57 protein-coding genes and 1 pseudogene (1 of these 58 only partly in view) are annotated in these 57174 nt (G+C 45.6%); 23 read left to right on the forward strand and 35 right to left on the reverse strand.

Features of this window, described 5'->3' with window-relative positions; all coding sequences use genetic code 11:
- Window positions 1-214: 214 nt before the first annotated feature.
- Window positions 215-2692, reverse strand: a complete 2478-nt coding sequence (locus QT996_RS14840) for an ATP-dependent Clp protease ATP-binding subunit (protein ID WP_333047401.1) — start codon at window positions 2690-2692, stop codon at window positions 215-217.
- Window positions 2693-3420: 728 nt separating this feature from the next.
- Between QT996_RS14840 and QT996_RS14845 the strand changes: the two genes are divergently transcribed.
- The 5 genes from QT996_RS14845 to QT996_RS14865 all read left to right on the forward strand — a co-directional run bounded on the left by QT996_RS14845 (window position 3421) and on the right by QT996_RS14865 (window position 11196).
- Window positions 3421-3864: a phosphoglycerate mutase family protein gene (locus QT996_RS14845; RefSeq protein ID WP_333047402.1), complete on the forward strand. Its 444-nt coding sequence runs from the start codon at window positions 3421-3423 to the stop codon at window positions 3862-3864.
- Window positions 3827-4372: a pentapeptide repeat-containing protein gene (locus QT996_RS14850; protein ID WP_333047404.1), complete on the forward strand. Its 546-nt coding sequence runs from the start codon at window positions 3827-3829 to the stop codon at window positions 4370-4372. The genes QT996_RS14845 and QT996_RS14850 overlap by 38 nt, the downstream gene beginning before the upstream one ends.
- A 141-nt stretch (window positions 4373-4513) precedes the next feature.
- A complete protein-coding gene (locus tag QT996_RS14855; protein ID WP_333047405.1) occupies window positions 4514-4675 on the forward strand; it encodes a hypothetical protein in 162 nt (53 codons plus the stop codon).
- A 461-nt stretch (window positions 4676-5136) separates the two neighbouring features.
- A complete protein-coding gene (locus tag QT996_RS14860) occupies window positions 5137-5730 on the forward strand; it encodes a hypothetical protein (protein ID WP_333047406.1) in 594 nt (197 codons plus the stop codon).
- Window positions 5731-5925: 195 nt separating this feature from the next.
- Window positions 5926-11196 carry an AAA family ATPase gene (locus QT996_RS14865; protein WP_333047407.1) on the forward strand — a complete coding sequence of 1757 codons (5271 nt, stop codon included), beginning with the start codon at window positions 5926-5928 and terminating at the stop codon, window positions 11194-11196.
- 97 nt (window positions 11197-11293) lie between these two features.
- Here the strand turns inward: QT996_RS14865 and rimI are convergent, their stop codons facing one another.
- On the reverse strand, window positions 11294-11935 hold the full coding sequence (gene rimI, locus QT996_RS14870) for a ribosomal protein S18-alanine N-acetyltransferase (RefSeq protein WP_333047409.1): 642 nt from the start codon (window positions 11933-11935) through the stop codon (window positions 11294-11296).
- Window positions 11936-12090: 155 nt separating this feature from the next.
- On the opposite strand from rimI, the gene lysA reads away from it, so the two are divergent.
- From lysA to QT996_RS14885, 3 genes are all read left to right on the forward strand, one after another.
- Window positions 12091-13524 (forward strand): diaminopimelate decarboxylase, encoded by a 1434-nt coding sequence (gene lysA, locus QT996_RS14875; protein ID WP_333047410.1) that lies wholly within the window; start codon window positions 12091-12093, stop codon window positions 13522-13524.
- 208 nt (window positions 13525-13732) lie between these two features.
- Window positions 13733-14626, forward strand: a complete 894-nt coding sequence (cdaA, locus tag QT996_RS14880; RefSeq protein ID WP_333047411.1) for a diadenylate cyclase CdaA — start codon at window positions 13733-13735, stop codon at window positions 14624-14626.
- Between the two features lie 20 nt (window positions 14627-14646).
- Entirely contained in the window at window positions 14647-15393 is a 747-nt protein-coding gene (locus QT996_RS14885; protein ID WP_333047412.1) for an isoprenyl transferase, read from the forward strand.
- A gap of 471 nt (window positions 15394-15864) precedes the next feature.
- Here QT996_RS14885 and QT996_RS14890 read toward each other — a convergent pair whose 3' ends face one another.
- The 9 genes from QT996_RS14890 to QT996_RS14930 form a co-directional block, all read right to left on the reverse strand.
- Window positions 15865-16137 (reverse strand): DUF3143 domain-containing protein, encoded by a 273-nt coding sequence (locus QT996_RS14890; RefSeq protein WP_333047413.1) that lies wholly within the window; start codon window positions 16135-16137, stop codon window positions 15865-15867.
- A gap of 76 nt (window positions 16138-16213) precedes the next feature.
- A complete protein-coding gene (locus tag QT996_RS14895) occupies window positions 16214-16693 on the reverse strand; it encodes a J domain-containing protein (protein WP_333047414.1) in 480 nt (159 codons plus the stop codon).
- Between the two features lie 36 nt (window positions 16694-16729).
- The gene (locus QT996_RS14900; protein ID WP_333047416.1) at window positions 16730-16867 is read right to left on the reverse strand and encodes a hypothetical protein; all 138 of its coding nucleotides are present in this window, start codon (window positions 16865-16867) and stop codon (window positions 16730-16732) included.
- A gap of 45 nt (window positions 16868-16912) precedes the next feature.
- Window positions 16913-17788 (reverse strand): Rpn family recombination-promoting nuclease/putative transposase, encoded by an 876-nt coding sequence (locus tag QT996_RS14905; protein WP_333047479.1) that lies wholly within the window; start codon window positions 17786-17788, stop codon window positions 16913-16915.
- 63 nt (window positions 17789-17851) lie between these two features.
- Window positions 17852-19435 (reverse strand): chloride channel protein, encoded by a 1584-nt coding sequence (locus tag QT996_RS14910; protein WP_333047417.1) that lies wholly within the window; start codon window positions 19433-19435, stop codon window positions 17852-17854.
- Window positions 19436-19852: 417 nt separating this feature from the next.
- Window positions 19853-20113 carry a transposase gene (locus QT996_RS14915; protein ID WP_333047419.1) on the reverse strand — a complete coding sequence of 87 codons (261 nt, stop codon included), beginning with the start codon at window positions 20111-20113 and terminating at the stop codon, window positions 19853-19855.
- On the reverse strand, window positions 20106-20417 hold the full coding sequence (locus tag QT996_RS14920; RefSeq protein WP_333047420.1) for a transposase: 312 nt from the start codon (window positions 20415-20417) through the stop codon (window positions 20106-20108). The genes QT996_RS14915 and QT996_RS14920 overlap by 8 nt, the downstream gene beginning before the upstream one ends.
- 29 nt (window positions 20418-20446) lie before the next feature.
- Complete coding sequence (locus tag QT996_RS14925) at window positions 20447-20800, reverse strand: IS630 transposase-related protein (RefSeq protein WP_333047421.1); 354 nt, start codon at window positions 20798-20800, stop codon at window positions 20447-20449.
- 56 nt (window positions 20801-20856) lie between these two features.
- A complete protein-coding gene (locus tag QT996_RS14930) occupies window positions 20857-22290 on the reverse strand; it encodes a hypothetical protein (RefSeq protein ID WP_333047422.1) in 1434 nt (477 codons plus the stop codon).
- A 43-nt stretch (window positions 22291-22333) separates the two neighbouring features.
- Between QT996_RS14930 and QT996_RS14935 the strand changes: the two genes are divergently transcribed.
- Genes QT996_RS14935 through QT996_RS14945 form a run of 3 tightly spaced genes read left to right on the forward strand, consistent with a single transcriptional unit; the run spans window position 22334 to window position 22985 of the window.
- A complete protein-coding gene (locus QT996_RS14935; RefSeq protein WP_333047423.1) occupies window positions 22334-22678 on the forward strand; it encodes a pentapeptide repeat-containing protein in 345 nt (114 codons plus the stop codon).
- Between the two features lie 11 nt (window positions 22679-22689).
- Window positions 22690-22830, forward strand: coding sequence for a pentapeptide repeat-containing protein (locus QT996_RS14940; protein WP_333047425.1), 141 nt, complete (start codon window positions 22690-22692; stop codon window positions 22828-22830).
- A gap of 29 nt (window positions 22831-22859) precedes the next feature.
- The gene (locus tag QT996_RS14945; protein WP_333047426.1) at window positions 22860-22985 is read left to right on the forward strand and encodes a pentapeptide repeat-containing protein; all 126 of its coding nucleotides are present in this window, start codon (window positions 22860-22862) and stop codon (window positions 22983-22985) included.
- Window positions 22986-23073: 88 nt separating this feature from the next.
- On the opposite strand, the gene QT996_RS14950 is transcribed toward QT996_RS14945, so the two are convergent.
- The 3 genes from QT996_RS14950 to QT996_RS14960 all read right to left on the reverse strand — a co-directional run bounded on the left by QT996_RS14950 (window position 23074) and on the right by QT996_RS14960 (window position 25378).
- A complete protein-coding gene (locus QT996_RS14950) occupies window positions 23074-23616 on the reverse strand; it encodes a hypothetical protein (RefSeq protein WP_333047428.1) in 543 nt (180 codons plus the stop codon).
- 101 nt (window positions 23617-23717) lie between these two features.
- Complete coding sequence (locus QT996_RS14955; protein ID WP_333047429.1) at window positions 23718-24233, reverse strand: isoprenylcysteine carboxylmethyltransferase family protein; 516 nt, start codon at window positions 24231-24233, stop codon at window positions 23718-23720.
- 200 nt (window positions 24234-24433) lie between these two features.
- Window positions 24434-25378: an aldo/keto reductase gene (locus QT996_RS14960; protein WP_333047480.1), complete on the reverse strand. Its 945-nt coding sequence runs from the start codon at window positions 25376-25378 to the stop codon at window positions 24434-24436.
- 150 nt (window positions 25379-25528) lie between these two features.
- Here QT996_RS14960 and QT996_RS14965 point away from each other — a divergent pair, with 150 nt between their 5' ends.
- The 3 genes from QT996_RS14965 (at window position 25529) to QT996_RS14975 (ending at window position 28149) form a co-directional block, all read left to right on the forward strand.
- Entirely contained in the window at window positions 25529-26995 is a 1467-nt protein-coding gene (locus QT996_RS14965; protein ID WP_333047431.1) for a BCD family MFS transporter, read from the forward strand.
- Window positions 26996-27088: 93 nt separating this feature from the next.
- Window positions 27089-27919: an inositol monophosphatase family protein gene (locus QT996_RS14970; protein ID WP_333047432.1), complete on the forward strand. Its 831-nt coding sequence runs from the start codon at window positions 27089-27091 to the stop codon at window positions 27917-27919.
- A 65-nt stretch (window positions 27920-27984) separates the two neighbouring features.
- Entirely contained in the window at window positions 27985-28149 is a 165-nt protein-coding gene (locus QT996_RS14975; RefSeq protein ID WP_333047433.1) for a hypothetical protein, read from the forward strand.
- A gap of 461 nt (window positions 28150-28610) precedes the next feature.
- On the opposite strand, the gene QT996_RS14980 is transcribed toward QT996_RS14975, so the two are convergent.
- The 7 genes from QT996_RS14980 to QT996_RS15010 all read right to left on the reverse strand — a co-directional run bounded on the left by QT996_RS14980 (window position 28611) and on the right by QT996_RS15010 (window position 33670).
- A complete protein-coding gene (locus tag QT996_RS14980; protein WP_333047434.1) occupies window positions 28611-29192 on the reverse strand; it encodes an NAD(P)H-dependent oxidoreductase in 582 nt (193 codons plus the stop codon).
- A gap of 93 nt (window positions 29193-29285) precedes the next feature.
- Window positions 29286-29528 (reverse strand): hypothetical protein, encoded by a 243-nt coding sequence (locus tag QT996_RS14985; protein WP_333047435.1) that lies wholly within the window; start codon window positions 29526-29528, stop codon window positions 29286-29288.
- A gap of 1 nt (window position 29529) precedes the next feature.
- Window positions 29530-30180 carry a retron system putative HNH endonuclease gene (locus QT996_RS14990; RefSeq protein WP_333047436.1) on the reverse strand — a complete coding sequence of 217 codons (651 nt, stop codon included), beginning with the start codon at window positions 30178-30180 and terminating at the stop codon, window positions 29530-29532.
- Window positions 30177-31460, reverse strand: a complete 1284-nt coding sequence (locus QT996_RS14995; protein WP_333047437.1) for an AAA family ATPase — start codon at window positions 31458-31460, stop codon at window positions 30177-30179. Before QT996_RS14995 ends, QT996_RS14990 begins: the two co-directional genes overlap by 4 nt.
- A 52-nt stretch (window positions 31461-31512) precedes the next feature.
- Complete coding sequence (locus QT996_RS15000) at window positions 31513-32388, reverse strand: ChaN family lipoprotein (protein WP_333047438.1); 876 nt, start codon at window positions 32386-32388, stop codon at window positions 31513-31515.
- 548 nt (window positions 32389-32936) lie between these two features.
- Entirely contained in the window at window positions 32937-33299 is a 363-nt protein-coding gene (locus tag QT996_RS15005; RefSeq protein WP_333047439.1) for a cupin domain-containing protein, read from the reverse strand.
- A 95-nt stretch (window positions 33300-33394) separates the two neighbouring features.
- A complete protein-coding gene (locus tag QT996_RS15010; RefSeq protein ID WP_333047440.1) occupies window positions 33395-33670 on the reverse strand; it encodes a hypothetical protein in 276 nt (91 codons plus the stop codon).
- A gap of 160 nt (window positions 33671-33830) precedes the next feature.
- On the opposite strand from QT996_RS15010, the gene QT996_RS15015 reads away from it, so the two are divergent.
- From QT996_RS15015 to QT996_RS15030, 4 genes are all read left to right on the forward strand, one after another.
- Window positions 33831-34469, forward strand: coding sequence for a peroxiredoxin (locus QT996_RS15015; RefSeq protein WP_006632618.1), 639 nt, complete (start codon window positions 33831-33833; stop codon window positions 34467-34469).
- 130 nt (window positions 34470-34599) lie between these two features.
- Complete coding sequence (locus QT996_RS15020; protein WP_333047441.1) at window positions 34600-35184, forward strand: Uma2 family endonuclease; 585 nt, start codon at window positions 34600-34602, stop codon at window positions 35182-35184.
- 64 nt (window positions 35185-35248) lie between these two features.
- On the forward strand, window positions 35249-36223 hold the full coding sequence (locus QT996_RS15025) for a cysteine synthase A (protein WP_333047442.1): 975 nt from the start codon (window positions 35249-35251) through the stop codon (window positions 36221-36223).
- A gap of 122 nt (window positions 36224-36345) precedes the next feature.
- Window positions 36346-36645: a (2Fe-2S) ferredoxin domain-containing protein gene (locus QT996_RS15030; protein WP_333047444.1), complete on the forward strand. Its 300-nt coding sequence runs from the start codon at window positions 36346-36348 to the stop codon at window positions 36643-36645.
- 14 nt (window positions 36646-36659) lie between these two features.
- Here QT996_RS15030 and QT996_RS15035 read toward each other — a convergent pair whose 3' ends face one another.
- Window positions 36660-37892: a hypothetical protein gene (locus QT996_RS15035; RefSeq protein ID WP_333047446.1), complete on the reverse strand. Its 1233-nt coding sequence runs from the start codon at window positions 37890-37892 to the stop codon at window positions 36660-36662.
- Window positions 37893-38062: 170 nt separating this feature from the next.
- Complete coding sequence (locus QT996_RS15040) at window positions 38063-38392, reverse strand: HNH endonuclease (RefSeq protein ID WP_333047448.1); 330 nt, start codon at window positions 38390-38392, stop codon at window positions 38063-38065.
- Window positions 38393-38459: 67 nt separating this feature from the next.
- Between QT996_RS15040 and QT996_RS15045 the strand changes: the two are divergent.
- Window positions 38460-39308 (forward strand): annotated as a pseudogene (locus tag QT996_RS15045) (IS630 family transposase).
- 150 nt (window positions 39309-39458) lie between these two features.
- Here QT996_RS15045 and QT996_RS15050 read toward each other — a convergent pair.
- The 5 genes from QT996_RS15050 to QT996_RS15070 all read right to left on the reverse strand — a co-directional run bounded on the left by QT996_RS15050 (window position 39459) and on the right by QT996_RS15070 (window position 45207).
- A complete protein-coding gene (locus QT996_RS15050; RefSeq protein WP_333047449.1) occupies window positions 39459-40082 on the reverse strand; it encodes a heme-copper oxidase subunit III in 624 nt (207 codons plus the stop codon).
- A 143-nt stretch (window positions 40083-40225) separates the two neighbouring features.
- Window positions 40226-42031 carry a cytochrome c oxidase subunit I gene (gene ctaD / locus QT996_RS15055; protein WP_333047450.1) on the reverse strand — a complete coding sequence of 602 codons (1806 nt, stop codon included), beginning with the start codon at window positions 42029-42031 and terminating at the stop codon, window positions 40226-40228.
- Between the two features lie 78 nt (window positions 42032-42109).
- Window positions 42110-43111, reverse strand: a complete 1002-nt coding sequence (locus QT996_RS15060; protein ID WP_333047451.1) for a cytochrome c oxidase subunit II — start codon at window positions 43109-43111, stop codon at window positions 42110-42112.
- A 220-nt stretch (window positions 43112-43331) separates the two neighbouring features.
- Window positions 43332-44093: a class I SAM-dependent methyltransferase gene (locus tag QT996_RS15065; RefSeq protein WP_333047481.1), complete on the reverse strand. Its 762-nt coding sequence runs from the start codon at window positions 44091-44093 to the stop codon at window positions 43332-43334.
- Window positions 44094-44190: 97 nt separating this feature from the next.
- A complete protein-coding gene (locus tag QT996_RS15070; protein ID WP_333047482.1) occupies window positions 44191-45207 on the reverse strand; it encodes an LD-carboxypeptidase in 1017 nt (338 codons plus the stop codon).
- A 73-nt stretch (window positions 45208-45280) separates the two neighbouring features.
- Between QT996_RS15070 and QT996_RS15075 the strand changes: the two genes are divergently transcribed.
- Complete coding sequence (locus QT996_RS15075) at window positions 45281-46714, forward strand: carotenoid oxygenase family protein (protein ID WP_333047452.1); 1434 nt, start codon at window positions 45281-45283, stop codon at window positions 46712-46714.
- A 713-nt stretch (window positions 46715-47427) separates the two neighbouring features.
- Window positions 47428-48249 (forward strand): SDR family NAD(P)-dependent oxidoreductase, encoded by an 822-nt coding sequence (locus QT996_RS15080; protein WP_333047453.1) that lies wholly within the window; start codon window positions 47428-47430, stop codon window positions 48247-48249.
- Window positions 48250-48444: 195 nt separating this feature from the next.
- On the opposite strand, the gene QT996_RS15085 is transcribed toward QT996_RS15080, so the two are convergent.
- Genes QT996_RS15085 through QT996_RS15095 form a run of 3 tightly spaced genes read right to left on the reverse strand, consistent with a single transcriptional unit; the run spans window position 48445 to window position 52358 of the window.
- On the reverse strand, window positions 48445-48747 hold the full coding sequence (locus QT996_RS15085) for a type II toxin-antitoxin system RelE/ParE family toxin (RefSeq protein ID WP_333047455.1): 303 nt from the start codon (window positions 48745-48747) through the stop codon (window positions 48445-48447).
- Between the two features lie 2 nt (window positions 48748-48749).
- Window positions 48750-49025: a type II toxin-antitoxin system ParD family antitoxin gene (locus QT996_RS15090; protein ID WP_333047456.1), complete on the reverse strand. Its 276-nt coding sequence runs from the start codon at window positions 49023-49025 to the stop codon at window positions 48750-48752.
- Window positions 49026-49058: 33 nt separating this feature from the next.
- Window positions 49059-52358 (reverse strand): CHAT domain-containing tetratricopeptide repeat protein, encoded by a 3300-nt coding sequence (locus QT996_RS15095; protein ID WP_333047483.1) that lies wholly within the window; start codon window positions 52356-52358, stop codon window positions 49059-49061.
- Window positions 52359-52509: 151 nt separating this feature from the next.
- Between QT996_RS15095 and QT996_RS15100 the strand changes: the two genes are divergently transcribed.
- Window positions 52510-52773 (forward strand): hypothetical protein, encoded by a 264-nt coding sequence (locus QT996_RS15100; protein WP_333047457.1) that lies wholly within the window; start codon window positions 52510-52512, stop codon window positions 52771-52773.
- 43 nt (window positions 52774-52816) lie between these two features.
- On the opposite strand, the gene tsaB is transcribed toward QT996_RS15100, so the two are convergent.
- From tsaB to QT996_RS15115, 3 genes are all read right to left on the reverse strand, one after another.
- On the reverse strand, window positions 52817-53476 hold the full coding sequence (gene tsaB, locus QT996_RS15105; protein WP_333047458.1) for a tRNA (adenosine(37)-N6)-threonylcarbamoyltransferase complex dimerization subunit type 1 TsaB: 660 nt from the start codon (window positions 53474-53476) through the stop codon (window positions 52817-52819).
- A gap of 2 nt (window positions 53477-53478) precedes the next feature.
- Entirely contained in the window at window positions 53479-55191 is a 1713-nt protein-coding gene (locus tag QT996_RS15110) for a serine/threonine-protein kinase (protein ID WP_333047459.1), read from the reverse strand.
- A gap of 220 nt (window positions 55192-55411) precedes the next feature.
- Window positions 55412-55660: a Ycf34 family protein gene (locus QT996_RS15115; protein WP_006632635.1), complete on the reverse strand. Its 249-nt coding sequence runs from the start codon at window positions 55658-55660 to the stop codon at window positions 55412-55414.
- Window positions 55661-55767: 107 nt separating this feature from the next.
- On the opposite strand from QT996_RS15115, the gene QT996_RS15120 reads away from it, so the two are divergent.
- Entirely contained in the window at window positions 55768-57030 is a 1263-nt protein-coding gene (locus QT996_RS15120; protein ID WP_333047460.1) for a CCA tRNA nucleotidyltransferase, read from the forward strand.
- A gap of 122 nt (window positions 57031-57152) precedes the next feature.
- Here QT996_RS15120 and QT996_RS15125 read toward each other — a convergent pair whose 3' ends face one another.
- On the reverse strand, window positions 57153-57174 hold the end of the coding sequence (locus QT996_RS15125) for a DUF952 domain-containing protein (protein WP_333047461.1). It continues 326 nt past the right edge of the window; 22 of the gene's 348 nt are visible here — the last part of the coding sequence; its start codon lies beyond the right edge, outside the window; its stop codon occupies window positions 57153-57155.

Raw genomic sequence — 57174 nt, forward strand, 5'->3', positions numbered from 1 at the left:
GGTTTTTAGCTGGCATTTTTGTAGAGATTGACTAAACTCATTTTTTATTATACCCTATTTAAAGGCACAACAGCTTAAGTCTACTCTTGATATTAACTCATAAAAAAGGCAGAGAATTTAAATTCTCTACCTTTTTTATGTGAGGATTTTGAGTTGTTTGCGATTACGAGATTGGTTATTTCAAAACTTTACTCGAAATCGTACTTACTCAATCTTACTCAGCGCCTTGGGGCAGCAATTCCCGCTTTTGACCTTGCAGCACCTTAACAATTCCGTCTTCGCCCACATCCACAACAGCGGTGTCGCCGTCTTTGATGCGGCCAGAAAGGATTTCCTCAGCCAAACTGTCTTCCAGCAAGCGCATGATGGCGCGGCGCAGGGGTCTGGCTCCGTAGCTGGGGTTGTAGCCTTCTTCTACCAGGCGTTCTTTGAATTTTTCGGTCACTTCCAGGGTGATGCCCTGTTCTGTCAAGCGGCCGAACACTTCTTTGAGCATGATAACGGCAATTTCCTTGACTTCTTCCCTGTTCAACTGACGGAAGACGATAATTTCGTCGAGTCGGTTGAGGAATTCGGGGCGGAAGTAGTTTTTGAGTTCTTCGTTAACCAAAGAACGAATGCGGTTGTAATTAGCATCGGCTTGGTTGTCGCTGAACTCGAAACCGAGACCACCGCCACCTTTTTCAATCACCTTAGAACCGATGTTTGAGGTCATAATCAGCAGCGTATTTTTGAAGTCTACGGTGCGACCTTTGGCATCGGTTAAGCGGCCGTCTTCCAATATTTGCAGGAGCATATTGAAGACATCGGGGTGGGCTTTTTCGATTTCGTCGAACAGCACGACGGTGTAAGGACGGCGACGGACTGCTTCTGTGAGTTGGCCGCCTTCGTTGTAGCCGACGTACCCTGGAGGAGAACCGATGAGTTTGGAGACGGTGTGACGTTCCATGTACTCCGACATATCCAGCCGAATCATGGCGTCTTCGGAACCGAAGAAGTAGCCGGCGAGGGCTTTGGTGAGTTCGGTTTTACCGACGCCTGTGGGCCCGGAGAAGATGAAACTGGCGATCGGGCGATTGGGATTTTTCAAGCCAACGCGAGCGCGACGGATGGCGCGGGAAACGGCTTTCACTGCTTCTTCCTGGCCGATCAAGCGCTGGTGCAAGGTATCTTCCATATGCAGCAGCTTTTCGGATTCGGATTCGGTCAGTTTGTTGACCGGTACGCCCGTCCAGCTTGCGACGATTTGAGCGATGTCTTCTTCGGTGACTACTGGCGAGGGATCGGTTTCGCCGGTGCGGGCCGAGTCGGTTTTTTTGGCTTGGGAAATAGCGCGAATTTCGGATTTGATCGTCATTTCCCGATCGCGCAATTCGCCGGCTTTGTCAAAGTCTTGAGAACGCACCGCTTCGTCTTTATCTTTGAGGACTTGGCGGAGTTCTTTGTCAAGTTCTTTAGCTGCGGGGGGCAGTTGGGAGTTGATCAGGCGAACTCTGGAACCTGCTTCGTCTACCAAGTCAATTGCTTTGTCTGGGAGGAAGCGATCGGAGATATAACGATGTGAGAGTTTGGCTGCGGCTTCCAGGGCCGTGTCCAAGATTTTCAGCTTATGGTGCTGTTCGTAGCGTTCCCGCAGACCGAAGAGAATCTCGATCGTCTCGTCAACGGTGGGTTCGCCGACCATGACGGGCTGGAAGCGCCGTTCTAGGGCTGCGTCGCGCTCGATGTGCTTGCGGTACTCGTCGAGGGTGGTAGCGCCGATACACTGGAGTTCGCCTCTTGCCAAAGCCGGCTTGAGAATGTTGGCGGCGTCGATCGCCCCTTCAGCCGCACCTGCACCGATCAAAGTGTGCACTTCGTCAATTACCAAAATCACGTTACCCGCTGTGCGGATTTCGTCCATGATTTTTTTGAGGCGTTCTTCAAATTCGCCCCGGTACTTAGTACCGGCAACCAGCAAGCCGATGTCGAGGGTAACAACGCGCTTTTCTTCGAGGATGTCTGGGATATCGTTATTAGCGATGCGCTGGGCGAGACCTTCGGCGATCGCGGTTTTGCCGACTCCGGGTTCGCCGATTAGCACCGGGTTATTTTTGGTGCGGCGACCTAGGATTTGAATTACCCGTTCGATTTCTTTTTGGCGTCCGACTACTGGGTCTAATTTGCCATCGACCGCCATTTGAGTGAGGTTGGCGCCGAATTCATCGAGGGTTGGGGTTTTGGTGCGGGCACCGCCGCCGGTGGCTGCGACTTCTGCGGTTTCTCCCAGCATCCGAATCACTTGGGTGCGGACTTTCGACAAGTCTACTCCCAGGTTTTCTAAGACTCTGGCCGCTACTCCTTCACCTTCGCGGATCAGGCCCAGCAGCAGGTGTTCGGTGCCGATGTAGTTGTGTCCGAGTTGGCGAGCTTCTTCGAGGGATAGTTCTAGAACCCGCTTGGCGCGGGGGGTGAACGGAATTTCTACTGCTACGAAGCCGGAACCGCGCCCGATGATTTTTTCAACCTCAATCCGAGCGTCTTTGAGGTTGACCCCCATTGATTTGAGGACTTTCGCTGCAACCCCGGTTCCTTCACCGATCAGACCCAGGAGGATCTGTTCTGTCCCTACGAAGTTGTGACCCAGGCGGCGAGCTTCTTCCTGGGCCAACATGATTACTTTTATTGCTTTTTCTGTGAAGCGTTCAAACATGATTTATTCCCATCACCTGCTGCTATGTGCCCGTTTCGAGGTCACGCTCGCACAACGAGCGTTTATTTTCTCGTAGGGACAGGGCATTGCCGTGTCCCTACTCGTACTGCTTATTCTAGCGCGACACTCCCAACCGATCTGCCGCTCTCGGCTGCGGTTGCAGATTCCAGGCTCATGTTGCAGGGTGGCTTTCAACTGGGAAGACCCAAATGGTGGCTGACCTACAACCTCCCCTAGACTGCAAGAAGATTGCTCTTCTCGGCCTGTGCCCAACCTACGACTACGTATTGATGGATTCTAGCATAATCTTTTTGGCTGTCATGCAGGTGCAAAAGTGATAATTCTCGAAGTACAGGCCGGGTTTTGCACAAAACTTATTAGTTAGATGGGCGATCGATCCCCTAAACTCATCCTTAAGCTGCTGCCCATATCAAGAATTTGTTGCTTTGGGAGGGCTAGAGCGAGCTGGGCTTTTTTTATCTAAAATTTTGCCTCAGATCCGTTGGGAATTTGGGTAGTCTTCATGTTGTCAGTTGTGCGCTCGCTGCTGATCAATTAGTGAGTGTTACTACAGTCCGAGGGGTTTGGCTCAGACTATACTCTGCACGGTCAAAGACATTGCTTTCGTAGCAGAGTGCTTAGGTCGTTAACTCGTGTGACTTAAAAGTCTGAAATTTCAATCGTGGAAAACAATCTAAATCCTGTTTAAGGGGTAGTGAAAGTAAATAATGAACACTAGAAACTTAGATGACCAGGTAGAAAGTACCGAAAATGGATCGATCGAAGTTACAAGTAAATTCCACGATGCAGCTACAACAACTTCTGCGGCTTCACCAAAAGAATTCAATGCAGAACAGCTAGGACGTGTCTACTTTATTCGGCACGGTGAAAGTACCAGTAACGAACGCAACATTTTTGCAGGAGTTCTGGATGTTGACCTCACATCCTTTGGCCGATTGCAGGCGCGCCGTGCAGGTGTTGACCTGAAGAAAAAAGGTACAAAGTTTGACGCAGTATATGTCTCCCACATGAGACGCGCTAGGCAAACCTGTGAAATCGCCCTTGCTGAAAGTCAAGCACTAAAGTCAGCAAATACCCCTGTTGAGATAGATCATCGAATTAGCGAGAAATCCTTTGGCATTTTTGCGGGCAGCACACGGCGTAAAAGTTAGCTATGCAAGAATTCTGGCACTCCAAGATTTGAATGAAGATGGTGCTTCTCTCAGAGGCCTAGATGCTATTGGTGCAGACTTAGTAGCTATTAATCTCTTTCGGGCCAATCTAAGTGAAACTAAATTGAGTGAAGCCGACCTCAGTAATGCCAATCTGAGCCACGCTAACCTCAATAATGCTAACCTCAGTCAGGCTAAATTGAGTGGTGCTAATCTCAGTGATGCCAACCTGAGTTTTGCTTGCTTGAGTCAGGTTAATCTCAGTAGTGCCAACCTCAGCGGCGCTAATTTAATTTGTGCGGACTTGAGTAACGCAAATATGAGCGGCGTCAATTTGAAGAATGCGAGTTTGAGTGGTGCTAATCTGAATAGTGCCTACCTAAGTGGTGCAAATCTAAAAGGTGCTAAAGTTAGCATTTCTGACCTGAGGGGTGCTTTGCTCACAGGTGCTGTTATGCCTGATGGATCAAAGTATAAGTCTCTCGAAGATGGAGTCACAAATAAATAAATTGATGCCAAGTTTTTTATAAGTTTGAGGTCTGCTTTTATACTAAAAGGGTGAGGATTACTTAAGGATAAAAGCTTTGGCTTACTAAAATGCGATCGCTACTAATGGTGAGAGATTACTATTTAATTTCTGAGACATAAAATGTCCGCTCAAGAGGTTGTTGGCTTGCTTAATCAAATGGTAACAGGCTTTGATGAAATGACAGAAAAATACGGTAGGTCTGCGATCGCGGCCCTGTCCTATGCTATGGTTTATATTCCGTTATCTGTAATTTGGGTGGAATTGGGCAAACTCAAAGATTAGGCCTTAAACCGCTACATTTAGGCGGAAAACTCCTTTAATTTATTTGCTCAAAACCGACAAACCCATAAGCAACGCTCATTCTATGGCCACCACAACCGACGAGCCATTACCCTTACACGAACTTATACCAATTTTCAAAAGTCATGCAACAGTAGCTAGGGCTGACAAAATGTAATTCCATCCAGTTATAGATGCTATTGTCTCTGTAGAAAATTCTTTAAGATAAGCGCAAACTTTTTCTTTAAGACCATCTAAATCATCATAAATGTCCCAACTCAGTTCTTGTTTAATAGACCTCTTGCAAAAAAAATATGTGTTATCCTTAAAAGTTTGCTCAAGTTTAGGTCAAACTTTGAATTATTGGGTTGATTGGCATCTCCTTAAACTTGCCCAGCCTGCTAGATTATAAAATTGGCTAAACTTTCCATAATAGCACAAAATTATTTTGCAAGATGTCTACTATGGGCGATATAGTGATTGCTAATAAGGTATTTGACTATGGCTCTGGAAAAGTTGTTAGCGGAAAACTACGACCTAATTTTGAACCCGTTCAGATTGATGCTTGGATTTGGCAACTTTTAGAGCTATTCCGACATGATGAGGCTGTCATGGAGCAAATCGATCGGGAATATCCTCTAGATGAAGATCATCCTGGCAGTCCTTTGGTCGCTCACTTGGGTTCTATGGGTTGTAGATCTGCTGTTGTGGCACCTACAGCAATTATTGAAGAAATAGTGCTGACTGAAAGAAAACTATTGGCTCTTGATATGGAGTCTTATGCAGTGGCTTTAGCGATCGCTACCAGTTTCCCGAAGGTTACATGGTCAATTCGATCCAATTCGTTCCCTGCAAAGCTTCGGACAGCAGTTCGACCAAAGGTTATATTGTTTGTATGGTTTTCTTGCCCACCAGCCATGAAATCTGGATTTTTGGTGCAGAAAACCTCGCCCAAGGGCCTGTATGCAAGCTTAACCATCCCTGCCTTGAATTTGGATTTACAACTCACGCGACCTGGTTGCCCAAAATTGCTACTAGGACAGCTAGTTACAATGTAGATGTGCGTCAGGACTACGAATTTTTAGTCAAAGCTAAGAAGAATCCTCAAATTGAGCAGATGTTTGAAAATGAAGTGTATCCGCACTTCTCTTAAATCTGCCACCTGTTATCGAACAGTGCCCGAAAACCCTGTGTCAAAAGACCAGGATTTTCCAACACCGGATATCTCAATACCAACTAGGAGAAACCTCATAATGTTCGTCATTTCAGGATACAAAATTATCGAAACTATTTACACGGGTGAAACAAGTGTTGTTGTTCGAGGAATCAAACCTCCAGAACAACAAGTTATTCTAAAAATTTTGAATCTTGAATATCCAACACCCGCCGAAATTGCCAAATTCAAGCACGAATACGAGATTGTCAAAAATTTGCAGCTTGAGGGAATTGTCAAACCAGAGAGTTTAGAAATCCAGCAGAATACATACGTTCTGGTTATGGAAGATTTTGGCGGTCAATCTTTGTCCAGCGCGATCGCCAGCAATCCCATCGATTTAATTACTTTCCTTTCCATTGCCATTCGCCTGTCAGAAACTCTAGGAGACTTGCATCAAAATCATATTATTCACAAAGATATCAAACCTCAAAATATTATTGTTAATTTAGAAAAAGATATTATTAAAATAGCAGATTTTGGCATTGCTTCAAAGCTTTCCAAGCAAACGCAAAATATTAGCAATTCCAATTTAGCTGAAGGGACTCTCGCTTACATTTCTCCGGAACAAACGGGGCGGATGAATCGCTCGATCGACTATCGTACTGACTTTTATTCGTTAGGGGTTACATTTTATCAAATGCTGACTGGACGGTTGCCATTTGAAAGCGAAGACCCCATGGAATTAGTTCACAGTCATATTGCCAAACAACCCGTCCCCCCAAAAAAAGTCAAAAGTGAAAATTCAATTTTCATCCCGCCAGCAGTTTCCGATATTGTGATGAAGTTGCTGGCTAAAACCGCAGAAGATCGATACAAAAGCGCCTTGGGCTTAAAAGCAGATTTAGAAACCTGTCAGGAAATGCTGCGAAGTCAAGGTAAGATTTCAGCGTTTCCTCTGGGCAGACAAGATGTTTCCGTTCAGCTACAAATTCCTCAAAAGCTCTACGGGCGCGAAGCAGAAGCAGCCGCATTACTGGCAGCATTTGAACGGGTTATCAGCTATTCTAGAAGCGAATTTGTTATCGTTTCTGGATATTCAGGGATTGGCAAATCATCTCTAATTAATGAAGTCCAAAAACCCATATTTGAAGCGCGAGGATATTTTATATCGGGCAAATTTGACCAGTTTAAGCGGAATATTCCCTACGCTGCTTTGATTCAAGCATTCCAGGAATTAGTGCGACAACTGCTGACGGAAAGCTCAGAAAAAATCGAAATTTGGCAAGAAAAAATTTTAGAGGCGGTTGGTACTAACGGTCAGGCGATCGTCGATGTCATTCCAGAAGTCGAACTGATTATAGGCCATCAAGCTGGCCTACCCGAACTAGAACCAGCAGAAACTCAAAACCGCTTTAACTTGGTATTTCAACAATTTGTTAACGTTTTTACCAGGAAGACACATCCTCTGGTTTTATTTGTGGACGATTTACAGTGGGCAGATGCGGCATCTTTGAAGTTAATTAAACTGCTGATGGCAGAGTTGGATAACCGATATTTACTATTAATAGGTGCTTATCGAGATAATGATGTAAGTCCGACTCATCCGTTGATGGAAACATTGGAGGAAATTAAAAAAAATAGGGCAACAATTGAGGCAATCGCGCTCCAACCTTTGAACATCGATCACATCAACCAATTAATTGCCGAAACTTTCAACGAGTCGAGCGATCGCACCAAATCTTTCGCTGAACTACTGCTGGAAAAAACTGGCGGCAATCCTTTCTTCTTAACCCAGTTGCTGGAATCATTATATCGAGATGGTTTGATATCATTTGACCTGTGGCAAGGAAAATGGCAGTGGGATGTCGAGCAACTGCAAGCGATCGCCATTACGGATAATGTAGTCGATTTAATGACGAGCAAAATTCAAAAACTTGCCGAAACAACGCAGCAGGCAATAAAATTAGCCGCTTGTATTGGCAACCAATTCGAGCTAGAAGTTCTTTCAGTCGTAAGTGAAAAATCTCCAACGGTGATAGCGAACCAGTTATGGGATGCACTTCAGGAAGGTCTAATTCTTCCCTTGAGCGATGATTATCTGTTACCCATGCTCGCCAGCGCCTCGGAAACAACACCCACAGGCAATACCAAGTCAATCTTCTACAAATTTTTACACGATCGCGTTCAACAAGCTGCTTATACTCTCATCCCCAACGCGCAGAAAAAAGCAGTACATTTGAAAGTCGGTCAACTGCTATTGCAGAATACCGCACCAGAAGAAAGAGGCGAAAAAATCTTCGATATTGTCAACCAATTGAACATCGGTGCTGAGTTAATAGAGGAGCAATCGGCAAGAGACGAACTCGCACAACTCAATCTGATCGCCGGCCGCAAAGCCAAAGCTGCAACTGCTTACGAACCTGCTGTAAGGTATTTAACTGCTGGGTTAGAACTGCTGTCCTCTGATAGCTGGGACTGTCAATACGACTTAACTTTTAATCTTTATGTATCTGCAGTGAGGGGCGAATATTTAAATGCCAATTTCGAGCGGTCTGCAATGCTTGCCCAGACAGCGCTACAACAAGTAAAAACGGTTTTAGAAGCAACCCGGCTGTACGACTTAAAAATTAAGTTGTATCTGTCTAAAAACGAAATGAAATTGGCATTAGAAACTGGGATTCAAGGTTTGGCAAGGTTAGGAATCTCTGTAGAGCAACAAATACCGCAACAAGTCTCGATCGAGACTTTGAAACACCTGCCACAGATGACCGATCCCTATAAAATCGAGGCAATGCGGCTGTTAAATACCATCATCTCACCAGCTTTTATTGCCGAACCTTCCCTAGTCCTGCCAATTATCACGACTATGATGGCAATTTCTAGGGAGTATGGGAATTCTGCCTTGGCAATTTATCCCTATGGTCTTTATGGCCTAATTCTGTCTGGAGCAATGGGAGACATAAAGGCTGGATATGAATTTGGTAAACTGGCAATGAGTTTGTTGGATAAATTTGATGCTCAAGAATTTAAATGTAAAGTTTACCATCTATTTAGCACTTGTATTCTGCCTTGGAATCTACCGATTCGAGAAACTTTCGATCTGACACAACAAGCCATTCAAAGCGGACTAGAAACAGGAGATTTAGACTATACTTGTTATGCAACAATGTATAGTTGTTTACATTTATTTTTAAGTGGAAAAAAACTGGAATATGTAATAGAAAAGCAACGTCAATATATTGAATTAATTGTTAGGCTTGAACAAGAGTTTCCTCTCTATTATGTCCGCATATGGAAACAGATTGCCTTAAATTTAAGCGGAGATTCTTCAGAGCCATGTCAGTTGACAGGCAGTAGCTTTGATGAAGAAAAACTGCTGCCGAGATTGCTAGAACTTAATAATATTCAATCGCTGTTTTCCTTCTATTTTGGCAAAGCGATGCTTTATTATTTATTTAAAGATTTCGTCCGTTCTGTAGACAATGCTGCCTTAGCAACCCAATATGCAGAACCCGTCGTGACTACAATGATCTACAGCGATCGCAATTTTTACTATTCTCTGGCATTGTTAGCTCGATATCCGGATTTGGAAACGTCTGAGCAAGCAGAAACGATCGATATCGTCATAGAAAATCAGCAAAAAATGGAGAAATGGGCATTCCATGCTCCAGCGAATTATCGTCATAAATACGAATTAGTAGAAGCCGAAAAAGCGCGAGTCTTGGGGGAACCGCTCAAAGCGATGGAGTATTACGATCGCGCGATTCAATCTGCCAGAGCATCAGGATACATTAATAATGAAGCGATCGCCAACGAATTAGCAGCAGAATTTTATTTGGGGATGGGACGAGAAAAAGTAGCTCGCACCTACCTGAATGATGCTCACTACGGCTATATTTGCTGGGGTGCTCAAGCAAAAGTCACAGATTTGGAATCCAGATATCCTCAATTATTTACTCGAAGTGGAAACGAAAATATTAGTATTCAGACAACCGCCACCTCATCGAGTACCAGAACCATACAACTACTAGATTTAGACACAGTATTGAAAGCAGCCCAGGCAATTTCCAGCGAAATAATTTTGGATAAATTGTTGGAAAAATTGATGGAACTAGCCGTCGCCAATGCTGGCGCACAAAAAGGCTTTTTGATGTTATTAAACAACAATATATTAAAGATTGAAGCTAAAGTAGAGCTTGATAGGCAAGTAGAAGTATTGCAATCTTTGCCGGTAGAAAGCAGCGATAATTTGCCCCTAACTTTGGTCAATTATGTTGCCAGAACTAAGGAAAATATTGTTTTAAATGATGCCAGTAACGAAGGGAGATTTATTACCGATCCTTACATCGTCAAGTACCAACCAAAGTCTATCTTATGTGCTGCGATCGTCAACCAGGGTAAACTGATTGGCCTGTTATACTTAGAAAATAATCTCGTCTCAGGAGCCTTTACGCAAAACCGTTTAGAAATTGCTAAAGTTCTATCTTCTCAATCCGCTGTTTCTATTGAAAATGCCCTACTTTATCGTACCTTAGAAGATAAAGTAAAAGAACGTACCGTCCAACTGGCTCAAGCTAATGCAGAAATTATCGATCTCAATCAAAAACTTAAAGCTGAAAATATTAGGATGGGTGCTGAGTTGGATGTCACCAAGCAACTGCAACAGATGATTTTACCCAACCAGTCAGAATTAGAGGCAGTTGAAGGATTAGAAATTGCTGGATTTATGGAACCGGCTGATGAAGTTGGCGGTGACTACTACGACGTGTTGCAACAGGATGGCAAAGTCACCATTGGCATTGGTGATGTAACTGGACACGGTTTAGAAAGTGGCGTTTTAATGATTATGGTGCAAACAGCAATTCGCACTTTGTTGGCGCACCGCGAAACCGATAAAATTAAATTATTACAGACAGTGAACCAAACGCTTTTTGACAACGTAGAGCGCATGAATTCTGGTAAAAACATGAGCCTTTGTTTGCTGGAATATCAAGACAATACCCTGCGTCTGAGTGGACAGCACGAAGAGATGATTCTCGTGCGTTGCAGCGGCGAAGTAGAGCGAATTGATACTATGGATTTAGGCTTTCCGATCGCCTTGGAAGCCGATATTGCCGATTTCATTGCTACTACTGAAATACAGTTAAATTCCAGGGATGTTGTCGTACTCTACACAGATGGAATTACTGAAGCTTTTAATATGGAGAAGGCGCAATACGGTATCGAGAGATTAATTGAAGTTATTGCTCTTAATAGGGAACACTCAGCAGCCGAAATCAAGCAAGCTGTAGTTGACGACCTGCGACGATACATCGGGGAACAAAAAGTATTTGATGACATTACTTTGGTAGTAATCAAACAGAAGTAATCTCAATTCCGGGTTTACTATCCCCTTCCGAAACATTTGAACAATATACCACCGATTAACATAGCATATCAGTGTATCGCTTTCTCGTCCCTACAACTCAAAACTCAAAAGTATCGATCGCCAAATGCCAGTTCTTCTGGTGCAGCCGATCGCAAATTTGCACTTTCTCAACCGCCAAATATTGCTTAAATTCGGGTTTCTCTATGCCGCTGCGCCACATTACCAGAGCATCTTCTCCGGTGTCTTCGTAGTATCGTTTCCGCCGTCCTGCCTCTTTAAAACCAAATTTGTGGTATAGAGACACTGCGGCTAAATTAGATTCGCGCACTTCTAAAGTTGCCCGTTCTAATGGTCTATAGTGAGCCTTTGTTAGTAAAGCCAAAAGCAGAGCTTGTCCTAAACCCTGACCTTGAAAGCGAGGATGAATTGCCAAAATTGTAATGTGAGCTTCTTCTAAAATTGCCCACAGGCAGCCCAAACCGATGAGAGTTGGGGGAATCTGTAGGGGCGGTGCCCCCGTGCCCGCCAGGTTTTGAGCTGATTCACACTCCTCGGTTTGGGATGCCCACAAACCCAGTAAATCGCTGTTAGGACTGCCTAACTCGCGCCCATAGCCTTCTAAAGTCCAAAGTCCGCCAAAACAGAGGCGATCGAGTTCGACTGCACTTTGGAGGTGTTCTGCGGCGAGATGTTTAATTTGTAGAAAACGCACGGCTGTAAATTGTACACTGGAAAACACAGTAGCGATTAGCTGTTTGTTGCTAGTTTTGAGTCATGACTCACAAGTCTCCAGACATTAGTCTACTGCCGACTGCTGACTGCTGATTAATGACTGCCGACTGCTGACTGCTGATTAATGACTGCTGACTAATAACCTAGGATAGTTATTGCGCGATGGTATCAACTCAATCTTTCGGGGTCGAATCGGGACTTAAGTATCTGTCTGAGTCGAAGCCGGCCCTGCAAAATCGATCGCCCAATCAAGAACTGTTACCGCTGACAGCCAGTGTTAACAGCAGCGATCGGTTGGAAATCGGAGGCTGTGAGGTGACAGCTTTGGTGGAGCAATTTGGCTCGCCGTTGTACATTTTAGACGAAGAAACGCTGCGGGCGGCTTGTACCCAGTACCGGGATGCTTTTAGGCGTTACTATCCGGGCGAATCTCAAGTGCTCTATGCTTCTAAAGCTTGGAGTTGTTTGGCAGTTTGCGCGATCGCAGCTTCGGAAGGTTTAGGCATAGATGTGGTATCCGCCGGGGAAATCCACACTGCACTGCAAGCCGGCCTCAGCCCCGACAAAATCTACTTCCACGGTAACAACAAGTCCCGCGAGGAACTCCAGCTAGCTGTCGAAAACGGCTGCATTACCGTAGCCGACAATTGGCGGGATTTAGAAACTCTAGCAGAGCTGGGAGAATTGGGTGTCAGCAGCCTCACAGGTGGGCCGACACGAGTTATGGTGCGGTTTACACCTGGAATTGAGTGTCACACCCACGAGTACATTCAGACGGGTCAAATCGACAGTAAATTTGGCTTCGATCCTAATTCGCTCGATCGAGTATTTAAATTCATCAGCCAACAGCCGTCGTTATTTTTCGTCGGAGTGCACGCTCACATCGGCTCTCAGATTTTTGAACTGCAACCCCATGACGATTTAGCTGAAGTCATAATTCAGGCCTTGACAAAAGCACAGAGTTATGGTTTGCCAGCAACAGAAATTAATATTGGCGGTGGGTTGGGCATTCGCTATACTGAAGCGGACGATCCTCCTAGCATTGAAGACTGGGCTCGTACGATTTGCAAGGCAGTGGTAGCAGCTTGCGAGCGGCAGCAATTGCCCTTGCCTAAATTGCTTTGCGAACCTGGTCGATCGCTTGTGGGTACAGCTTGCGTTACAGCTTACACCGTTGGCTCTAAAAAAGTCATTCCGGAAATGCGGACGTATCTAGCTGTCGATGGCGGGATGTCGGACAATCCGCGTCCTATTACCTATCAATCAGTTTATCGAGTCCTCGCAGCCGGCAAAATGTCTGCTCCCTTAACGGAAACAGTGACAATTGCTGGGAAACACTGCGAATCAGGCGATGTTCTGATTAAAGATGCCAAATTGCCAGAGTGTGGGGCCGGAGATATCCTAGCCGTTCCGGCTACAGGGGCATACAATTACAGCATGGCTTCTAACTACAACCGAGTGCCCCGACCGGCAGCGGTTTTAGTTAGAAATGGGGAAGTTAACACGATTATACAGCGGGAAACTTACCAGGATTTGCTGAGGCTTGACCGCCTTCCTGAACGACTCGGAGCTCAAAAGTTAAAAGTTAAAAGTTAAAAGTTAAAAGAAAGACAATCCATGTTTACTTAGTGATGATTGCCTTTTCACTTTTAACTTTTGCCTTGTTCAGTCACGCGATTAGATTGACACTCCCCGGTCTAAAAACACGGGGATTTTCAGCATATTCCTTATAACAACTGTTCATGGTTCATGGGTTCGAGTGCATCACGGTTCGCGGTTCACAGGCGGTAGCGTTCGATGAACCATGAACAATCAACAATCTGGCTTTGACTTGACCCTCGTTCAGTCCTTATTGATTCAAGGGATCGATATTGGACTGGTTTTTGCCCTTGCGTATTTGGTGCTCGTCATTGTTGGCGAGCGCAGAACGCTGTGGATGGTACGGGGATTTATTATTTTGATGCTGGCGGCGGCGCTGAGCAACTGGGCTGGATTGAGGCTGTTGCACGTTGCCCTCAACAGCTTGGTGACTGGTTCGGCTGTGGCAATGGCGGTAATATTGCAGTCGGAGTTCCGCCGATTTCTGGAACAATTGGGTCGGGGGGAATTTCGGCAATTGTTTGGACGTGATCGCCGACCCACTCCCGAACCGGACAGCGTAATAGATGAAATTGTGGATGCAGTAAAAGAACTTTCGCAAAACCGCACGGGCGCTTTACTAATTATAGAAACAGATTCTCCGATCGACGATCGAGATTTTTCGGTGCCCGGACTAAAGCTAAATGCTGAAGTTTCTAAAGAATTGTTGCAGACAATCTTTCAGCCGCAAACTTTGCTGCATGACGGAGCTGTTTTGATTCGAGGTTCGCGGATCGTGTCGGCGGGGGTTATTTTGCCTTTGTCCGATCGCAGCGCGTCGCGGCAGTTGGGAACCCGCCACCGGGCGGCGATGGGGATTACAGAACGGGTGCAAGTTTGCGTGTGCGTGGTGGTGTCCGAGGAAACGGGTTCTATTTCTTTAGCGCAGATGGGAATGTTAAATCGACCTTTGACTAGCAGCAAACTTAAGGAATTGCTGGAAGCCAAGCTGTTTCCGTCGGAGGGAGAAAGAGTTGTGGCTCCAATTCCGATCGGCAATCTCGGACGCCAGATAGGATTGAAGGGAGTGACGCTGTTAAAACGGATACTGCGCCGTTAGTCGGGTAATCGGGAGAAACTATGAGTCAAGGAATTTGCTTGGAAAAGTTGCCGGAGGATCTGCAACAAGAACTACTGCCTAAGCACATAGCAGTGATTATGGACGGGAATGGGCGCTGGGCTAAGAATAAGGGGTTGCCGCGGATTGCGGGACACCGCCGAGGAGCTAGCACTCTGAAGGAACTGCTACGGTGCTGCAAAGATTGGGGGATTCCAGCTTTAACTGCCTATGCTTTTTCGACGGAGAATTGGGGGCGGCCGGCCGGGGAGGTGGATTTTTTAATGAGTTTGTTTGAGGGAAAGTTGCGGCAAGAATTGCGGGAGATGGTGGACGAGGACGTGCAAATTCAATTTATGGGGAATTTGCAGGCTTTGCCAAAGTCTTTGCAGGCGGAAATCGAGCGTTCTGTGACGGCAACTCAGCACAATCAGGGGATTTTGTTTACGGTGGCGACGAATTACGGGGGGCGTCAGGAGATTGTACAAGCTTGTCGGGCGATCGCCACTCAGGTGAAAGAGGGCAAGTTGCAGCCGGAGGAGATTGATGAGGTTTTATTTAAACGCTATTTGTATACTGCTGATGTTTGTGACCCGGATTTGCTGATCCGGACGAGCGGGGAAATGCGGTTGAGCAATTTTCTACTATGGCAAATGGCTTATTCGGAAATTTACATTACTGAGACGCTGTGGCCGGATTTTGATCGATCGGAGTTTCACCGCGCTTTGTTTACTTATCAGCAACGTAACCGTCGATTTGGCAAAGTGTAACGATTTTGGATTGGGGATTTTAGATTTTTTGGTTGATTTTTCAGTTTCCAAGTAGGTATCGATTGTGAGGGAGCATCTCCATGAAAGTAAAAAACGTTTTTACGACCTGCGAGCATTCCGCACAGCACAATACAGCAAGTGTCCCGTTCGCACTCTCATGTAAATGCTTGCACGCTTGATGCTCCGGATTCTTATCTGGATTCCCCATCTAAGATCTATAGCAATCCTTGCAGAAGTTGTAAATTTTGGCGTTGCTGATTTATAGTATGAAAGGCTAAATATGCCAGTCAGGGAAGCCAGTATCCACAAAGCTTGGGGATTTTCAACTGATTTTTTTCATACCCTGATTAAGCAACGCCTAAATTTTTTACCCCACCCCAACCCTCCCCTTGCTAAGGGGAGGGAGTAAGAAATTCAGAAATGATGCGAGGATTACTATTAATACCAATTTCACTCACATCTCACATCAAATTAGGGGCCGGAGAAAACGGCAGCTTCAATGTCCTGACGTGAGAGCGAGTATTTGAATGCTCGCTGAATGTCTTGGCCGTCGTTTCCGGCATTGATGTAGCGGATGGTGAGTTGGTCGATGTCGAGGGAGAGTTCTGCTTTCCATGTAAGTTGCTCGATCTGCCAGCAGTGAAGTTCTCGCTGATCTTGCTGGCAGCCGCGGCTTTTGAGCCACTGCTCGATTTCCGGGAGTGGATGGTTGTACAAAGGAGTGTCAGCGGAAGGAAGAGTCATGGGATTTTAGATTTTAGATTTTGGATTTTAGATTGAGGATTTCCGATTGAGGATTGGGAATTGGGGAGTTGAGGCTTTAATTGCCGCGAATTAAGCCGATCGCGATCGCCACTACCAAACATCCAATTAAGCTAGCTCCCATGATCAACAGGGCGAACATTTCTCCGGGGGAAAGAGGTCTATCCGTAGGGTCTAGGTAAGCGGAGTTGGAAATTTTTTTGCCAGAGCCCGAAACCGGAGTATTGAAGCCAGGGGGCGGCCCCATCACGTTCATGCGAGAATAGCCTATTTTGAGGTCGTAGGCGAGGCGACGTTCTGGGTTGCTGAGGGTGGCGTAGGCGTTGTTGAGCTGCTGAAATTTGGCGGTGGCGACGGAGGGCGGCAGCTCGGTGGTATCGGGATGGTAGAGTTTGCTCAGTTCCCGGTACGATCGCCGAATTTCGATCGCTGAGGCTGAAGGATGCAGCCCTAACAAGCCGTAGTAACTAGAACCCAAGGGGGTTTGGGCGGGTATTTTCTGACTTTTGCTGTTTGCCGTTCCCTCGTTAGGAGTCACCTAAGCGCCTCTGGGCTTGTTGTGAATAGTTTTTGATTATTTTAGCCCAGAGTTGAGGGTAGCGCCACTGTCTGCTATGTCGAGGGGTTTTCGCGTGCGATAACCGGCGGCAACTAACATCAAACTCAGCACCAAGATATTCATGCCCTCAGCTTCATCGATTTGTGATGCCACTTACCACTATGTCTAGGTCTACTCCCTGTGCCTAATTCCTTTAAACTATGAATCGCCCAATCGCAAATTTTGGACATCTTCAACGCTAAGCCCGGTAACTTGGCTGATCGTGGCATTATCTAGCTGTGAAAGTAATTGTCGGGCGATCGCCAACTTCTCTTCTCGCTTGCCTTGTTCTATGCCTTGTTCTATGCCTTGTTCTATGCCTTCCTGAACAGCCTTAATAATTGCTCCTTGTTGGTCATAAATAAACTGTTCTCTTCTGTCTAAATCTTCCACTTCTTCCCGGCTTAACTTGGCTTGATTCGCAATATTAAAAGCTTCATGTATTTCTGGTATGCTATCCATTGTTTCGGGAACTGATGTCAGACTTCTGGCATTTTTCATGAAATAAATCCATTTATCTGCTAAACTCTCAAGTTCCTCCTGTCCTTTGATAAACTTTGGCAACTCTACAAACACTAAATCTAGATCGTTTTCGGGATAAGTAAAGTTTTTCTTTACTTCTTTGAACACAAATCTAGAAATCCATTCTTCGCTGTTAGGAAACATTTCAAAATCAGTAATTGTCAAGGCAATCACTGGCTTCAGCAATCGATATCCTTGTGCTGCTTCCAACTGAAAAGCATAAGTCTTTGCTGCATTGTACAAAACTCGCTTGCCAAAAGACTGGACGTTGAGCACTTGCATTTCAATAATTACTAAACTGCCGTCGCTGAGTTTGGCTTTTACATCCAGATAACTATCTTTTAAGCCTTCTAGTTTGGGTGGTAGATTTGGGTTGATAATTTCTAAGTCTTGGATGGTGGAATTGCCTTCATAAATTAAGGCGTTGAGAAAGCTAATTAGAATATCTTTGCTTTCTGAGGAACCGAAGATTTTTTTGAAGGCGTAATCGGTTTTTGGGTTGATAAATATCATGGTTGTCAAATGGGTGCTTTTCGACTATTAGTTTGGTGAGGAAGCAACCGGAATCGAACTCACTCAGACTGCTGATTTTGTTTCAGGCAAAGGCTTGACATCTTCTGGTAAATGTGCGTGAGCCATAGCCAGCACAGGCTCCTCGATACTGTGTTCGCCGTCGGTGGGAAGTTGGCAAGAAATCAGTTCTGTGACGATGCGATCGCCCAGAACATCTTCCCAATCCTGCAACTGTTCTCTGGCTTTAATCGGTGTATTGAGAGCCACGTCTACGCCCATTTGCTGAAGGTTGAGGCTGTGGGCTGTCGATCGGCGGTTGACGCACTCCACCAGCCAAACGCTCAATCCGACTGCGGCCATTAACGGCAAAACAATCCGGTAATCGCGGGTTAATTCAAACATCAACAGGATGGCTGTCAGCGGTGCTCTGGCGCTGCCGGCGAGGACGGCTGCCATTCCCACCATTGCGTAGGCGGGAGGGCCGGCGACTCGATCGCTCATTGCCGGCAGCATTTCCAAAAACAGGCCGTAAGCCGAACCCAGGGAAGCTCCCAAAAACATCGCCGGTGCGAAGATGCCACCCACTAAACCGCTTCCGAGGCTGATTGCTGTCATCGCCAGTTTGACAAACAGCAGCAGCAGCAGCAAAGGCAAGGAAAATTTAACATCTTGGAGCATTGCTTGGACTGTTTCGTAGCCGACACCCAAAATTTGAGGTAATTGCAGGGCGACTAAGCCGACGCAGGCCCCGCCGATGATCGGGTGCAGCGGCCGGGGCAGTCGTCCGAGCCAAGCAAATCCTCGGATTTTTCCTTGAAAACAGCGATCGGCCAATTGAATTGCTTCTGTGTAGACTAGAGACACTCCGCTCGCCAAAAGTCCCAATCCCATGTACAGAGGTAGTTCTAGGGGGCTGCGGACATCGTAAACCGGCAAAGCAAAGGCAGGCTGAGCTCCCAAGCAGATTTGAGCGATGAGCGCCGAAACTACGGCCGAGAGCAAGACAACGCTGACTGACGAAGTGGCGAAGGTGCTGCCGAGCACGACTTCTAAAGCAAAGAAGACTCCGGCGATGGGAGAGTTAAATCCGGCAGATAAACCTGCTGCTGCTCCCGCGCCGAGGAGCAAGCGCTGCCGTTCTGGGGAGAGCTGTAAGACTTGAGCCAGCAGCATTCCGAAGTTGGCGCCGATTTCGACGCTGGGCGCTTCCGGGCCGAGGGAGGCGCCGGTGCCGAGGGAAACTGAGGCCGCCACCATTTTAGTGATGGGTTTGAGGGGGGAGAGTTCTTGCAGCCCGCGGGTTGCTGCAATTAAGGAAGACATATTCGGGCCAAAGTCCCGAAACCGCCAGCGCATCAGCCCGATGATGACTCCGCCGAGGGTGGGAATGCAGGCTAGCGTCCAAGAGCCTTTCGAGGCGATCGCACCCATGAAGTCTTCCAGCATCAGGCTGTGGATGAAGTGGATGAGGTAGTGAAAGGTGACGACGCCTGCACCCGTAACTCCCCCTATGACTAGGGAGAGGATGAGCAGGAGCGTTTCTGGGCTGGGGTGCAGGCGGTTGAATAGCGGGCTTAGGCGGGAGGCTTGGGGAGTTGCTGCGGTTGGGCCGGGTGGCGGCAGATCCACAGGAAGGGTGGCTCTCATTTAGCGGTTAATTCTTCTGTGAGAAGTTAGATAAATATTACATTTTATTTCTTATTTTAATTGTCAGTGATTTTACGGGAATTTACAAGTTAATTAAGGCGTATTTTAGGGCGGATTTTTGGGGCGGGCGGCTGGTGGAATGACTGATTCTGAGGAGGGGCGAATTTTAGGTCATTGTATACTCAGTTACTTTTAAACTTAGATACTCTCTGGCGATAATGCTAATTAACTATATTTACATTGTTGGGGCTTAGGGCGATCGCATGAGGGAACTTGCAATATCATATAACTCAGTGAAATACAACATTCTGATTACAGAATTGGCGATTTGAGGCTTTACCTTAAAACCACTAATCTCAAACCACAAATCTCAAACCTCAAATCCCTCGCTCGCGCATAATACAGCACTTCCGGATGTTATGAGGTACAGTAGCAGCAATTAGTAAACCAGTTTTTAAGATGTTTCGGATTAATTAAGTCAAGAGCCACAGCAATTATGGTGTCAACCATTTTAGTGGTGGTTGGTGAAAACTGGATCAATAAAGATTTGAGTTGCGACCACCATAATTCAATAGGATTAAAATCAGGAGAGTATGGGGACAAACACAAGAGAGAAGCACCCACCGCTTCAATCATGGGCTTAATTGAATCTACTTTATGCGCTGGTAAGTTATCCATCACTACTACTGCTCCCGCCCACAATTGTGGCACTAAACATTTCAAGGGTAAATACCTCAAATGCTTGGCTATCCATCGAGTTGTCCATGGTCATTAATGCCACTACTCGTTTGAAACTAATTGCACCAATTACTGTGACTTTTTTGCCTCGATAAAAAGGTTTGACCGCATAGGCTCTAGTCCCTAGTTGGGAACGTGCATGACTTCGGCTTAAACCTAGCAATACTCCAGTCTCATCTAAAAATACTAAATTTTTTTGCTCGATATCTTTGACTTTTTCCCAATACTCTAACCTTAACTTCATGACTCTTTCCGTGCCGGCTTGGCTACTTCTCACTGTTTTTTTTTACGATTTAATCCCAACTTTTGTAAGGCGTTACACATGGCTGTTCTACCCACCCAATTTCCCGTCTTCTGGGCAAATAACTCACACAATTCTAGTAAGGTTGCATCGGGATGTGCTGCCACTATTTCTCTCAAAGAAGCTGTGGAATTATTCAAATGACTGTATCTCGGTTTCCCCCTGGGTTTCGGCTGTAAATTTCCCTCTATTTTTTGTTGCTTGACCAGTTTCTGAACTAAGCTTTTACTGACGGAAAATATCGCTGCTGTTTTTCTGATCGACAGCTTCTGATCTTGATGGGCTGCTACTATTTTTGTCCGCAAATCTACTGAATATGCTTTCATTGGTGTATTTTTTTAATCTATTCTTATTGTACCTCATAACACCCGGAAGTGCTGTATCACATCGGTTGTTGAGTGGGCGGGATTCTGGTTCTGGGTTTGGCGATCGACATTAGCGGATCGCCGATGGTGGCCACTTTCCAGGGACGGGATTCTAGCTGGCGTGCTGCGATTAAAAAGGGTGATCCTCGCTTCAGGCGATCGACCATTAATTTAGGTGGAATAAAGGCCGATAAAAAAGGTTCGTTGACGCTGCCAATATATGCGTAAGCACCATTTTCTAGCCACCTTCCGGCAACGGTGTTTTTGTCATCTGGCGCTGCTGCTGACCAACTGTGAATCATGTGGATTGCTGCGGGAAATTGAAGTTTTGGTATGTCCTCAACTGAAGCGTCGCCGTTGCCGACTTGGAATGATTTGGGATAGCCTTTGGAATTCATTAATATTAAGTCAAATGTCCACGGTTTTGAGGCTAAACTCCGCCACTTTTCCAGGCTAGATTCTGGTTGCTGGACTACTTCGACATTCAAACCTATGGTTTTTAGTCCGCTAGCTGCTTCCTCCATTTCATATTTTGCCCAATTTCCTTCCTTGGGGTAACTGTCATAAAGCATGGCGGTTTCGGTATCGAGAAATAAGGCGCACATGGCTTGATAGATCGATCGCACTTCGGAGCCGTAAATCCAGCCGACAGCCGCCCAGCGTTCGCCGTTGGGGTGTCGTCCCAAACCGTCGGTAACGGCTAGTTGTTCGTCTGGTTTTTCAGGAGATTGATATTTGACTGCTAGTTGGCGTACAATAGTGATGGTGTCGATCGGGTCTGCGAGTTGAGAGTAAAAATATCCGGTTGATTCGACGGCTTTTGTAACTGCTAGTTGCAGACTTTTCCACTGTGTGTTATTGAGGGTATCGTTGGGTTTTCCGAAGTTGCTTTCTAGAAAGACTAAAGGTTGACCGTGAGCGGCTGCTAAGGCAACTGCTGCAGAACGTGCCGGGTCGTTTTCTGATGTGATTACTACTCCTGGAGGTTCCCAGCCGAGTTGCTTCCATTGTGCTTTTAAGGTTGGAGTATCGGTGGCCTTCCAAGCTGCGGCTGCTGCATTCAGCATTAATTGTTGGAGTTTTTGATTTTTTGGCAGTTGCTGTTTGATGCTTGGCAAGCGGACTATTTCTTCGGGTTGAAAGCGCTGCAAAAACATCGGCGCATATTTTTTGTCTTCGATGAGAATAGGCCAGTTTCCTTTGAGATTCCATTTTTGGATTGCTGCTAAGAATGTGGCTTCGTCTGGTACTAAAACTAGGCGATTGACTGTTGGTATGTTGTCACGGAGGATGGCTGATCGGAGGCCTGTTTGAATTGGCCAGGGTTCTTGTTTGGCTGAGGCGGGAAGTTGAAAGGGTTTGGTGAAAATGCGATCGCATCCGACACCGATTATTGCTAAGCTTACAATAAGTGCGATCGTCAGGAATTTAAATTTTAACTGTTTTTTCATAGGGAAGGGGAAGGGCAGGGAAGCAAAACACTGGATTAAAAATATGAGCAATTCTGTAAATATTTTTAGGGGCTGCGAGCGGATTTTCCGAGAAATACAACAGAGAAAACTTGTAAGTGCGATCAAACTGACAACTTTTAGTATTATCGCCTTAACAGGTACAGGTTTGATAATTTTCACAGCCCACATTTTCTCAGTCAAGCATCGAGTCCGACACTTGCTTATAGCCAGAGAATGTGGGGATTGCAATCTCTCAGGGACTAATTTGAGGGCTGTTTTTCTCGAAGGCGTTAATTTAGAAAATGCTAACCTCAAAGATGCCAATCTGTGGAGTGCCAATTTGGTCAATGCTAATTTAAAACAAGCAAATTTGCGCGGGTCTACCTGATAAGCAGCAATTTGGCTGGGGCAAATTTGGAGGGCAGCAATTTAGAAAATGCTTTTCTAGAGAATGCTTATTTGGGATCTAATAACTTGAAAAAGGCTAATTTAAAAGGTGCTTTCATGAAAGGGACTTTCCTGGTTAATGCTAACTTGTAGGGGGCGAATTTGGAGGGGCAAATCTCTGGATGGCCAACCTTGAAGAGGCTAATTTAAAGGGTGCTAATTTGAGGAATGCTTTGCTGCTTAGTAGCAAGTTAGCAGGAGCGAATTTAAAGGGGGCGATTATGCCGGACGGCGCAAAGCATGAATGATAGTCATTAGTCATTAGTCGTCTTTAATTCTGCTCTGCCTGGTCTAGACAATTGCAATTTACCCTTCTCGTGCGTTAGTCTTAATTGTCTAGTTTAAATACTCAACTTTCTGAATCTCAGAGCTAAAAAATTTCCATTTTCCATTATATTTGTTGAATAGGTGCCTTAACAGCACTCTATTATTTCTGAACTGCGGGCCTCTAATTTTTGTTGTCGTTTGATCTACTGTAACTATCGCTGTATTGCCGGAAATGGTTGCCACATCAAATTTGTTCATTACATAATTTAAGTCGTAGAGCGAAAAACCTTGTGCCATCGCATTTTTTGTTAGTTCAAATCCTGGAGACTTTGGGTCTATTGTCGCCATCAAAGCTTCTATATTTTCTTCATTCAAAGCTTTCAGATTTAATATGACAACTGATTTAATTGCTGCTTTTTCACTGTTGACATCACCTAGGACTAAATTGGGTTTTTGTTTTCTAGGTGAGGTAGTGGTCTGAGAGTCGGTAAAGTGAAATAGATTTTTAGGTGTTTGAGAAGGGTTTGTGTTGGTAGCGTAACTGCTGAGCAATAATGATAAAGCTGCGAAGGGGAATGCTGTTTTTAACAGTTTGATATTTAAACGTAGCATGGCTGTTGAAATTCATAATTGATTACGCCATTTTTAGCATAAATCCCAATTAATGTCAATCTGTTAACTTCGCTCGGGTTTTTTTATGGGCAATCGAGCTTTTAATAGATTCCGGGAAGTAGTTTTTTGACTCGCTGGCTGTATTGTGAATAGTGTGGATATTTTTCGGTTAACCAGGTTTCTTCGCGGCTGGCTTTAATCTCGAAAAATATTATTAATATTGCGCTGGCTATTAAGTGGGATATGCTCATTTGAAAAATTGTCCAGCCGAGGGCGGCAAAAATTAAGCCACTGTATAATGGATGCCGCACTATTCCGTAAATGCCTGTTTGGACTAATTCTCCGTTTTCTATGGGATACGGTAAAGGTGTGAGATTTTTTCCTAAGTCTATCAATCCTTTGATGATGAAAATTAATCCGCTTAAGCCGAGCATACTGGCCATAAACCAGGTAATATAAAGTAATTGAGTTGATTGAATTTTTAATCCGGGCAGTTGATAAACTGGTAAGATTGCAAATCCTGTGAGCAATGCTCCTTGAAGCAAAACTAAATATTCGCCACGGCTGTTGTTGCGCCAGCTTTCGCGCGTGAAACCCCAATCAGTTAAGATTTTCATAGTAAGACGAAGAAGGAAGAAGGAAGAAGGAAGAAGGAATAAGGAAGAGGGGAGAAGGAAGAAGGAAGAAGAGGGGAGAGGGAAGAAGGAAGAGGTGAGAAGAAAGTGAACTGTAGGTTGGGTAGAGTGAAGTAAAACCCAACCTACGGCGAACAGTGAACAGTCAACAGTCAACAGTCAACAGTCAACAATTAACAAATTTATTCTAGCCAGGGGCGAGTCATTAGTTCTAGTTGGTTGACTTCATCTTGGCTTAAACTCCAGCCTAATGCGCCTGCGTTTTCTTGGGCTTGTTTGGCGGTTTTGGCACCGGGAATGGGGATGACTCCGTTTTGGCATATCAACCAGTTTAGGGCAACTTGGGCGGGCGTACGATCGCGCTTTTTGCCCATTTTTCGCAGCGTGGACATAACTAATTCGATTTTTTCGAGGCCGCTTTTGCTGAAGCGGGAGTCCATTTTGCGGGCTCCTGTAGGTTGTTCTTGGGCTGTGTATTTGTCGGTGAGCAATCCTTGGGCTAAGGGGCTGTACGCTAAAATTGTGACCCCCAATTCGCGGGCTGCACTCACAATTCCTTGTTTTTCTACTTGCCGCGACAGCAAGGAGTAACGGACTTGATTTGTTGCTAACGGAACGCCTCGGGCTGCTAGTATTTTGTGGGCTTCGCGCATCTGTTCTACTGAATAGTTGCTGACTCCTACTGCTTGAATTCTGCCTTGTTTTACTTCATCGGCTAAGGCGTTCATTAGGGTTTCTTGACTCAGCAAAAAAGTGAATGGCCAGTGCACTTGGTAGAGGGCTATTTGTTCTACTTGCAAGCGTTTTAAGCTGGCACTCAAAGCGTCGGAAACTGATTTCCCTGTAATCCGCCAAGGTACGGGGCCGAATTTGGTGGCTATTTGCACGGGTTGGGTGGTTTTTTTGAGAAACTGCCCCAGTAATTCTTCTGACAAGCCGTTACCGTAGACTTCGGCTGTGTCGAAAAAGTTGACTCCGCTGTCTAGGGATGTTTTGAATGCTGCTTCGACTTCGGCGGCGCCGTAGTTGCTGCCGTAGTTCCAAAATAGTTTGTCGCCCCAAGCCCAAGTTCCGACGCACAGGGGAATGACGGCTGGGCCGTTTTGTCCTAGGGTAATGGTTGTCACGGTTGGTAAATCCACAGTTATTGATTCTCTTTATTTTTATATGAATTTATAGGAATAATCGCGATCGAGCTTCTAGCCTGGGGAAGAATGGCGGCGGCTTGTGATATGTCAGTTACTATAAATGCAAATGCTGTGTTTATTTGAATAGTTATGTCTATCAACCGTTTGCCAGATTCTAGATTAACAGATTCCGCGACTCCTGCTATCAAGAGAGTTACCCTCCTGACTATGTTCCGGTTGGGTTTGTTTCAGATGGGATTGGGCATGATGTCGATTTTGACGCTGGGGGTGCTCAATCGCGTGATGATTAAAGAGTTGGCGATTCCGGCTACTGTGGTGGCGGGTACGCTGGCGATGCACCAGTTTGTGGCACCGGCTAGGGTGTGGTTCGGGCAAATGTCTGATGCTAGGCCTTTGTTTGGGCATCACCGCACGGGTTATGTGTGGGTAGGAAGCGTTTTGTTTGTGATTTCTGCTTTTTTGGCGGTGCAGGTAATGTGGCGCTTGGGTGACAGTTTGGATGCTGATAGGTTGCGCTTAGGCGGCAGTTTGGAGGCGGTGGGGTGGACTACTCCTACTTACGGTTGGGTGGGTTTGTTGGGTTTGATTTTTGCGCTTTACGGTATTGCTATTTGTTCGAGTTCGACTCCTTTTGCTGCTTTGTTGGTGGATGTTTCTGATGAGGAAGATCGATCGAAGTTGGTGGGTGTGGTGTGGTCGATGCTGATGGTTGGTATTATTATCGGGGCGATTGTTAGCAGCGGTTTGCTGAAGCAAATTGATGGGGATGTGTCGCGGGAAGTGTTGCAGGCTTCGATTAATGGTTTGTTTGTGAAGGTGCCGGCGCTGGTTTTGCTGTTGGTGGGGATTGCGACTTTTGGGGTGGAGAAAAAGTATTCGCGCTACGGGGTGCGATCGAGCGCAGTGAACCGAGAAGATAAAATTACTCTGGGAAGTGCGCTGCGGATTTTGACTGCTAGCCGTCAAACCGGTTTATTTTTTACTTTCCTGCTGATTATGACAATTTGCTTGTTTATGCAGGATGCGGTTTTGGAACCTTACGGCGGGGAAATTTTTAAGATGCCGATTTCGGAAACTACTCGGTTGAATGCTATTTACGGTACTGGTACTCTGATCGGTTTGGCTACAACTGGTTTTTTTATTGTACCGCGCATCGGCAAGCAAAATACGATTAGGTTGGGCTGTTTGTCGGTGGCGGCTTGTTTAGGTTTGATTATTTTATCTGGATTTACAGGTAATCCAATTGTGTTTAAGTCGGCTTTAATGTTGTTTGGTCTAGCTTCGGGAATTACGACGACGGGTGCACTGAGTTTGATGTTGGATTTGACTGCTGCAGAAACTGCTGGGACTTTTATTGGCGCTTGGGGTTTGTCGCAGGCGATGGCGCGGGGTGTGGCGACGGTTAGCGGCGGTGCTATTTTGGATTTGGGCAGAAGTTTGTTTGGGGTGCCGATGTTGGCTTACGGGTTGGTTTTTGCTGTGCCGGCGGTGGGTATGATTCTGGCTGTTTGGCTGTTAGGTAGGGTGGATGTTCGGGAGTTTCAGGATAATGCTAAAAGTGCGATCGCCACTATTCTTGAAAATGAATTAGACTAATGTTTGGTCAGTTGGTCGGTGTCAGTTGTCAGTTGGGCTGTGGCAGTTGTTAGTTCCAATAATCAATAACCAATAACTAATAACGAATAACTAATGACTAATTTTTGGGATTCTATTTTAAGTTTTGCACGGGTTACTGTCGAGAGAGTCGGACAGCAGTTGTTGCAAGATTTCGGTTCCGTCCCAGCGGATGAGAAGGATGACGGGAGTTTGGTTACGAAATCCGATAATTGGGCTGATGCGGAGATTAGAAGTGCGATCGCATCTGCTTTCCCCACTCACGGGATTTTAAGTGAGGAGGGCGAACACGTTTTCCCCGATACTGAATGGTGCTGGATTGTCGATCCTTTAGATGCTACAACTAATTTTGCTAGGGGAATTCCGATTTGGGGTATTTCTTTGGGTTTGTTGTATCGTGGAACTCCGGTTTTTGGCTACGTGCATTTGCCGCCAATTAATCAGTCTTTTCACGGTTTTTTTGCACCTGATTTTGCGGGTGGCGTGTTTGACAATATGCCTCAAGGTGCGTTTTTAAACGGGCAGCAAATTCGACCGACTGCTGATAAAATGAGTGGCAATCATTTTTTTAATTTGTGTTCGCGGAGTGTGGGAATCGGGCCTCATCTTCCGAGTAAAGTTCGGATGTTGGGCATGGCTAGTTACAATTTTTTGACGGTGGCTTCGGGTGTGGCTATGGGAGGGGTGGAAGCGACTCCAAAAGTTTGGGATATTGCGGGGAGTTGGGTAATTGTGAAGGCTGCGGGTGCGGTTTGGTTGCCTCTGGAATCCCAGGGGATTTTTCCGCTGGAAGTGGGGAAGAATTACGGCAGGATTTCTTATCCGACTTTGGTGATGAATCGGCAGGAGTTGGTATCGGTGTTTTTGCCGTTTGTGGAGGCTTGGAAGAAGAAAAAAATGGGGTAATTTAGGTGAAGCGAAGCTATGCCGTAGGAAATCGAACAATTATTAAATAAAACGGCAGGGCAGGCGTGACGGAGGAGTCTCCCACGCCTGCCGTGCTGTTTGGAAAAAATATACCGACCGATGACCGATGGTTCAAGTATGCCTACTCTCGTCTATTTCTGGCAATCTGCGATCGGGTGGTTTTGTTTTACGTCGATCGGGTGATGCGGTGCTGCTACAATTTGTGGTAAGTTTTCAACTACCTATTATCTCTCGGAAATAAAATTATCCCCGTCTTTAAGTAGAGGCACAAGGGTAAATAGATTTACTGCGGTGTGGGAAAAAGTAGATGAGTGGTATATTGGCTATGTCGAAGAGTTAGCCTGGGGGAAGATACAAGAATAAACCTGGGAAGAAACTCAGAAAATTATGCGGTTTGCGATCGCACTCATCTCGATAGTACAATTTCAGGGATTCACCAGAGGGATGATTTTCTAAGTGCAATTCTCAAGCCTGGCTGCTGGTTTTAGCAAGTGCTGATTTTGGGTATGTGGTGAATGTCATGTTAATTTGGGGGTGAGAATAACAGCCAATTAACTACGATCGTAGCAATTCTGCGATGCGATCGCACTTGATGCAGCCAGCAAAATAACAGATGGTGGGATTGGGACACAACATTGCTGTTTCCCAACTCCACAATGAATTTATTGCCTCATGCGATTAATTTCGACAGCACATTAGACAACTTAGCACCGAGATTCTCCACAGAGTCCTGCTGTTTGGGATCTTTCATTGTACCGTCAGGATTAAATACTTCAAAAGCTTGGGGAATTGCTTTCTGATCCGGGAGTACCAATACGTTAATATTCCCCAAGATCGATCGCAAATGAACCAATCCCCGCATACCCCCTATCCCGCCTGGGGAAGCACTCATAATTACCGCTACTTTGCCAGTAAATGCCACCAATCCCGGTTCACCCGGTGCTGGGCGCGATACCCAATCGATCGCATTTTTCAACACAGCCGTAATCGAACTGTTATACTCAGGGGAAGCTATCAAAAACCCGTCATGCGCTACCATCAATTCCTTCAATTTGCGGGCATTTTCTGGCATTCCCTCTTTTGCTTCCAAATCTTCGTCAAATAGCGGCATCGGCAAATCGCGCAAATCTACATAAGTAACTTCTGCACCCGCCGCAGTAGCCCCAGCAGCCGCCACTTTTACCAGCAGTTTGTTATAGGATGCTTCGCGGGTACTTCCGGCAAATGCAAGTATTTTTGGTCTATTGTTCACGGTATTTCCTGATATTTTGACAAGATAATCTTGACATTTTCAAGCTAAATTTTAGCAAAGGAAGGGGCTCGCTGTCTCTTTCATTAAGATATATTAGTTAAATAAATTGTCGCCACTAAAAAACTGGGCAGGCGTGACGGAGGAGTCTCCCACACCGGGCGCGCGGTTTGTAGTAAATATAACCGACCGATGACCGATATGTAAAGTGTGCCTTGGGGCATCGACTTTCTGCAATCTGCGATCGGGCGATTTAATTTTGTGCGATCGGGTGATGCGGTGGGGTAAAGTATATATTAAGTCCGATCGTCGATCGCGCAATCTTTGAGTAACATTCAACTTAAGAAACACCAAAATAATTTTTGAGAAAATACAAAACTGCATTACAAAAAGGCTGGTATCGCCCTTGTGCATTCATTTGTTGACAAACTTGAGCTAATAATTCTGCTTCTTGCTGTGTCATGATTCCTTGCAATGCTTCAAGTGCTTTAATTCGTCCCTGCATTAAGTCATAATGATTGAGTACCAAAACTTCAATGGTTGTTTCAGCATCTTTTTGATGAGCTAAATTATTTGCAGTTGGCAGTATCTCACCAGTGCTAGAGTAATTAAAAAATTCTTCACAGTTGGCTTGTAGTGGCGAAACCCTGATCGCAAGATCCCCCTTCTTATTGCCACAATACTCTGGCCAACGATACCCTGGCTTATTTGTATCTCGGCCACAAGAAGCTAGCATATTTGTGTACTCAACAGATAATTCTGCATCAGTCTTGCTCTGAGGGTCTAGATGTTCAATATGGCTATTACTTTGGTCAACACTATTACAGCAGTAGCAGCAAATATAGCCTTGTTCACTTAGCAAAGAAATGTGTACCGATCCTCTCTCAGGGTTGGAAAGACTTTTGTAATCATAGTTGACACCGAGAGACTTCTGTGTAGCCTTCCAGTCGGAAAAATTTTGAGGTTCTTTCCCCTTTTGAATATATTTCATTTATGGAGAATTTCCTTGCGTTGAATTAGCCAATCTGCTCTCACAAATTCAGGATCTTCTTCTCCCATTCTGTGTGCTAATTCTTGGCGAAATTGCCGTGCCTTTCCGAGTTCGCCCTTGTCTATCAAGCGAAACAATTCACGTAAATCTTCCTTAATTTCCTGCGGACGTTCTGGAGTTCCCATAAGCGTTTCTAGAATCCGATTGCTATCTTTCCCAAAGGATGGTACTCGCTCGATCGCAATTCCTTCAGATGTTGACCTCAAAAGATGAACCCATTTGAGATCGCTGATTACCTGTGGCGAATGAGTCGTAATTATAAACTGGCAATTTGGAAATGTTTTTTTAAGATTCGGAATAATCGCCCGTTGCCATTTTGGGTGCAAGTGGAGCTCAATCTCGTCAATCAAAACAACGCCGGAACCCTCAAGCGGATTGCAATCTGGATTCGGATTTGCGATCGCCAAACGCCTTGCTAAATCTCCTGCTAGTGCTAACAAGCATTTTTCACCATCGGATAGTTGATTGACGATCAGTTCATCGCCTTGTTTGTCTGCAGTCATTCGCAAAGGCGATCGCCTAACCCGTAAATTTGAAAAGCCGTCTAGTAAGTTAGCGATCGCATATCTGACTGCTTCTAGTTCGCGATCGCGATACTCATCAGGCTCATTTAGTCGTAAATCATAATTAAATAGTCGTAATAGTCGTTCTTCGTTTTCTAAATCTTCCCGCTCTCTAAACCATTCAAAAAAGCGCCTAAAATCGATCTGCCCTCCCGTGAGAACCTCGTCATAAGCAGTTATCGGCTCAAACGAATGTTTCGTCCTAATCTTCAAAGGAATATCAAGTACGGCACGGTTAGTTGGGTAGTAAACAGCCAGAGGCAATGCTGCGTAAGAATTAGCATCTAACTGACTGTGTATGTGATCAACAACTTTTTTTAAGTCCCCAAGGTTGCTGCTAGTATTCTTGCTTCGCCCTTTACTGACCTTGGTTAAAGACCATACCACTTCCGGCCAGTCATTGATTGAAATTGTAATTTCGTTGTGAGTTTCTTTGCATCCTTTTTTGATATCATCTTCGTTGAAAGAACGTCCAGAACTATTGGGAGTTTGAATTCGCTTTGTCAGCCAGGAGAGAAGAATAGCCAAACACTCAAGTATGCTGGACTTCCCCACACCGTTGATACCGATGAACACAGTCGGCTCATCTGTATCAAACTCCAGGGTCAAATCGCTGATGCCTCGGAATGAGTTCATTTTTAGACGCTTGACTTTCACGATTTGGTTCTCCCTCTGGCTGAGTGCGTTATATTTTTGAGATCATATCAAATCAATGATTCCAAACAAAGTCAGCAATGGGTCTATCTGCCGACAAAACAGGATTGTCACTGGAATTGAGTAAAACCGATCGCATTTTTACATTCCCAACTCCCAAACGCCTCTCGACGCGACTGGGAATGCCGTAACCGTCAATAATGTGTCCTTTCCCCGCCAACACCACAACTTGATAGTCGGGGTTTGCTTTGACAAATTCAGCTATTTTTTCCGCCATAGTTTCGTCCCACAAAACTTGGGCTTGCAAGAATCTTTCAAAAGCCGTACTATTTCCCTGTTCAGCCTTTTGGTGTTGCTGGTAAACTTCTAGCAGCAGTTGCCGATATTCGGCGTTGTCGGTGCGAATTTCCGATATTGGGGGAATGTGCTTTTTTTCCTCGGCTGTGAGGCTTTCTAAACCTTGACTGGCAACTTTTCTCGTTACTTCGGAGGGTGTATTTAAGGCGAGGACGGGTAGTTGATTTTCTTTGGCAAACCGCAAAATGGGGGCGTAAGATTCCCAGGGAAAGCGCCATCTGCGATCGTACTCTGTTTGCTCGACTAATTGCTCTTCAGTCAGTTTACCTGCTAAGTAGTTGTCGATCGCGCTTTGAAAGGGACGCTGAAACATTTCCATCGCGATCGCAATTTTCCGATTTTGCCGCTGCATTTCTCGGATAATCTTTAGTTGAGCTTGGTGGTCCTCTACGCTATCGTGGGTTTCTCCCAGATACACGACTTTTGCCTTCACCAACTGTTGCAGAATCTCTTGGTTAGTGTAAGTCTGCCCAGGTTGAGGGTTCGCCGTCGTTTGCGCTGTCACTATACTGCTGCACAGCAGAAATATACTCAGCGATAAGGCGCACAGTTTGATGAGTTTGGTTGTTTTCATACAAATATTATGCCGTTTCTCGCAGCAGCAAGCACAGCCGAACTCTACTATTTTAGCTGAGCAGCTAGAAAGCTCAATGCTTAATTTAACTTCATAATTATCCGCAGTTACTTCTAAAAATGTAAAGTTTAGTTGCAGGTACTTGCGCTTCTAAAAGAAGGTGCTAAATTAATAATATGAAGCGAACAAAAAGCTTCTCTGACAGATACCACATCTAGATACCGCAGCGAAGTTCACAATAGAATCTAAGGAGTAAAACGCTGTCTAATCTCACATCTGTCTCATCAAAAATCAATAGCAGCACCCACCAACAAAGCTGATACTTCCTCAACTAATTAGAGGGGAGCAATGCAACTGAATCCGAGGATTATTGCAACTCCGCATCGAAGTTGAAAAAAGAGGAAATCACTCGGTACATATGGCTGGGTGCTGTTGTTGTTAAAATAGATTTTCGGTTTGTGATGTTTTTTGCAGTAGAGGCAGAGCCTCTAGATATGCGTTACCGGGCAGAGCCGGGTAACGAGCATAAAAGGAGAAAAACTAGAAAATTATTGGAAAATTGTCTCGTCTTCCTTCCGCCACGCGGGATCGACGATACAAATAAATATTAGCGGCTCCGTGCCACAGTTGTAAATAAACTGCTTGGCGTTTGGGGGAATGTAAACTGCATCTCCGGCTTCCACGAATTGATTTTCGTCGTCGATGTGCATTTCTCCAACGCGGCAGAGGATGTAGTAAACTTCAGAAGTTGTCAGGGAGTGCAGCGCAGAAGTTTGTCCCGGTGGCAAAGTGGCGTGGGCTAAACTGTAACGCAAATCCACAGCTTGTTTGTCTGGATGCAGTAATTCTCGCAGTTGAGTACCGTCGCCAGCAATAAACTCGTCGCAGGCATTTAGCTTTTGAATTAGCATTCTTTCCACACTCCTGAAAATCTCTTTACCAAAACTTAAGTTTAATGGAAAGAGCGAGAGATGTTAAGAAATATGTAAAGCGGCGGCCGGATTTTTTAACCGTAAATTCCCGATTGCGATCGATAATCAGGACAGTCGATCGCATCTTCAGATAAAGCTATTGTAGGCTGAACGGGACACTTGAGGTGGTAGTCGCGGGTGAAAAATACGCAGTTAGCACAAGGGATTTGGTGCATCCGCTGAGCTCGACGCAGGGAGTCGGTGACTGTACGCCCGACACTCAAACAGAGCAAAATAACTAAGCCCCAAGCGGAGACAAAACACAGCGGGACTAAAACAGGCTGTATTGCCTTAAGCAAAAAGTAAAGCATAGCAAGAAAATTCAGCGTTATAAGCCACACATACATTACAGTAGTGGAATTGCCGAGCGATCGACCAAAAAGTTTAGAATCCTTTACAGCTCGATCGAGAAACCGGGCAATTATGGCATGATAAGGAACAGTCCTTAAATAAAATTAGAGGAAATCAGTTATGACTCTGCGATTAGGCGATACAGTTCCCAACTTTACTCAAGCTTCGTCTGAAGGGGAAATCAATTTCTACGACTGGGCTGGGGATAGCTGGGTCGTCTTGTTTTCCCACCCGAAAGACTATACTCCAGTGTGCACCACAGAACTTGGTGCAGTGGCCCGTCTAAAGTCTGAATTTGAAAAGCGGGGGGTCAAAACCATTGCCCTCAGCGTCGATGATGTGGATTCTCACATGGGCTGGATTAAAGATATTGAGGAAACTCAAAATGTCACCCTCAATTATCCGATTTTAGCAGATGGCGATCGTAAAGTCTCCGACATTTACGACATGATCCATCCTAACTCTCTGAACAACTTAACAATCCGCACAGTTTTTGTTATTGACCCGGAAAAGAAATTGCGTTTGAGCATTACTTATCCCGCGAGCACTGGTCGGAATTTTAATGAAATTTTGCGAGTAATTGATTCCTTGCAACTTACCGACAAATACAGCGTTGCGACTCCGGTTGATTGGAAAGACGGCGACGATTGCGTAATCGTACCTTCGATTACCGACCCGAAAGAGTTGGAAGAGAAATTTCCTAAAGGTTATACGCCGATTAAGCCTTATTTGCGGATGACTCCTCAGCCCAATAAATAGGTTTAATTTACCACCCTGTTTGTAGTAAGGACTTCATTCTTTAATCCTCATTTTTGAGGACTGAAGTCCTCACTACAAACAGAGAAATTATGCAATCTTGTTTGAGAATTTAGATTTCAGGAAAGGCAAAATGCTGTCATCTCCGATCGTATTGCGAATGCCACCAAAATTGCAAATGACAGACCGCCAGTTTTTCGATTTCTGTCAATTAAATCGCAACTTGCGAATTGAACGCAGCCAGCAGGGAGAAATACTATTATTGACTCTCGTTGGGGGAATCAGCAGCAACCGCAATGCTATCTTAACTGGAGAATTGGGAATTTGGACAAAGGGAGACGCAACTGGCATTGCTTTTGCTTCTTGTACAGGATTTATTTTATCGATCGGCTCCGTGCGATCGCCTGATGCTTCCTGGATTAAACTGGAAAGGTGGAATGCTTTATCAAAAGCACAGCAAGAAAAATTTGCACCAATTTGCCCTGACTTTGTAGCTGAACTCAGACCAGATTTTGAGGACTTAGAGCCACTGCAAGCAAAGATGGCAGAATACATCAGAGAACCAGGAGTGCAGTTAGGCTGGCTTATAGACCGCAAAAATCGCAGAGTTTATATTTACCGTCCCGGTTTGCCAGAGGAATGTTTGGAGAATCCGGCGACAGTTAGCGGCGACCCCGTTTTGCCGGGATTTATACTCAATATGACCAAGATTTGGTAAAAGTGGTAGCAATAATATCAACTTATTGTAAAAATTAATAATAGGATGCAAACAGGCAAAAAATATGGATATTAAAAACGGCTTTGTAGGCACAATCGGCAACACGCCACTAATTCGCTTAAACAGCTTCAGCGATGAAACTGGCTGCGAAATTCTCGGTAAAGCAGAGTTTCTCAATCCCGGCGGTTCTGTAAAAGACCGGGCTGCTTTATACATCATCAAAGATGCAGAAGAAAAAGGCTTGCTGAAACCGGGCGGCACTGTTGTTGAAGGCACTGCGGGCAATACTGGCATCGGTTTAGCCCACATTTGCAACGCTAAAGGTTACAAATGTTTGATTGTGATTCCCGATAACCAATCTCAAGAAAAAATCGATGCTTTGAAAACCTTGGGCGCTGAAGTTCGGACTGTTCCCGCTGTTCCTTACAAAGACCCAAATAATTATGTAAAATTGTCGGGAAGATTGGCAGCAGAAATGGAGAATGCAGTCTGGGCAAATCAGTTTGACAATTTAGCCAATCGCCGAGCTCATTACGAGACAACTGGCCCGGAAATTTGGGAACAAACAAACGGTAAAATTGATGCTTGGGTAACAGCTACTGGTACTGGCGGCACTTTTGCGGGCGTAGGAATGTTTTTAAAAGAAAAAAATCCTGCTGTTAGAATTGTCTTGGCAGACCCGATGGGCAGCGGGCTTTACAGTTATTTCAAAACTGGGGAAATTAAGACTGAAGGTAGTTCGATTACGGAGGGAATTGGCACCACCCGCGTCACTGCAAATATGGAGAATGCCCCGGTAGATGACGCCATCCAAATTCACGATACTGAAGCTGTCCGGGTGATTTACCAACTGCTGAGGAAAGAAGGGCTGTTTATGGGCGGTTCTGTGGGGATTAATGTCGCCGCGGCGGTGGCTTTAGCGAAGCAAATGGGGCCTGGACATACGATTGTTACGGTACTCTGCGACGGCGGGGCTCGGTATCAGTCCCGTTTGTTCGATCGACAATGGTTGGCTTCCAAAGGTTTGTCACCAGATTAACCGTAGGGTGCGCTGCGGCGCACTTTAAAATCTGGGCATATATAAAATTTGGGCATATATGGCCGCACCTATTCCCATGATAAAAAAATAGCATATATGTAGCCCAGTGTCAAGTAAAAAATATGAAAATTAAAGAATCTTCTAGGCAAGTTCTTGTTTGCCAAAACCGCACTTGTCGCAAGCAAAATTCAGCAAAGGTACTGGCAGCTTTTCAGAAATTGTCGCCTTCAGAAGTTGAAGTTGTTGCTAGCAGTTGTTTGGGACAGTGTGGCAACGGCCCGATGGTGTTGGCGCTGCCAGAAGAGGTTTGGTACAATGGCGTTTGCCCTGAAGAAGTTGCGACAATAACTGAGCAACATTTGCGGGGAGGAAAGCCGGTAGAGAGGATGCTTTACCGTAAGTTTCACCGACTTTCTAATTAGTCGATCGCCCGCCTTTAAAATTCTTCCGCAAACAACCGGCGGAGAATTTCCGTGACTTCGGCGCCAAATCTCGCGTCGAGTTCGATCGCCAGGCGATCGACACTGCTGGAACTGCCTACAGGTTTTTCTGCCCGCAAAGTCATGGCTAAAGTTCTGAGTTTTGCCGGCTTTCCCGCCGCCTTCGGCCGCTCGTCAACAAACCGCACTAAAGCCACATAAACTGTTTCTAGGGTTCCCCTGATCGCGCTCAGTCCGTAACCTAATTTTGAGATAATTACTGGAGAAGTGATAAGGCTATCCATCCCCAAAGTTTTAATTGCTACGTCCACATATCGAGCGCTGTCATGTCCCATTGCTCGGACAATGCTTTCTAAGCTGTTCCACTGAGATCCTTTCATGCGCGATCGCTGTTCGATATGGAAGTGCCATCCTAACATTGAAATCAGCCTGGTCAAGTCATAAGCAGATACGGAATTATTTTGTTTGATGCTGTTTGGCGCGGCAGTTAGCAGCACTTGTTTTTTGCTGAGATCAAAAATTTTTGGGTTGTTGTGATAAGGATTTTCGCCGTAATCGCCGCGAAAAATTAGCTCATTATTGCCAGTAGCGTTCTTTAGCCATTGCTCTAGTCCTATGCGAGTATCGAAGCGTTTGAACATCGCAGCTAAGGAGTTTGAACTTGCTATATTTGAGGCATAGCTAATCATGTCTTTTGCTACATCGTAAAAGTAAAAATCCTCTTTTAGCCCGTTGCCATCTCTCACAACGCAGTTGTCAATGTCGCAGTCGGGATATATACTATTTACTTGACTGACGATATTAAGGAGTGGGATAATTTTAGTAGCACTCCACTGCTCAGCATTAGTAAGTGCGTTTTTTCCCAGCCACTGCGCCTGAATTTTCCCGTCTACAAAAGTACCAATGCAAACGCAGGCTTCTTTGATGTCTTCGTGGAGAAAATTTAAAGCTTGAGAGTTAATTTGAGGTAGTTCTCCCAGGCTGGGAAAGGCAGTAAGTTTGAGGGGATTATTGGGGCCGGGAATAGAGCTAATTACTTTTAAGCCGTCGGGTTTCTGTTTGAGATAATCTGGATAGTTTTTAATTTCTTGTTGGTAAGGGGATTTTTCAATGCCCCGGTCTAAAAAAGCGAGTTTGTTTATGTTAGCTTGGGCATCTATTTGCATTTGGAGGTAGTTTTTGAAGATGCGCGCTCGGTCTTTTGCGAGTTCGAGGGAGGTAAGGTTCATGATAATTGTTGCAGCTTGTTACAAATAAGTAAATCACTATACTAGGATTTACGCAAACAAACCGGGTTTCTATGTAAAATTTTGGGTTAGGGAACGAAAAATTAATGAAGAAACCGGGCTGCAGACAGTAACTGCGTCTAGGACTATATATCTGAGTTCTGGCTATGCGATCAAGCTTTTTTGCCGCGTACTTGAATGCGTTTGTCGGTTTTTTGTTTCTTAATCCAAGAGACAAATTTCTGGAGTTCAGGGTCATTTTTGAGCTTTTCCAGGGTGTTGAGCTCTTGGGCGAGGTGTTTGTTGTCAAATAGAGAGTGAATCTGGCGGTGACAGGCTGAGCAAATATCGATTGTCGGGCTTGGATCTTCGTTTTTCCGCTTGGTGTTTTGTTTGGGGATGAGGTGATGGGCGGTTAATGCTTCCATTTGTCGATCGCACAATTCGCACTGCATAATTTTCTCAATGCTGCTGGATAGGAGAATTGCTACTTTTATAGTCATTTCAAATAAGTATGAGACTATTTAAAAATGAGGTAAAATTAATAAGAATAGTCAACCCGGTAGGAAAATGTCTTACAGTATTGATTTGAGAAAAAGAGTAGTGGATTATGTAGAAAATGGTGGTCGTATCGCTCAAGCAACCGGACTTTTTCAGGTAGGAAGGGCAACGATATATCGGTGGCTGGGTCGGACAGACCGTATTGGCCACCAAGGTAAAAAGACGTAAGAGAAAGCTAGATTGGAAAGCCTTAGAAAACGATGTAAAAGAGAATCCAGATGCCAGATTAATCGACCGAGCCAAGAAGTTTGGGGTCAGACCCAGCGCCATATCTTATGCTCTTAAAGAAATGAAAATTACTCGAAAAAAAAAGAACTTCGTTACCAGGAGAGAAACCGAGAAGAAAGAATGAAATACTACAGATATCTCCGAGAATTAATTAAAGTATCGGGAAGTCAAAGTCTGGTTTTTATTGATGAGTCAGGATTTGAAGAGTTTCAAGATTGTGCATTAGGCTGGTCAAAAAAAGGCAAAAAAATCTGGGGTGAAAAGTCAGGAAAACGGGGGAAAAGAGAAAATCTAGTAGCCGGAAGAAGGAAAGGAGAAAAGGACTTAATTGCCCCAATGGTTTTTACGGGCAGCCTCAATGCAGAAGGTTTTGAAGGGTGGTTATCTTTATATTTATTACCCTCTCTTACCAAGCCATCTATATTAATCATGGATAATGCACCGATTCATCGAAAAACAGCCATTCGAGAACTGGTAGAGGAAACGGAGCATCAAGTTCTTTTTCTCCCAAAATATTCTCCCGACCTGAACGATATTGAACACGATTTTAGTGCCTTAAAGCGAGCCAGAATGTATGCTCCTCCTGGCACATCTTTAGATGAACTCATCTGTGCCTACTGCGCTCAATAGTGTCTCTTTTTTATTTGAAATGACTATAGTTTAGCGCGATCGGCTTTGATTCATGTGAATGAAGCTCAAGCGCACTCTCCAAACAATAAAAAAACCCCCTGTTGGGGGTCATACAAATCTCTTGTGGCAGAGGTTGAAAAGCCTCTGGGATCACAAAATATACAGTAACAGAAACAAAACAATCCAAATCACATCCACAAAGTGCCAGTAAATCTCAGTCGCTTCGATTCCGAAGTGGTGCTCGCTAGAATAGTGACCTTGCGCGCGCGATCGCCACACCACCGCTACCATCAGCAGCACTCCCAACGTAACGTGCAAGCCGTGAAAAGCAGTCAAAACGTAAAAGCAACTGGCATACAAATTCGTCGTCAAGCCAAACTCTAAATGAGCGTATTCGTAAACCTGACCGAACAAGAAAACTGCGCCCATAGCAATAGTTACGAGCAGCCAATTACGCATTCCTGCGGCATCATTTTTTTTGATTGCAGTATCCGCATTGTGAATCACAAAACTGCTAGCAATCAGAATTACCGTATTGATTCCCGGCAGCAATAACTCGCGATCGGGCGTACCTTCAGGAGGCCACGCGGGGGCCATCGCCCGATAAATCAAATACGCGGCAAACATACCGAAAAATATCATGCCTTCAGCGCACAAGAACACAATTACACCTAACATTCGGTGGTCGGGATGCTCGACACCGTGTGCTTCTACCTCAGCCTCGTGGTGGTAATTCAGGGCTGTTTTTGCCGGATCGATCGCTGGAATTTGCATAAGAAATTGGTAATGAAGAAGTCAGTTGTCAGTGGGCAGTTGGCAGTTGGCAGTTGTCAGTTGTCAGTTGTCAGTTGGCATTAGTTAACAGTCAACAGTCAACAGTCAACAGTCAACAAGGACTGATGACTGATGACTAATAACTATTCGCCATCTTGACTTTCATCAGCGGGAGAATCAACATTTATCTCTGATTCAGGAGCGACCAAAGTGGCAGTACCGCCAAAGAAAGTTGAAGCTTGAGCCTCCGCAATAGGAATACCTGTTTTCTGGGCGTTGCGGGTGGCATTTTCCCTCAGCTTGAGCCTGAGACGTTCCCCAGTATGCTGAATTTTTTCCATGCCGTAATCGTAAGGCCCCGTTGCTAATACGGGAACTCCTTCAAAATTTTCGATAGGCGGCGGCGAAGTCGTCATCCATTCCAAACTCAAAGCTTGCCAAGGATTGTCACCTGCTTTCGGGCCGTACCTCCAGCTCCAAATCACATTAATGATAAACGGGATTGTAGACACTGCCAGCATATAAGCACCGACAGTACAAATGACATTAATTGTGGTAAATTTCGGGTCGTACATTGCCACCCGCCGAGGCATTCCTTGCATCCCCAAAGCGTGCATCGGCAAGAAAGTTACCGTAAAGCCAACATAGGTTAAAACAAAGTGAACTCTACCCCAAAATTCATTAATCATCCGCCCCGTCATTTTGGGGAACCAGTGGTAAAAAGCAGCGTAAATGCCAAACACTGAGCCGCCAAACAGCACGTAGTGTAGGTGAGCGACGACAAAATAAGTGTCGTGAACGTGAATGTCGAAAGGTACGGAAGCTACCATAATCCCGGTGATACCGCCGAGGACAAATGTTGAGATAAAACCCATCCCAAATAGCATGGCGCTGACAAGCCGGAGTTTGCCTCCCCAAATAGTTGCCAACCAGCTAAATATTTTAATCCCAGTTGGTACGGCGATGATCATAGTCGTGATCATAAAAAACATCCGCAGCCAGCCGGGAGTGCCGCTGGTAAACATATGGTGGGCCCACACGATCAAGCCCAAAAAGCTGATCGCGAGACTGGAATATGCGATCGCCAAATAACCAAAAATTGGCTTGCGCGAATGCACCGGCAAAACTTCTGAAATCACCCCGAAAAAGGGCATAATCATAATGTAAACTGCCGGGTGCGAATAAAACCAGAATAAATGCTGGTAGACGATGGGATCGCCGTTGCCGGTCGGGTTAAAAAATGCCGTCCCCGCTAACAAGTCAAACGACAGCAAAATCAAAGCTGCGGCTAACACTGGAGTAGCAATCAAAGTCAGCGCTGAAGTCGCAATCATCGCCCAGCAAAACAAAGGCATATCATTGAGACCCATGCTCGGAACCCGCATGGTAAAGATGGTAACGGCAAAATTCACCGCCCCCAAAATCGAAGAAGTTCCTAGTATTAAGACGCTGAGAATCCAAATTTCTTCGCCTGCTTGAGCAGTAACTAAGCTCAAAGGTGGATAGGAAGTCCAACCCGCCTGTGGAGCTCCCACCAAAAAACTGCTCAACAGCAACACGCCGCCTACGGGAATCAGCCAAAAGGCGATCGCATTCAGCCTGGGAAATGCCATGTCTTTTGCCCCAATCATTAAAGGGATCAAAAAGTTAGCAAATCCGGCTCCGGCGGGTACGATCCACAGAAAGATCATCACCGTGGCGTGAACAGTAAATAAACTGTTGTAGAGTTCGGGGGTGACAAAATCGGCGTCGGGGGTGGCGAGTTCTGTTCGCACCAAAGTGGCCATCACGCCGCCGATTAGATAGAAAATAAATGTTGTGACTAGGTATTGAATACCGATGACTTTGTGGTCGGTATTAAAAGTGAAGTAGTCGCGCCAATGTCTATCGGCGGGCGCTGTTCCGCGAGCCTCAGTGTTGGCACTTTCTTGGAACTGTGCTTGTGTCATAGTTATTAGTCATTAGTTATTAGTCATTAGTTATTAGCTCAGGATCAAAGATTCAGTGCCAGGAACTAATGACTATTTTTAGTGATGAGTTGGGTGAAGTTGTTCTAGGGTTTCGGAATTAATTTTTATTTCCCTGACGTAGGGAGCTAAAAATTCACCGTCTGACAATTCCCCAGGATTGACTGCAACTGCTTGCTCTAAGTTTTGACTGCTAGCAACTTGCTGGCTTTGCAGCCAACCGTCGAATTCTTCTGGCGTGTGAACGACTGCTACAGCTTTCATTGCTCCGTGGTAAGCGCCGCACAATTCAGCACAAACAACCCGGTATTCGCCGGTTTTAGTTGGTGTAAATCTCAGTTCGCTCGGCCGCCCAGGAATTGCATCTTGTTTGAGGCGAAATTCTGGCAGCCAAAATGCGTGCAGCACGTCTTGAGCTGAGATATTTAGCTGTACGTCGCGGTTTACTGGCATATGCAGTTCGCCAGAACTAACGCCGCTTTCTGGATAGCTAAAAATCCAGGCGTACTGCAAACCTGTGACATTTACAACTAAGTCTGCTGGTTTGTCTTCATTTTCTGGGGAAGCGCCTACGCCTAAAGCAACGAGTTTTCTAGACGGAATTTGAGGGGCGTTTTGGGGTGTATCTGAGAGTGTGGCTGCGATCGCACTTCCCCGCATTTTAGAGTGCGCTTGCATGGTTCCGTGGTCGTGATTGCCCATCGGATCGAGGCCTCCCATTGAGTTGTAAATCTCAAAACTGTAGACTCCGATTCCTAAAATAATCACCGCGGGCACGGCTGTCCAAAGAATTTCTAAGGGAAAGTTGTCATGCCAGGGCGGCCCGTCTGTGTTGTCTCCTGGACGGCGGCGATATTTAATTGCAGCAAAGATGAGAATTCCTTGGACCATGATAAATAGTCCAGTGGAAATGGTCATCATTGTATTGAAGAGTCCGTCTATCTGGGATGCTTCATCAGAGGCGGCGATCGGCAGTAAACCGTGATTCTGCCCGTACCAGAGACTGATCAGAGTCACTCCGATGCCGGCGAGCATGGTGAGGATGGAACTTGGAATGTTCACGCTGGTACTTCTTAATAGCGACACTTCTTCGCTTGAAAAATGAAGGAAGCGCCTCTGGGTTATCAATTTTTAATTGTAAATGGTATTTTTAGTAAAATGTCTCTCTTAAGGGTTACTTAAGGCTTAGTATTTTTGACTGACCGATCGCGAGCCTAAAAATACGTCTTTTGTACATTGACAAAAATGATTAAAAATGCTATATGATCGCTCTGTTTGGCTGCTAAATTTGAGATTTTTTCTCAAACACCATCAAATGCTGCTGCGGCAACATATCTTTTGTCTCTTTCCATACTAAACCGACGGCTGCCATTTCTTTTTTCACCTGCTTCTGCGTCATTTTGTGCAAACCTTTAATGGGAATCAGCGGGTTTTCGCCGCGATACTCGATCGATACCGTGCGGCCTCTCGGTTTGAGTGCTTTCACAATTCCTTGCATCATTTCTCTGGGATATGCAAATTCGTGATAAGCATCGACCATCACAACTAAATCCACGCTGTTTTCAGGCAAATTGGGATTGTCGATAGTGCCCAAAACTGGCTCAACGTTAGCAATATTTTTTTCTTGTTTATTCAATTTAATAAAATTAATCATTTCCGGCTGCACGTCAACTGCTAAAACCTTTCCTTCTGGAACTAAGGGAGCGATGCGAAAGCTAAAATATCCCGTTCCCGCTCCAATGTCTGCTACAATATCGGTTGGTTTTAAATCGAGATTGTTGACTAATCGAGCTGATTTTTCTTCCATGCCGCGAGACGGTCTTTCTAACCAACTAGCGCCTTGATATCCCATGACTTGGGCAATTTCTCTACCCATGTAAAATTTGCCAATCCCGTCGGGATTGTGGACAGTTCGCTGCTGATAAATGGAGTCGCTGTTGGCGGTTTTACTTGCTTCTGCTGCACAGGCATTAAGCGGCAAAAGGCAAATTATTGCTAAGATAATTGCTGCTAGCGGTTTGATGAATTGTCGGTTTTTCACGATCGTCCTAATTGTATATTTAATTTTTTCATTACCAGGCTCTGCGCGGTAATGCAGAAGCCGAGGAAGAGCCGAGCGAATATCGAGAATAGTTTAAGATTTAGCTGACAGCGGATTCTAACAATTTAATTGTACCAGAGTCAGCGTCGATTTCGGCTTCTTGGCCGATCGGCAAAGTGAACTGCTCCCGGATGTGTCCCACCATGGAACCGTACCACGCGGGAATATTTAAAGGGCGAATGTGGTCGGACAAGACTTGAGGCAAGGTGAGGGACTCTTGGGGTTTTTCAGCTTCGCACTTGGTACACTGTCCGAAAATAAAACCGGATATTTTATCAAGAATGCCCGCTAATTTGAGCTGCGTCAACATTCTATCGATGCGATAAACTTCTTCGCCAACTTCCTCCACAAATAAAATAGTGTTTTCCCACTGCGGCAAATAAGCCGAACCAACCATTGCTGCGATTACTGATAAATTGCCGCCGATTAGTTTTCCCCTAGCTGTGCCGCGCCCGATTGTTTGAACTTGCACGCTTTTGGAGTTTTGCATCGTCACCGCACCTCCCTCAAACAAAACTTTTTTGACGTAATCCACTGTAAAGGGGCTCCAAGTTGACGCACCTAAAGGGCCGTGAAAAGTAACTCTATTAGTTTTAGCATAAATCGCCAATAACAGCGCCGTAATATCGCTAAATCCCATAATAATTTTGGGATTGTTGCCGATAATATTGTAATCCAGGAGCGGCAAGATACGACCGCAGCCCCAGCCGCCCATCCCGGTAAAAATAGCTCGCACTGAGTCATCGGCAAAGGCTGCGTTGACATCGGCGGCGCGATCGGCATCCTTGCCTGCTAAATAGCCGTAGCGGTCGTAAAAATGCTCTCCCAATTTAACTTTTAATCCCAGCTTTTCGATAACTTTAAAAAAATCCTCGATTTCTTTTTTGTAGTTAAAAGCCGCAGGATTAATTAAAGCTACTGTATCGCCGACTTGCAGGCGGCGCGGCTTAACGCTCGCACTTTTGGGAGATAGGTTGGTTTGGGCGATCGGCAAAAGCTGAGTACCAATAGCAGTCAGCCCAAAAGTTGTGAGCAGAGCGCGGCGGCGGAGAGTCATAGCTGTTAGGTAATTTTTGCTATAATTGTATAGCAAAATCTCTGCCATATCAGTTTAAAATTGCGAGTTTACAATGAAAACCGACACTAAAATCTCAGCTAAAAAATCTTGGGCTCAAGCTTTAGCCCGTCCTGCTGCAGAGTTTCCGCTGACTCAGCTATTGGTTAAAAGCGGTAAAATTCCCGCAGGATTGCGCGGCACTCTCTACCGTAACGGGCCTGCACGTTTGCAACGCGGCGGCATGAATGCGGGACACTGGTTTGATGGCGATGGTGCAATTTTGGCTGTACATTTTACCGATGTCGGTGCTGCTGCTGTTTATCGCTACGTGCAAACAGCGGGATATCTAGCTGAAGAAAAAGCTGATAAATTTCTCTACAGTAATTATGGCATGACAGCACCGGTGCCTCTGTGGTTGCGGTGGACTAAATCTGTTAAAAATGTTGCCAATACTTCAGTTTTAGCTTTGCCCGATCGCCTTTTAGCTTTGTGGGAAGCCGGCTTGCCTCACAGCCTCGATTTGCAAACCTTGGAAACTCGCGGAACGGACGATTTAGGCAGTTTAGAGAGTGGATATGCTTATTCCGCTCACTGCAAGCGTGACCCGATTACTGGCAATATTTTCAACTTTGGGATTACACAGGGTGCGACTACAAAGTTGAACCTGTATAAAAGCGCTCCTACAGGCAAAATCGTGCAAAAAGCAAGTGTTGCTTTAGATGGAATTCCCATGATCCACGATTTTGTCTTTGCGGGAAAGTATCTCATATTTTTTGTGCCACCGATGCGACTAAAAGCTTTACCAGTTTTAGCTGGAATTAGCAGTTACAGCGAGTCTTTTGAATGGAAACCGGAGTTAGGAACGCAGATATTAGTTATTGACTCGGAAACTCTATCTTTAGTTAGTCGCGGCGAAACCGATTCTTGGTTTCAGTGGCATTTTGCTAACGGTTTTGTCAAGGAAGATGGTTCGGTAGCGGTTGATTTTGTGCGCTTCGCTGACTTTCAAACTAATCAGCGGCTGAAAGAAGTAGCGGCGGGCGAAACTCGCACCGATGCGGAGGGCTCCCTGTGGCGGGTGCATCTCAATCCTCAAACTGGCAAAGTGACAGCAGCCGAAGAATTGCTGGATCAACCTTGCGAGTTTCCGACGGTACCTGCTTCAGAAATAGGGCAAGACTCGCGATATATTTATCTGGCAATGTATCGACCTGACGTTGATATTGTACCGGAACGTTATGGTGCGATCGCCCGTTTGGACACGCAAAGCCGCAATCTCACAATTGCCGACTTGGGCGAAAATCGCTATCCCACAGAACCCATCTACGTTCCAGATATTTCGTCGGAGAAAGGTTGGATAGTAACAGTTATTTATGACGGCAATTCTGACAGCAGCGAAGTCTGGATATTTGACAGCGAAGGGCTAGATCGCGCTCCTGTTTGTCAGCTAGAATTGCCCGGTGTCATACCTTTGGGCTTTCATGGCACTTGGAAATCGGCAGTCTGAGAAAAGTGTAAAGAAGTGTTGCGGAAGATTTATTAAAAATTGTTGCCGCTTTAACTTCTAGTTGTTAAGGTGTGTGTAGATAGGAAATTCTCATATCTAGGAGGTGTGGAATTGATAATCTGCATTGCTCAATGATCCTGTGCCAATTCGCACCAATCCCCGGCGATTGTAAGTCGCGGTTGCACAGGATATCGTCTGCCTCTGCGGACTAAAAAAAGAGGGGTAATTAAGCCCTGGCGAATAACTAATCCCGGCGAATATTCCCGGCGAATGAATTCGCGGCTACACAGGCAAAGTCCGCCTCGGCAGACTGAAGGAAACCAATACCCGGCGAATAAATTCGCGGCTACACAGGCAAAGTCCGCCTCGGCAGACTGAAGAAAAAGCGGTAATAAAGCCCGCTTTGACATGATTATCGACTAGGTTTGCCCATCTCAGGTTTGTCTGCTTGAATGAGGTTAAATGACCAGATAATTGACTGATTTCTGGCAAACCCAAAGTTTAGTTCAACTCACGCGCACGTTAGCGATTCAACAGTTTTTGGTTTTGAGTTAACCCCACAAGTAAATGAGGTCTATCGGAACAAGATAGCCTTTCCCCAAATTATGAATTATGAGTTGTTACCGCCAAAATATTCAACTCATAACTAATAATTCACAACTCACAACTGATAACTCCGTGCCGCGGTGAGCATCTACCAAAAGGTTTAATCTATGCAACTTCAAGGAAAAACAGCTCTTGTTACAGGAGCTTCGCGCGGAATTGGGCGATCGATCGCCCTGGCATTAGCGAGACAAGGAGTCAAACGCTTGTTGATTGTGGCGCGCAACCGCAAGCAATTAATTGAACTGGCAGAGGAAATCGATGTTTTTGGCACAGAAGTAGTGCCGTTAGCTTTGGATTTAACTCAGTCAGTAGCGGTGAATATTGCGATCGCCCAAGCTTGGCGAGATTGCGGCCCGATTCACCTGCTAGTCAACTGTGCAGGCGTCGCCCACCAAGCATCTTTCTTGCGTTCCCCGCTGCCGTTAATCGAGGAAGAAATCGCCTTAAATTTGCTCGGAACCTACACAATTACCCGCTTGATAGCTCGGCGAATGGCGACTCAAAAAGAGGGAACAATCGTCAATGTTTCGAGCTTAATGGGAAAAATTGCCGCTCCCACAATGGCGACTTATTCTGCTACCAAATTTGCCATCTTGGGATTCACACAAGCTTTACGTAGCGAGTTAACTCAGTACAATGTTCGAGTCACAGCTTTGCTGCCCTCTCTAACAGATACCGACATGGTGCGAGACTTGGAGCAATTCCGGTGGGTAGTGCCCACAACTCCCGAAAAAGTTGCCCTAGCACTTGTGGCGGGATTGCACAAAGATGCGCCGGAAATCTTGGTAGGATGGCAAAGTCATCTAGCAGTTTGGTGTCACCGAATTGCGCCTTGGTTGCTGGATTTTGTGTTGCGGATGGCGACTCCCGAACTTCGGGATAAATCGCGGGGCCGCAAATTGCGGGAGGCTTTAGCTAGCGGGCGATAAACCCTTTTATGGGCGGGCTTTCCGGCCCACCCCACAACAAAACTCATTCTTTGTGGAACGGGCAAGATGCCCGTTCCTAAGCGCACCTTACATTTGGCAAACACTCTAACTGTTAGCCATATCGTTTCCGGTTTCATAGGAAGGATATAGAGGACAAGGCAGTGGGTAATATCATGGATGCTACCGGATTTGATATCACTCATCCTCATCAGAAAATAGCGACGGTAAATCCCGTTCTCCCCTCACCACCCTGATAATTTCAATTCCACTGTCTATCGCCCGATAAAGAATAATGTAACCCATGAGAGGAAGCCCCCGCACAGAAGCTGCTAGTTCCTCGTAACTACGACCCATATTAGGAAAGTTAATTAAATTGCGACACTTTCGATTGAACTCCTCGACAAACTGTTCTCCGGATTCAATATTTCTAGCTGCAAAGTAATCCGAAATTTCATCTAAATCGCGACTCGCTTCTGGAGAAACAATGTAGCGACTCATCTTTAGTTCTCCCGCATTTTCCGAAATTTTTCCTGCAATCTTGCTATCACTATTTCTCCATCAATCCCTTCACCGCGATCGAGTTGAGCTATTCCTGTTGATACTTTTGGTCGCGTTTCTTCTACCCATTTTTGATAGCTGTTGCTCTCTTTGGGCTCGCTGTTGTCGGCTAGGAGTTCTAATGCCGCTGCGATTACCTCCTCCGCCGAAGGATATCTGCCACTTGTAACTTGTGCTTCTATGAATTTTTGCTGCTCAGGCTTGAGAGTAATTTTCATGGGGTTTACCTCTGAGAACCTTTAACTATTATATCATTTCCATTCCCCTTGCAAGGTAAAAGCAGCCCAATAATAGGGAGACTTCCATTCTTCCTGCTGCATCATTTCGATCTGCGCCGCCCTCAAAGCTGCCGCCGGCGCTAACTTTTGTTGCAGCATTTTTTGATAAAACTTTTGCATTAACACAGCAGTTCCTTCATCATCTACACTCCACAAACTCACCGCCACCCGCTGCGCCCCCGCATACATAAAACCCCTTGTTAATCCCACCATTCCTTCGCCTTTAACATTCTGTCCCATGCCCGATTGGCAAGCACTTAAAACCACTAAATTGGCCGCCAGTTTTAAGTTGAAAATATCCGTGAGGCGCAAAAAACCATTGACAAGATTGCCCTTGTTATCTACCATTGACATCAGAATTCCTGACAGTTCGGGATTTTGGCTGTTGGCAAGGCCGTGGGTGGCGAAGTGAACGATTTGATAATTTGCTAAATTTCCATCGGTAGCAGTAGTGCGACTGGCATCAAAATCAAATATTTGACGGCTAGAAGCTGAGGGGAATAAAGTTAATATTGTTTGGGCTTCTTGGCGGGTAAATGGTAGGCGTTCGGGCGGCCATCCCCGATTATAAGCACGAAGCGAGCGATTTAAACCGAGGTTGTTTGCTTCTAATTTTTCAGTCGTTGCTTGGGTGATTTTTCCTTTAATTCTTTCATCGTCTGGACTGAAAACAGGATCGGCTAAAATTGCTAAACTTTGGCTGGGCGGTTTTCTATCTCCGTAATTTTGCCGGAGAATGGCAAGAGTTGAGGCGGAAGGCAGAGTGATAATTTCATGTTCGACAATTAAGGGAACATTGGTATTTTGTCCAGCGGTTTGGGGAAGAGTTAAAGCTTGAAAAGGGGTATAGTGCAGCACGCCGTCGGGAACAATTAATAAGCGTTTGTTGCCTAATTGGGCTGCTGCGGGTTGTAAAATTAATTGACCCAGATTGGCAGTTGCTTCAGCAAGTTTTTGGGGAATATTTCTCAAAAGGGGGTTGGTAACAGTGTCTTGGAAATTCCGGGCGGCTGTTTCAATGTCGGCGCGTTTTGGCAATTCATAGCTGGTTAGTCCTGTTGATGTCACAACCCACAAATAACTGCGGTATTCGCCGAGGGAATACTGCAATAAAATCGTGTTTTCATCGAGAATCTGTTTTTGAATTTCTGGCAGCGTTAAAGGTTGGGGTTGGGTGAGGGCAGCGTAGCGGGGGCTGGCGGTACGAACCTGGGTTTGAATTTGCTGATATTCTTGCAAAAGTGAGAGGCGCTGTTTGTCGATTTCATCAATTTTAGTTTGATTGGGGTTGGGGCTGCTGATTGCTTCGATGCTCTGCTTTTCAATGGTATCGAGTTGCTGTTGCAGGCTCTTTTCTTGTTGCAGTAAATCGGGGGGAATGCCTTCGCGAATGTTGGCGTTACTTTCTTGGAGGAGTTCGAGGAGGCTGCGGGCCCTCGAACGTTCGCTGGTTTCTAATGCTTTGGTATCGTAACCGGATTTAGGATTAGTTTTATGCAGTTGCATTAACAAATCGATGTATAATTCGTAGTAGTCCTGTACGGTGGCAAAGTATGAGCTGCGGAGTTCTGGGCTGGCTATTTTGGTGCGGAGGTTTTCGATGATTTTGAGAGAGGATTCAATGTCGTTGAGGGCTTCGGTAAGATTGTTTTGGTCGTACTTGGCAACAGCCATGTTGTAAAGGATGAGAGCTTCCACACGGCGATCGCCGATTGCCCGACTCAGGGGAAGCGACTGGCTGTAATACTCTAGCGTTTTCTGTTTTTCTCCCAAATCTGAGTAGACACCGCCGATGTTTTGGAGGGTGGTAGCTTCCCCACCGCGATTACCTACTGCCCGAAATAGGGGAAGCGACTGGCTGTAATAATCTAGCGCTTTCTGTTTTTCTCCCAAATCTGAGTAGACACCGCCGATGTTGTTGAGGGTGCTAGCTTCCCCACTGCGATTACCTACTGCCCGAAATAGGGGAAGCGACTGGCTGTAATAATCTAGCGCCTTCTGTTTTTCTCCCAATTCTGAGTAGACACCGCCGATGTTGTTGAGGGTGGTAGCTTCCCCGCCGCGATCGCCTGTTGCCCGTCTCAGGGGAAGCGACTGGCTGTAATACTCTAGCGCTTTCTGTTTTTCTCCCAATTCTGAGTAGACACTGCCGATGCTGTTGAGGGTGGTAGCTTCCCCGCCGCGATCGCCTGTTGCCCGTCTCAGGGGAAGCGATTGGCTGTAATACTCTAGCGCTTTCTGTTTTTCTCCCAATGCTGAGTAGACACCGCCGATGTTGTGGAGGGTGGCAGCTTCCCCGCTGCGATCGCCTGTTGCCCCAAACACGGGAAGCGATTGGCTGTAATACTCTAGCGCTTTCTGTTTTTCTCCCAATGCTGAGTAGACACCGCCGATGTTGTGGAGGGTGGCAGCTTCCCCGCTGCGATCGCCTACTGCCCGACTCAGGGGAAGCGACTGGCTGTAATACTCTAGCGCTTTCTGTTTTTCTCCCAATTCTGAGTAGACACTGCCGATGCTGGTGAGGGTGGTAGCTTCTCGACGGCGATCGCCTACTGCCCGAAACAGGGGAAGCGACTGGCTGTAATAATTTAGCGCTTTCTGTTGTTCTCCCAAATCTGAGTAGACTAAGCCGATGTTGTGGAGGGTGGTAGCTTCCCCGCTGCGATCGCCTACTGCCCGAAACAGGGGAAGCGACTGGTTGTAATACTCTAGCGCTTTCTGTTTTTCTCCCAATTCTGAGTAGACTAAGCCGATGTTATTGAGGATGCTAGCATCCAAAGCAAGATCATCGGTTGCCCGACTCAGGGGAAGCGACTGGTTGTAATACTCTAGCGCTTTCTGTTTTTCTCCCAATTGTGAGTATACATTGCCGATGTCGTTGAGGGTGAGAGCTTCCCCACGGCGCTCGCCGAGAGCCCGACTCAAAGGAAGGGACTGGTTGTAATACTCTAGCGCTTTCTGTTTTTCTCCCAATGCTGAGTAGACTCTGCCAAGACTAAAGAGGCTAAGTGCTTGCCCTCTATTGTCGCCCGCTTCTCGATACAGTTTTAATGCTTCTTCATATTTGACGAGCGCACCTCTTAAAGCTTCCGCTGTTCCTTGATTGTAGAGTTGTACTCCTTCTTTTAATGCTTTTGCAGCAGCCTCGCTACTCTTAGTTTGTGCTGTTTGTACGGCTTGGCCAACGGGCACGGCTGCTGCCACTGGCTGACTTAGCTGAACCGAAAGTGCGATCGACATACCAGCCAAAAACCATTGAGCGCGATCGAGCATAACCACCCTTTTTGTATTTTTGTCGATTTTACTCACTAGCTCGTTTAGTGTAAAGACACGAAGAAGTCAGGGCGATCGGCATTTTTGCTAGAGTTAACGAGTAGGTGCGATTCCCTACGGGATCGCTACGCCGCGCGTACTTTTTCCCAGCATGAACAACATCCTAACTACCTCAGATCCCGTAACAACCCACTGGGATTGCCCCGAATGCGGCGGCACCGGTATCCTCAGCCCAGAAATTTGCCCTGTTTGTCTCGGAGCAAAATACATCGATCTCGCCACAATAACGAACTGGATGCTTGATTTTATGGAATCTCGCGGCTGCGATCGAGCTGAGATCGATCGATTGCGAACCGAAAGCCCAGACCCCCTAACATTAACTTTTTGCCTCGAAGTTTGTATCGCCCTTAAATAAACAATTTACCAATTACCAATTACCAATTCCCTATTCCGAATATTCAGTGTCCCTTAACCGGATGTTGCCCGTAAAAAGGCAAAGCATCCGACCAATCAGGACGACTTCCCATTTGCCACTCCAAATAAGCTAATTCCAATACACTAGAAACCGACCAACCCAACTCGCTACCAACTTCAATCACCTGATAAGAATTTTCCAAATTATCCAACTTTTCCTGCCAGGATTCCGGTGTCATTACCGTATCAGTAAACAACTCAGTTACACCAGAATTACTGTTAACTGAATAAACCGCCCCAAACAATTGACCCCGCTGTGCAGGCATTTGCAGCGCGATATCCTGATTTGAGATAGATTTTTTACTGCTGCTGCAAGCGACAGCTGCCAAAGTTGAAATAGCAAAAACCGGAATATCCAACTGTTGAGCCAAAGTCCGCGCCGTCACCATACCCATCCGAGTCCCCGTGAAACCTCCGGGCCCCTTCGCCACAGCAATAAAAGCTAAATCAGCCCAAGTTTGCGGCCCAATAAACTCGACTAAATACTGATGTAAATGAGTGGCTAAATCCCGATCCAAATTCCAAGTTTGGCAGCGAGAATCCCCAGCAAAATTGGTGATTGCTAAACCGAGCTCGCGACTAGCTGTGTGCAGGGCTAAGCCGTATTTTTTAACTGATGTTCCGTCTTGGGGATTGCTATTCACGATTACTGATAATTTTCCTTAACAAAAAACAGAGGCAAAGCCACAACTAAGCAACCCAAAAGAATGCCAAATATTCCCGTATTTAAAATCCTGGAATTACCCATGCCCCCACTTACCAAAAACAGCACTACTAAACTTGCAAATAAATTTTTATTGGCAAATTCTTTGTGTTGGGAAACTTGATGCTTCACCGTCATAAAACCCGACGTAACTATTAGCGCAAACCAAGAATTAAAAATGACTATTTGAGAGCCAAAGATAAACCAAACTAAGGCAAACATTAGCGCATCTATCCAAAAATCCTGAGTTTTCAACTTCGGCAGCCAAAATTCTTGGGTAGCAACTGGGGCGATTTTCTTGAGTAATTGATTGTGTTGCAGCCGCACGAGTTTGTTTCTCAATTTAATCTTGGGATCGATTTGCAATATTTGCTTCCACTCCGGGCGGCGAGAATTGTTAACTCTTCCCAACAGCTTCACGGCTGCGACTTTATTTAACTGCAAATCGGTGAGTCTGGTGGCAATTATTTGAGATAAGTGCGGATAGTAAACGGGGTTGTCTTCGGTTCTGTTGATGACGATATTGAGCTGTTGCTTGGCTTGAGTGACTTGGATTGTAACATTGTACGGGGCGAGATCCTCTTGTAAAGCTTGCTGAATTTCGGCTTGCTGTTGGCGAGTGAAAAGCGACACACCGGGCGCAGGTTTAACCACCCGTTCTGCGGGCGTTTCCGGCGCGTCTAGCACCGGCTGTGCGTCTAAATACACCGGTTTGGGGTTCAAGTGCCGGATGACTGCTGAAGCTGAACTGTAGCGCCGATTGGTGGCACTTTGAAGCATGGTGTCGAGGATGCGGCCGAAATCATCGCTAACAGCAGTCTTCAAATAATTTCGCCAAGCCCAAGAATCCTCTGTACTGTCGAACAAATCGAAGGGAGGAATTTCAGTCAGCAAGTGAATACAGGTAACGCCCAAACTGTAGATATCGCTGGCAAAAACTGCTTTCCCCATCAATTGTTCTGGGGCTGTATAAGCAGCACTGCCGATGATTGTACCAGTTTGGGGCAAGCCAGTTGCTGTTACTTTCTTAGCTGCACCAAAGTCTACTAAAACAATATCTTTTTGGAAAGGAGAGGGTTGATAGGAATTTTCTAACGCGGGTAAAGGGGCTGGAGATAGTCGGCGGCGAATGATATTTTCTGGTTTGATATCGCGGTGAATAACTTTTGATTTGTGGACGAAGTGGAGCACTGGCAATAAATCGTTGAGGATTTGCCGAATTTGAGTTTCGGTGAAGGCTCCTTTTTGTTCTAATTCTCGGGCTAGGTTTTTGCCGTCTATAAATTCTTGTACTAAATACTGTCTCCCGTCTTGTTCAAAATGCGCGATTAATTCGGGAATCTGGGGATGTTTTCCCAAGGTTTCTAGCTGGGCTGCTTCTTGGTGAAATAGTTGTGCTGCTTTTTCGGCTGCGGTATTTTGCGGGAAAAATTGCTTGATTACGCACTGCGAAAAAATCAGGGGTTTGGTTTCATCAACTGCTAGAAATGTTCGACCAAAGCCTCCTTGCCCGATCGGCTTTATGGTTCGGTAGCGAGATGCTGAGGGCGTTTCTGAGTCAAGAGTTAACAACAATTTTGAGCCGCAACTTTGGCACAATTCTGCATCCCCTGGGTTGTGCGGATTCTGACAAGTTGGGTTTAAGCAATAGCACATTTGATTTTAGATTTTAGATTTTAGATTGGTAATTTGTAATTGGGAATGCGGAAGGGGGAATTGGGCATCGGGCATCGGGAATTGAATATTGGGAATTGAATATTGGAAATGGAAAATTGAAAATTGGCTAAAAAGAAGAAACAAGAAAAGGAGAGCGTTTTATTTTTTTCCTTCTTCCCTCTTCCTTCTTCCCTCTTCCTTCTTCCTTCTTCCTTCTTCCTTAAGTCGGGACGAGTTCGCCTGGCCGCAATTTTGCCCATTTGCCGGTCTCTTGCTTGAAACTCTGACACCCGACTACATCCCATTCCATTTCAATTTCGTCTTGGCGGGGACGGATGTTGACGTTGATGGTGGGTTCTACGGGGTCGAAATCGGGTGTTTCGGTGAGGTGAAGCTGTTCGTGCTGTTCTTCTACGGCGTGGTAGGTGAAGCAGCGGTCTACATAGTGGCAGTTAATACAAATACACATTCTTGATATCCTCTGTGCATTTCAAAAAGATTGGTGAAATTTGAGCTTTCTGTTAATCTAGCGTAGCAAGAGTTTAATTGTTTGTAAGTTTGTAGATTTTTGTTGCAATGCCGATTAATTTGCCCTCTTCATTATCTCCTAATACTTGGCCGTTTGATTTGAAACTGCTGACACCGCCTGCTTATCTGGTGGGCGGTGCGGTACGGGATGCGTTGCTGGGCCGCCGATCGCACTATTTTGATTTAGATTTCGTTATGCTAACACGGGCCGTGAAGACTGCTCGAAAAATTGCCGATCGCACGAAAGGTGGATTTGTCTTGTTGGATGCGGAACGCCAAATTGCGCGGGTGGTGTTTGCGGGCGGTACGGTGGATTTGGCGCAGGCGGAAGGGGGGACTCTGGAGGGGGATTTGCTGCGCCGGGATTTTCGGATAAATGCGATCGCCTGCAATCCTTTTACAGGAGAAATCATCGATCCTTTGGACGGTCAAACTGATTTGCGGTTGGGTGTGCTGCGGATGATTTCGCGGTCAAATTTGGAGGACGATCCGCTAAGGTTATTAAGAGCTTACCGCCAAGCGGCGCAGTTGGGTTTTGCGATCGAACCGGAAACTCAATCGGCGATTCGGGAATTAGCACCGCTGTTGAGTCGGGTAGCGGTGGAACGGGTGCGGACGGAATTGGGTTATTTGTTGAGCAATCCTGACGGTGTTCCTTGGATTTGTCGCGGTTGCGAAGACGGTTTGTTTTCGATTTGGTTTGAAAGTGCGATCGACCGTTTTGATATTTTGACAAAAATTGATGCGTCTGCTGCCAAGTTAGCGACAATTTATCCAGATTTGGGGAGAGAATTTTCGCGATCGATTCGAGATACGATTAAAACGCCGTTGTTGGCGGTTGCGAAGTTGGCTGTTTTGGCAGATTCCGACCCGACAATTGCTGAAACCCAGTTGCTGCGGTTGAAGTACAGCAATGCGGAGATTAAAAGTGCGATCGAGCTTTTGAAATACTTGCCCAAATTGCAAGCAAAACCTATCGCGGAAATGTCTTTGCGAGAACAGTATTTTTTGTTTCGGGATGTGGGAATAGTATTTCCAGTCTTAGCAGTTTTGGCGGTGGCGGCGGGAGTTGCAGTTGAGGAGATTTCACTGTTAATTAATCGCTATCTGGATGCCGAGGATATTATTGCTCATCCTACCCAATTAGTTAGCGGCAATGATTTAATGGAATATTTGAAATTGCCGAGAAGTCCGCGCATCGGTCAATTGTTGATGGAGATTCAATTAGCGCGGGTGGAAGGGAGAATTGCGACTCGCGAAGATGCGTTGAAATTGGCGGCAGAGTTGGTAGATAAATCACTTGAAGTTTAGATTTTCCACTAATGTTAGAAACTGGCAAGATGCCCGTTCTACAAGACAATTAATTGTATGGTGGGCTGTTGCTCTGAGCAACGCCCTAAAAAGTTAGTATACAATGGTGCAAAATGTGCATATTAAACAACATCCCTTAATTCT

It is taken from the genome of Microcoleus sp. S13C4 (assembly GCF_036700865.1).
Lineage (GTDB): Bacteria > Cyanobacteriota > Cyanobacteriia > Cyanobacteriales > Microcoleaceae > Microcoleus.

What these genes read in the sequence shown, in the direction of transcription:
- QT996_RS14840 (WP_333047401.1), bottom strand. Translation starts at nt 2,692, where the DNA reads ATGTTTGAACGCTTCACAGAAAAAGCAATAAAAGTAATCATGTTGGCC.
- QT996_RS14845 (WP_333047402.1), top strand. Translation starts at nt 3,421, where the DNA reads ATGAACACTAGAAACTTAGATGACCAGGTAGAAAGTACCGAAAATGGA.
- QT996_RS14855 (WP_333047405.1), top strand. Translation starts at nt 4,514, where the DNA reads ATGTCCGCTCAAGAGGTTGTTGGCTTGCTTAATCAAATGGTAACAGGC.
- QT996_RS14860 (WP_333047406.1), top strand. Translation starts at nt 5,137, where the DNA reads ATGGGCGATATAGTGATTGCTAATAAGGTATTTGACTATGGCTCTGGA.
- QT996_RS14865 (WP_333047407.1), top strand. Translation starts at nt 5,926, where the DNA reads ATGTTCGTCATTTCAGGATACAAAATTATCGAAACTATTTACACGGGT.
- lysA (WP_333047410.1), top strand. Translation starts at nt 12,091, where the DNA reads ATGGTATCAACTCAATCTTTCGGGGTCGAATCGGGACTTAAGTATCTG.
- cdaA (WP_333047411.1), top strand. Translation starts at nt 13,733, where the DNA reads ATGAACAATCAACAATCTGGCTTTGACTTGACCCTCGTTCAGTCCTTA.
- QT996_RS14885 (WP_333047412.1), top strand. Translation starts at nt 14,647, where the DNA reads ATGAGTCAAGGAATTTGCTTGGAAAAGTTGCCGGAGGATCTGCAACAA.
- QT996_RS14890 (WP_333047413.1), bottom strand. Translation starts at nt 16,137, where the DNA reads ATGACTCTTCCTTCCGCTGACACTCCTTTGTACAACCATCCACTCCCG.
- QT996_RS14905 (WP_333047479.1), bottom strand. Translation starts at nt 17,788, where the DNA reads ATGATATTTATCAACCCAAAAACCGATTACGCCTTCAAAAAAATCTTC.
- QT996_RS14910 (WP_333047417.1), bottom strand. Translation starts at nt 19,435, where the DNA reads ATGAGAGCCACCCTTCCTGTGGATCTGCCGCCACCCGGCCCAACCGCA.
- QT996_RS14915 (WP_333047419.1), bottom strand. Translation starts at nt 20,113, where the DNA reads ATGGATAACTTACCAGCGCATAAAGTAGATTCAATTAAGCCCATGATT.
- QT996_RS14920 (WP_333047420.1), bottom strand. Translation starts at nt 20,417, where the DNA reads ATGAAGTTAAGGTTAGAGTATTGGGAAAAAGTCAAAGATATCGAGCAA.
- QT996_RS14925 (WP_333047421.1), bottom strand. Translation starts at nt 20,800, where the DNA reads ATGAAAGCATATTCAGTAGATTTGCGGACAAAAATAGTAGCAGCCCAT.
- QT996_RS14930 (WP_333047422.1), bottom strand. Translation starts at nt 22,290, where the DNA reads ATGAAAAAACAGTTAAAATTTAAATTCCTGACGATCGCACTTATTGTA.
- QT996_RS14935 (WP_333047423.1), top strand. Translation starts at nt 22,334, where the DNA reads ATGAGCAATTCTGTAAATATTTTTAGGGGCTGCGAGCGGATTTTCCGA.
- QT996_RS14945 (WP_333047426.1), top strand. Translation starts at nt 22,860, where the DNA reads ATGGCCAACCTTGAAGAGGCTAATTTAAAGGGTGCTAATTTGAGGAAT.
- QT996_RS14950 (WP_333047428.1), bottom strand. Translation starts at nt 23,616, where the DNA reads ATGCTACGTTTAAATATCAAACTGTTAAAAACAGCATTCCCCTTCGCA.
- QT996_RS14955 (WP_333047429.1), bottom strand. Translation starts at nt 24,233, where the DNA reads ATGAAAATCTTAACTGATTGGGGTTTCACGCGCGAAAGCTGGCGCAAC.
- QT996_RS14965 (WP_333047431.1), top strand. Translation starts at nt 25,529, where the DNA reads ATGTCTATCAACCGTTTGCCAGATTCTAGATTAACAGATTCCGCGACT.
- QT996_RS14970 (WP_333047432.1), top strand. Translation starts at nt 27,089, where the DNA reads ATGACTAATTTTTGGGATTCTATTTTAAGTTTTGCACGGGTTACTGTC.
- QT996_RS14990 (WP_333047436.1), bottom strand. Translation starts at nt 30,180, where the DNA reads ATGAAATATATTCAAAAGGGGAAAGAACCTCAAAATTTTTCCGACTGG.
- QT996_RS15000 (WP_333047438.1), bottom strand. Translation starts at nt 32,388, where the DNA reads ATGAAAACAACCAAACTCATCAAACTGTGCGCCTTATCGCTGAGTATA.
- QT996_RS15005 (WP_333047439.1), bottom strand. Translation starts at nt 33,299, where the DNA reads ATGCTAATTCAAAAGCTAAATGCCTGCGACGAGTTTATTGCTGGCGAC.
- QT996_RS15010 (WP_333047440.1), bottom strand. Translation starts at nt 33,670, where the DNA reads ATGCTTTACTTTTTGCTTAAGGCAATACAGCCTGTTTTAGTCCCGCTG.
- QT996_RS15015 (WP_006632618.1), top strand. Translation starts at nt 33,831, where the DNA reads ATGACTCTGCGATTAGGCGATACAGTTCCCAACTTTACTCAAGCTTCG.
- QT996_RS15020 (WP_333047441.1), top strand. Translation starts at nt 34,600, where the DNA reads ATGCTGTCATCTCCGATCGTATTGCGAATGCCACCAAAATTGCAAATG.
- QT996_RS15025 (WP_333047442.1), top strand. Translation starts at nt 35,249, where the DNA reads ATGGATATTAAAAACGGCTTTGTAGGCACAATCGGCAACACGCCACTA.
- QT996_RS15030 (WP_333047444.1), top strand. Translation starts at nt 36,346, where the DNA reads ATGAAAATTAAAGAATCTTCTAGGCAAGTTCTTGTTTGCCAAAACCGC.
- QT996_RS15035 (WP_333047446.1), bottom strand. Translation starts at nt 37,892, where the DNA reads ATGAACCTTACCTCCCTCGAACTCGCAAAAGACCGAGCGCGCATCTTC.
- QT996_RS15040 (WP_333047448.1), bottom strand. Translation starts at nt 38,392, where the DNA reads ATGACTATAAAAGTAGCAATTCTCCTATCCAGCAGCATTGAGAAAATT.
- QT996_RS15050 (WP_333047449.1), bottom strand. Translation starts at nt 40,082, where the DNA reads ATGCAAATTCCAGCGATCGATCCGGCAAAAACAGCCCTGAATTACCAC.
- ctaD (WP_333047450.1), bottom strand. Translation starts at nt 42,031, where the DNA reads ATGACACAAGCACAGTTCCAAGAAAGTGCCAACACTGAGGCTCGCGGA.
- QT996_RS15070 (WP_333047482.1), bottom strand. Translation starts at nt 45,207, where the DNA reads ATGACTCTCCGCCGCCGCGCTCTGCTCACAACTTTTGGGCTGACTGCT.
- QT996_RS15075 (WP_333047452.1), top strand. Translation starts at nt 45,281, where the DNA reads ATGAAAACCGACACTAAAATCTCAGCTAAAAAATCTTGGGCTCAAGCT.
- QT996_RS15080 (WP_333047453.1), top strand. Translation starts at nt 47,428, where the DNA reads ATGCAACTTCAAGGAAAAACAGCTCTTGTTACAGGAGCTTCGCGCGGA.
- QT996_RS15085 (WP_333047455.1), bottom strand. Translation starts at nt 48,747, where the DNA reads ATGAGTCGCTACATTGTTTCTCCAGAAGCGAGTCGCGATTTAGATGAA.
- QT996_RS15090 (WP_333047456.1), bottom strand. Translation starts at nt 49,025, where the DNA reads ATGAAAATTACTCTCAAGCCTGAGCAGCAAAAATTCATAGAAGCACAA.
- QT996_RS15095 (WP_333047483.1), bottom strand. Translation starts at nt 52,358, where the DNA reads ATGCTCGATCGCGCTCAATGGTTTTTGGCTGGTATGTCGATCGCACTT.
- QT996_RS15100 (WP_333047457.1), top strand. Translation starts at nt 52,510, where the DNA reads ATGAACAACATCCTAACTACCTCAGATCCCGTAACAACCCACTGGGAT.
- QT996_RS15110 (WP_333047459.1), bottom strand. Translation starts at nt 55,191, where the DNA reads ATGTGCTATTGCTTAAACCCAACTTGTCAGAATCCGCACAACCCAGGG.
- QT996_RS15115 (WP_006632635.1), bottom strand. Translation starts at nt 55,660, where the DNA reads ATGTGTATTTGTATTAACTGCCACTATGTAGACCGCTGCTTCACCTAC.
- QT996_RS15120 (WP_333047460.1), top strand. Translation starts at nt 55,768, where the DNA reads ATGCCGATTAATTTGCCCTCTTCATTATCTCCTAATACTTGGCCGTTT.